The organism is Bradyrhizobium sp. SEMIA, assembly GCF_014844175.1.
Lineage (GTDB): Bacteria > Pseudomonadota > Alphaproteobacteria > Rhizobiales > Xanthobacteraceae > Bradyrhizobium > Bradyrhizobium arachidis.
The window spans coordinates 3524965-3581472 of record NZ_CP046601.1 but is presented as its reverse complement, the minus strand read 5'-3'; the positions used below and the strand labels follow the sequence as shown (position 1 = coordinate 3581472).

Below are 56508 nucleotides of genomic sequence, written 5' to 3'. Positions count from 1 at the left end.
GGCGATCGTCGGCCTGCTCTGCATCTCGTTCATGCGCGTCGATCTCGCCGCGCTCTACGGCCATCTCCGCCGGCCTGCTCTGGTCGCCACCGCCACCGCATGGACCACGCTCGGCGTGCCCCTGCTCGTCGGGCTGATCGCCTGGGCGACCGGCTTCGACAACCACGCGCCCGGCCTGTTCCTCGGCTTGATGCTGCAAGGCATGGCCTCGCCAATGATGGCATCGCCGGCGCTCGCCGCCATGATGGGGCTCGATGCGACCCTGGTGCTGATCACGCTGGTGACCTCGACGGCGCTGGTGCCTTTCACCGCCACGCTATTCGCTGGCCTGTTCCTCGGCGCCAAGCTCAGCGTCACGCCGCTGGCGCTGGGCCTCAAGCTGCTCGGCCTGCTGTCGGGCTCGCTGCTCGGCGCCACCATCATCCGGCGCCTCGCCGGCGCGGAGGCGATCCAGCGCCACAAGCGGCCGATCGACGGCATCAACATCATCATCCTGCTGGCGTTCGCCTCCGCGATCATGGGCGACGTGGCCCACGACGTGCTGACCGATCCGGTCTTCACGATCGGCATCGCGCTCTTGTCCTTTGCGATCTATTTCACGCTGCTCGCCATGACGACGCTGATCTTCCGCCGCATCGGCTATGAGCGCGCGCTGGCGCTCGGGCTGATGGTGGCGCAGCGCAATCTGGGCGTGATGCTGGCTGCGACCTCAGGCGCGCTGCCGGCCACGACCTGGCTCTATTTCGCGATGACGCAGTTTCCGATCCACCTGTCGCCCTACATGCTGACGCCGATCGCGCGGCGCCTGACGGCCCGCGCGGACGACGCCGGCACGGCGGCTGCAGGCAGGACGACCTAAGGCGCAGTCGGCTTCGAGGCCCTGAAGAGATAACGGTTGGTGCTGAAGAAGTACTGCCCCGCCGCGCCGAGACGCTCGAACTCGCTGTGCCATGCGGTGAGATCATCGGCCGGAACGTCGTTCCTGCGGGCGACGAAATCCCGGATGCCTTGGGCCAGTCCCTTGCTGTAGCTGTCGTCATCGTACTGCAAATTCAGGATGGGAAAGATCGATGCGCCGTCGAGGTGAAATCCCGCCTCCACCAGTCTGCGGGCCATCGATCTCGGCAGGCGCGGGTGGGCGCAGTGCGCTTCCCATGAGGTCATGACCGCGGTCATCCGTTCCGGGTCTTCGGAATGCCACACCACTGCGTCCCAATCGGTCGCGACAAAAATCGTGCGGCCACCCGGCCTGAGGACGCGAAACGTCTCGGCGAGGACGCGGTCGACATCGGGCACGTACTCGGCAACCTGCGTGCACACCACGACATCGAACGAGGCATCGGCTTGATCCAATGCCGTCGCGTTGCCGATGGCATATGAGATCCAGGCGGACGCCTTCTGCCGGTTGCAGGCCGCGATCAGGTCGATGGACACATCGATGCCGACGACGGCACCATCGGGCCCGACGATCTTCGCCATGCTTTCGCAGAGATAGCCGGGACCGCATCCGATATCTAGAACGCGCTCGCCGGCAGTCAGAGCGAGCTGCCGCATCGTCTCCGCGCGCTGGGCGATCACATCACGCTTGAGATAGATTCTCTGCAGCCGTTTCGCATTTTCGTTGCTGTACTCCATCCCGCTCATCGTCGCCTCCACGCTCGAGTACCAGACGAAGTTCGCTACCCCGCCCGCGCCGCACGGCGCAGCGCCTGCGGCGGCTGGGAGACAAGCGGGGCGACTGCGGCCTTCTCGGTCCTCGAGCCGCAGCCGCTCGATCGCTTTCGACGGCGTCGTGCCGTCTCGGCGGCAAAGGCGCGGGCGAAATGCCGCGCGCTCATGCCGGCGCGATCGGCGAGGTCTTCCACCGTCAGCGGCGCGTCGAGGTTTTCACGCGCCCAGGACAATAGCGCGCCGAAGCGGCCGTTCGGCGTCTTCAATTCCAGCAGCGATGAGAACTGCGACTGGCCGCCGCTGCGGCGATGGTAGAGCACGAGCTGGCGGGCGGCCTGTTGCGCGATCTCCTCGCCATGGTCCTCGGTGACCATCGCGAGCGCGAGGTCAATGCCGGCGCTGATGCCCGCCGAGGTCCAGACATTGCCGTCGCGGGTGAAGATCTGGTCGGGCTCGAACTTGATCTTCGGATACCGCGCAACGAAATCGCGGGTGCGGCCCCAATGCGTGGTGGCGCGGCGGCCATCGAGCAGGCCGGCCTCCGCAAGCACATAGGCGCCGGAGCAGACGCTGGCGATCCGCACGCCGCGCTTGGCCAGCCGCTGGATGAAGGCGAGCGTAACGGGACAGCGCGCCGGCGCCGACACGCCGGCGCCGCCCGCCACGACCAGCGTCGTGATCGCATTCGTCGATTTGAAATCGCGCGCCATCATCTCGACGCCCGACGAGCTGCGCACCGGCCCGGCATTCAGCGCCAGCACCCGAAGCGCGAGCGGCTTGCCGTTGGCACGTGCCGCGATCTCGAACACCGAGATCGGGCCGGCCGCATCGAGCAGTTGGAAGTCGGGGAAGATCAGGATGCCGATCATGGTCATGTCCGAAAGCGAGGGAAATACGCCATTTTGGACAGAAGGGCATCATGAGAGGCTGCCGCCGTCAAGCTCATCTTTGGAGGACCTGCCCATGTCGTCACCGCTCCAGATCGGTCTGTTGGTGTTTCCGCGCGTCACCCAGCTCGACTTCACCGGTCCGCTGCAGGTGTTTTCGTCCGTTCCCGGCGCGACCGTGCACCTGATCTGGAAGACGCTGGCCCCGGTGCCGAGCGATTCCGTGCTGATGCTGACGCCGACCATCACGTTCGCCGACTGCCCGCAACTGGACGTGATCTGCATTCCCGGCGGCTTCGGCACCGACGCGCTCCTCAATGATGAGGAGACTCTCGACTTCGTGCGCAAGCAGGCATCCGGCGCCAAATTCGTCACGTCGGTCTGCACGGGATCGCTGGTGCTGGGCGCGGCCGGGCTGTTGAAGGGCTACAATGCCGCCACCCATTGGAGCGCGATGGAGATGCTGGCGCTGTTCGGTGCGACGCCCACCAAGGCACGCGTCTGCATCGATCGCAATCGTGTGACCGGCGGCGGCGTCACAGCAGGAATCGATTTCGCCTTGAAGCTGGTGTCGCTGCTGGTCGATCGCACCACCGCGGAAGCCGTGCAGCTCCGCCTCGAATACAATCCCGCGCCGCCCTTCAACGCCGGCTCGCCGGATACTGCGCCGGCCGAGGTGCTCGCGCTGATGAAGGAGCGGGTCGCACCATCGCAGGCGCGGCGGCTCGAAGCCGCCAAGCGCGCAGCCGAAAGGGTGATGTAGCCCTTCCGTCGCGGACATGGTACGGCACGTTCCGGCGATGCGAAGCATCGCCCGGAGCGACGCTGCTGACACGACGCTGTCAGGAGCCTGTCGTGACACTCCGGCTCCGGCCGCCCCGTTGGCAGTTTCCGGTCGGTGCGCACAGGAGGACCTGACCGTGGCGCGATACCGACTGCACTGCGTCGGAGCTTCGGGCAATTCGTTCAAGGTCGCCCTCTTTCTCAACTGCGCCGGGCTCGACTGGGAACCGGTCGGCGTCGACTTTGCCGGCGGTGAAACCCGCAAGCCTGACTGGCGGGCCGCGACCAACGTCATGGGCGAGGTCCCCGTCCTCGAGGCTGATGGTCGGCTTCTGAGCCAGTCGGGCGCGATCCTACTGTGGCTCGTCGAGACTCATGGCGTGTTCGCTCCGACACGCGTGGAAGCATTCGAGGCGATGCGCTGGCTGCTGTTCGACAACCACAAATTCACCTCGAGCTTTGCCCAACACCGGTTTCAGCGTTGCTTCATGCCCGAGCCCGCGCATCCCGCCGTGCTGGCGTACTTGCGGGCGCGGACCGAGAGCGCCTTCTCGATCGTCGAGCGACACCTCGCCGACCGCGACTTCATGCTGGGCGGCCGGCCGACAATCGTCGATTTCTCGCTGCTCGGCTATTTGTACTATCCAACCGAGGAGACAGGTTTCGATCTTGCGGCGGCCTTTCCGGCCATCAACGCCTGGCGCCGGCGCATCGCCGAATTGCCGGGCTGGAAGCCGCCCTATGAGATGATGCCGGTTGGCAACTCACCCCCGCTCCATCTGCATCTTTGAGGTGTGGGACAAACCCAAAGCAGCGGATCAAAGAAAAAGGCCGCCCGGTTTCCCAGGCGGCCTTTCCTGTCTTACGGCGGCGCACATTCACATCGGGCGATTTCGGAACTTCCAGACCGGGGGCCTATCTCCCGATCGAGTCCTTACTCGGCGGCCGCTGCATCTCGGGACAGTCGCGAACTGTTGCCCGAACCGAACGCGATGGTTTCCCATCTCCGTAAGATGGGATCATTGAGCCGCATCGCTCGCGCCGGTGCAACGCCGGCGCTAGCGCCATCCCCGCTGTTCCCGTTGTCCACAGCGGCGTGAGGCGGATGCTCATGCATCCACCCTCGATGATGAGGATTCGCGCTTGGGCCGACGGTTAGCCGGGCGTCCAGGGCTGGTAGTCGCCGGTCGCCTTCGGCCGGCGGCCGCTGGCCAACGTCGAGCCCGAGGGCCGGTAGGCCTTGGCCGTGCCGGTGAGATTCGGCTGGTGCGGCTTTTCCCACTCGCGCGGCTGGTAGTTGGTCGCGGTCGGCGGGGTGTCGACGACGTGATGGATCCAGCCGTGCCAGGACGGCGGGATGCGGCTCGCCTCGGCATAGCCGTTATAGATCACCCAGCGCCGCTCGAAGCCCAGCGTCGGATCGATCGCCCCGCCGCGGGTGCGATAGTAGCGGTTGCCCTGCTCGTCCTCACCGACCAGTTCGCCGTACCGGCTGGTCCAGAGCTGGGTGCCAAAGGTCTGGCCATTCCACCAGGTGAAGAACTTCAGAAGGAATTGTTTCATACGGCAAGGGCCCTGCTTCGTGGGGCCCTGATGCCATCCGGACGCCGAAATGTCCAGTTCGGCCCGCGGGGGCCGTCCCCTTCCCAAATGCGGGTGCTGCGGACCGCCGGCGCCGCCGCAAATCGGTCGTGATCCGTTCATGCCGGGTACAGCGGCGAGGTGAGAGGCTCGCGGCACACACGCAAACCAGCGTGATCCCTGGAACCAGCGCTGTTTCATCGGGTTGGCTTTTCCGGGAAAGGAGTTTGATCATGAACAGTCTGAAGGTTTTGAGTGCCGCTGCGGCAGTGGCGTTGATGCTTCCGTTGGCGAGCCGGGCTTCGCGCAGAGCCGTCCCGCCGCTGGCGGCGGAGGAGCGCATGTCGGCGGTGCGGCAATTGGGGCGGTCACCGCTGGCATCACCGTGGCGGCGGCTTCTGGCCCGGCGTCGCGGCCGGCGCCGCGATCGGCGGCCTCGGCTCCTACGCCTATTACGGCGGCGGCTATTACGATGATCCCTACTACTACGGCGACGACTCCTATTACGATGAGCCGTCAGTTGCGGTCGTACCGGACACCGGCGGCGACTCCTCCGCGTATTGCGCACAGCGCTACAAGTCTTACGACCCGGCCTCCGGCACGTATCTTGGCTATGATGGCCAGCGCCATCCCTGCCCGTAAGGCGACCTGAACAACGCGATGAGTGGGCGGTGCCGGTAGACTACCGGCGCCGCTCACGGCTTTCCGAGCCGGTCGAACTCCGCAAGCTCATCCGACGCCAAAGGCGTCACTGTCCCTGGTCCGCTTCCCCGATCCGCACGCTGCCGATTGCCGCGATCAAGCCGGCAAGCTCAGCCTGGCGGCCGGTCCCAGTCTTGGCGAAGACGCGGCGCAGATGCGTCTTGATGGTGTTGGGCGACAGCTTCAGCGATTGCGCGGTCTCCAGGACCGTATTCCCCGACGAGGCCGCAAGGGCCACCCGCGCCTCGGCATGCGTCAGGCCGTAGGCGTCCATGATCTGTCCGAGCGGGATCGATCGCCGGTTGGCGGGATCGATGACGAACAGTAGCACCGCAGCATCCTTCACACCGGCATCCGACAGCCGCCCGAGATCCTTGCTCCGGATCGCGGCGACCAGAACGGTCAGAAGCCGGCCGTCGCTATTGCGCGGCAGGCTCATGGCACCGCCAGCACCGCCCTGCAACGCGACGCGGATCAGCTCGCTCAGCCGCTGCGAATGTGCGGGCGAATGCGTCCCGACTGATTGATGCAGCCGCAGCACGCCCTCCTCCGCCATGCGGCGGGCTGCGCCGTTGGCGAACAGCACCCGCGCCTTGCGGTCGAGCACGGCGACGCCGTCGGCGAGCCGGTCGAGGACATTGAAGGCAGCCTGCTGCATGGCGAGGTAGCCGTCGATCCGGAATCCGAGCGTCACCGACCGGCAGAGATGCGGAGCCAACCATTCCAACAGCTGCTGCTCGTCGGGATCGAACGGCCCCAGCCGCGCGCTGCGACACATGTTGAAGGCGGCACGAAAATCATCGCGCGCCGCGAGCGCCATCATTCCGTTGTGGCCGATCTCCTGCGGCCGCAGCACCTCGTCGTAGAACGCAGACGTTTGAAGCTCCCCCAGCGAGATCGCTTCGTCGGACAGCACCAGCCGGCCGACCGGCTGGTTCTCCATGTATTGCGACCAGGGATTCTGCATATGCCGCTGCTGATAGACGCGGTTGCACTCCTCGTTGAGACGGCCGTTGAAATCGAAATAGACCCGCTCCGCGGTGAGGGACTGACCGAACAGGATGCCGCCCTCGCTGCGCGTCAGATCGGCGATCGCCGTGAGCACATGTGGCCAAAGAACGTTCTCGGCCGCGGCGTCGTAAATGAGGTCGAGGACCTTCTCGATCTTATCACTGGAGAAATTCACCGTACTCCCCCGCCCGAGGGCCGCCGGACACCAATAACTGTTCGTGCAATCTAAGGAAGCAATATGATGATATGGCGACTCGCGGCAGGATGCCTCACCCAATGAGGTGAGAGGCGCTCGACGTCGGTCAAATCTCCGTTTTCAATCTAACATCGATGTCGCTGCCTACGATTCAGGCGAAGAGCTGCTCCATGGGTACAAGCCCAACCAAAGTTGCTTGCGCCTCCTCTGCAAATTCTCATCGCGAGCGGATCATTCGCCGACATTGAGCGCGGATGTCGCGCAGGCGGCGCCGGAGCGCGTATCGAGGCGGGCCTGGCCGTTTGCGCCCAGCGTGACAGCTCCCTACACCTTGCTTCAAGCTTTCGCGAACCTTGTCACAATTCGCGTGCCGAATTGCGCCCCGATGGAACCCGCATGCCCCTATGCACCACGCCGTGCATATCTACATCGCTCCAATCCAAAATTGACCCGACCCACGATTCGCGGATATCACAAATCCCGATGGGGACTTGGATTTGCTGGGAAGTGTCATGCCGCGTATCCTCGTGGTAGATGACGATCCGATGGTCGGCGCGACCATCGAGGTCCTCCTCCAACGTCAGGGCTTCGACGTCACGCTGGCCGACGGCGGCGAAACGGGACTGGCCGCGCTGGAAGCGCAGGCCTATGACGTGATGCTGGTCGACATCTTCATGCCGCATATGCGCGGCTTTGAATCGATCCGCATCTTTCACGAGCGCGCGCCGTCCGTGCCGCTGATCGCGATGTCCGGCTACGCCTTCGCATCGTCCGCCTCGCCCTCGCCCGATTTCCTCCGCATGGCGCTCGAGCTCGGTGCGATGCGCTGCCTGCGCAAGCCGTTCACGCCCGATGCGCTGCTGACCACGATCCGGGAATGCCTCGGCGCGGCCGCCTTGCCGAAGGATCAGAAAGAAGCACCTTGATCCCAACGCAACGCGTCATTCTCGGTGCTGGACTCGCCATCCTCCTGATCATCACCGCCGCCTCGATCGCCCTCGACGTCAAGTCGCGGTCCGATACCACCTGGGTCAGCCACACCGTCCAGGTGCTGAAGAAGATCTCCGATCTGCGCGTGCTGCTGCGCCGCGCCGAGAGCGCCGCGCGCGGCTACGAAATCTACCGCAACCAGGCCTTCAGCGATGAATTCGAGGCCGCCCACGCCCAGATCGCGCCGGCGCTCGCGAGCCTCAAGCGCGACGTGCGCGACAATCCCGACCAGGTCGCGCTGCTGGAGGGCACCGAGCCGCTGGCGCTGCGCCGGATGGAGGTCGCCGCCGCGGCGATGCGCCTGCGCGCCGCGAACGACGACGCCGGCATTGCCGCGCTCCAGGGCAAGGCCGAGGGCCGCGGCCTCATGGACACGGTGATGGGCAATCTCGACCAGCTGAGCACGGAAGAGGAACGACTGCTGACCGCGCGCTCCCAGGATTCGCGCCGCACCGGCATCGTGCTGCTCGGCATCGACGTTGCCGGCGCGCTGGTGATCCTGCTGCTCGTGCTGATGGTGATGCGCGAGAGCCATCGCGCCCAGAGCGCGCTCAAGAGCACGCTCGAGGAAGCTACCGCCGCCAATGAACAGCTCGAGGCCGCGGTTGCCGAGCGCACCGAGCACCTGGTCACCGCGCATGACGAGCTGCGCCTGTCGGTCAACGTACTCCAGAGCACCTTTCGCAGCATGGCGGAGGCGGTGCTGGTCATCGACATCGAGGGCAATGTCCTGTTGTCCAATCCGGCGGCCGAGCGCATGCTGCTGCACCGGGCCGGCATGAACCTGCGCAATCTGCGGGCGCTGTCGGATGTGTTTCACGGCGACGGCGTCACGCCGCTGAGGGCCGACGAGCTGCCGTCGACGCGCGTGCTGCGCGGCGAGCATTTCGAAGCCATCGAGATGATCGTCCGCCCGCACAGCGGCAATGACCCGCGCCACCTGATGATCAGCGGCCGGCCGATGCTGGACGGGCAAGGCGACATTTCCGGCGCGGTGCTGGTCTATCACGACGCGACCACCTCGCGCGACACCGAGCGGCAGTTGCACCAGTCGCAGAAGCTGGACGCCATCGGCAAGCTGACCGGCGGCGTCGCGCACGACTTCAACAACATGCTGACCGTGATCTCCGGCAACACCGAGACGCTGGTGGCGAGCCTGAAGCAGCAGCCCGAGCTGCAGCGCGTGGCGCGCCTGATCGACGATGCCGCCGAGCGCTACGCCGAGCTGATCCAGCATCTGCTCGCCTTCGCGCGCAAGCAGCCGCTCCAGCCGCGCAACGTCGAGATCAACGCGGCGATCACCGACATCGCAAAACTCTTGCGCCCGACCCTCGGCGAGCAGATCCAGATCGAGACCGTGCTGGAACAGGGTCCGATGACGGCGCATATCGATCCGTCCCGACTCACCAACGCCGTGCTCAACATGGCGATCAACGCCCGCGATGCCATGCCGAACGGCGGCAAGCTGCTGCTGGAGACCCACCGCGTCGCGCTGGACGAGGCCTATGCGCAGGCCAATGCCGAGGTGGTACCAGGTCCCTACGTCATGCTCGCGGTCAGCGACACCGGCACCGGCATGTCGACCGACATCCAGCAGAAGGCGTTCGAGCCGTTCTTCACCACCAAGGAGGTCGGCAAGGGCTCGGGCCTCGGCCTCTCCATGGTCTACGGCTTCGTCAAGCAGTCCGGCGGCCATATCAAGATCTACAGCGAGCCGGGCCACGGCACCACGATCAAGCTCTATCTGCCGCCGGGCGAAGGCGCGAGCGACGCGGACCGACCTTCCCGTTCGGCCATACTTGCTGCAGCGAGGGAATCGCAAGTGACGCCAGCAAGGCCGCGCTGGAATTGATCGAGGCCGGCCAGGCCTTCGACCTCCTCTTCACCGACGTCGTCATCCCCGGCGGCATGAGCGGGCGCGAGCTCGCCGACAAGGTGGCAGCGCTCCGCCCGGGGCTGAAGGTGCTCTACACCTCCGGCTACACCGACAACGCCATCGTCCATCACGGCAAGTTAGATGACGGCGTGCTGCTGCTGACAAAACCCTATCGGCGCAACCAGCTCGCCGAGATGATCCGCAAGGCGCTGGGCGACAACGCGAGTTGAGATTGTAGGATGGGTAGAGCGCAGCGAAACCCATCAACGATTTTCATGGTGACGAGGATGGGCTTCGCTTCGCTCTACCCATCCTACATGGCATCGCGCCTCATCGCGTCGCCAGCACTACGGCGGCCAGCGTGAAGATCAGCGCTGCGATCTGGCCCGCTCCGAGCGGCTCGTGCAGCGCGATCGCGGACGCGACGACGCCGATCACCGGCACCGCCATCGTCCCGATCGCGGCGACCGACGCCGGCAATCGCGCCAGCGCGGCGAACCAGCTGACATAGGCGATGCAGAACTGCACGACGGTCGAATAGAGCAGCAGCCACCATCCGACCGGCGTCACATTGTCCAGATGCGAGGTCTCGACCAGGAGGCCGACGATCGAGATCGGCAGGCAGCCGATCCCGATCTGCCAGGCTGCAGCCGTGATCGGCGGCAGATGGATCGGGTATTTCTTGGAGAAGACCGTACCGACGGCAAAGCCGAGCGCCCCCGTGAGCGCCATGATGATCCCCGGCAGCTTCTCCGCGCTCGCGGCGATGCCGTTGCCGCCCATGATCGAGGCAAGCCCCGCGAAGGCCATCACCAGCCCGAGCGTGCGCAGCAATGTCGGCCGCTCGCCCAGTACCGGCCAGGCGATGATCGAGGCCCACACCGGCATGGTGTAGGCGATCAGCGCCGCTTCGCTCGCCGGCAGCCAGAGCAGCGCGAGCCCCATCAGCACCATCCAGCCGGTGACGTTGAGGACGGCGGCGGTGAGCAGGCGCGGCCAGATCGCAGGGTCCACCTTCAGGCTCTGCCGGCGGATGATCGCCAGCGCCGCCAGCAACAGCGCGCCTAGCACGCCGGTCACCCCGCGCAGGGTCAGCGGCGGCAGCTCGGCGAGGAGGAATTTCGTCACCGGCCAATTGAAACCCCAGCCGATCGAGGTGATCGCGAGGAACATCAGGCCGGCCGGGGCGATACGCGGACGCGTATCCCGGCGAGTCGAATCAAGCATGTGGGCAGTCCGGCAAAATCGAGGTCAGCTTGGCCCGGATTCGCCCCCTTCACCACCACCTCGGCGGGCATGCCTGCCCTCACCTTCCGTAAGGGTACGTGAGTCCTGCTGACGCAATCCCGGTCCCGAAAAATATACCTGCCCTGTGAACAGCGGGATGAAGGCTCCGTATCGTCACGGAAGACAAATTTTTTCGGTTGGGAATCCCTGAGGACTCACTGATACTTGGCTCAACAACAGGTGAGGGCTTGCCCCCTGTTATCCCCCGCAATCCACCATATTTAGTATTTGATTCAGGAACTCGCACTAGTTCTTGACGGGCGCAACGGAGAGTCCTAGCTTTCGGTCCATTCGGCGCGAGTGAGTTTGCGTCCCGCCGGCACTCCCCCAAAGGGTCTCGCAAATCTTAGCTCCGCCAGCCGGCCAAAGGCTGCGGATGAGGGCTTGTCTGCCCTCAAGAAGCGGGCTTTTCGGGCGCCAGAACGGGCCGGCAAAAGGCTCGGATGGCATCGGTTGAAGAAGTGACGTTGTGGGGCGTTGAACGCATGTCGCGCACATCCCGTTGGGGCGGATGGGTGTGGACATGCCGGCGGGATGATCGATGCACGCATCGAGCCATCGCACCGGGAGAAACTGGGCCGGAATCCACCGGCTGAACTGCGAAGCCTTAAGGCTACGGCCCGGGAGGACTCGCGAAGCGAAATGACGACCCGGCCCGCTTCCAACGGGGAGCGGATCCGGTCAAAGATAAGGACGGGGCAAGACAATGCGGATTGAGCGGCGCCACACCACTTCGGGACAGTCACCTTACGCCGGGATCGAGTTCCGGCTGACCACGTCGGAGATTCGCAATCCCGACGGCTCGGTCGTGTTCAAGCTGGATAACGTCGAGGTCCCGACCGAGTGGTCGCAGGTCGCCTCCGACGTGCTGGCCCAGAAATATTTCCGCAAAGCCGGCGTCGCCGCGCGCCTGAAGAAGGTCGAGGAGGAATCCGTTCCCTCCTTCCTGTGGCGCTCCGTGCCCGACACCGAGGCGCTTAGCGGGCTCCCCGAGAAAGAGCGCTATGTCAGCGAGCTCAGTGCAAAACAGGTGTTCGATCGCCTCGCCGGCTGCTGGACCTATTGGGGCTGGAAGGGCGGCTACTTCACCAATGACGAAGACGCCCAGGCCTTCTATGACGAGCTCCGCTACATGCTCGCCATGCAGATGGTCGCGCCGAACTCGCCGCAATGGTTCAACACCGGTCTGCACTGGGCCTATGGCATCGACGGCCCCGGCCAGGGCCATTATTACGTCGACCCCTTCACCGGCAAGCTGACCAAGTCCAAGTCCGCCTACGAGCACCCGCAGCCGCACGCCTGCTTCATCCAGGGCGTCGGTGACGACCTCGTCAACGAGGGCGGCATCATGGACCTCTGGGTCCGCGAAGCCCGCCTGTTCAAGTACGGCTCCGGCACCGGCTCCAACTTCTCGCGCCTGCGCGGCGAAGGCGAGAAGCTGTCGGGTGGCGGCCGCTCGTCCGGCCTGATGAGCTTCCTCAAGATCGGCGACCGCGCCGCCGGCGCGATCAAGTCGGGCGGCACCACGCGCCGCGCGGCCAAGATGGTCGTCGTCGACGTCGATCACCCCGACATCGAGACCTACATCGACTGGAAGGTGAAGGAGGAGCAGAAGGTTGCTGCGCTGGTCACCGGCTCCAAGATCAACCAGAAGCACCTCAAGGCGGTGCTGAAGGCCTGCGTGAACTGCGAAGGCTCGGGCGACGATTGCTTCGACCCCGAGAAGAACCCGGCGCTCCGCCGCGAGATCAAGCTCGCGCGCCGCAGCCTCGTGCCTGACAATTACATCAAGCGCGTGATCCAGTTCGCCAAGCAAGGCTACAAGGACATCCAGTTCGACACCTACGACACCGACTGGGATAGCGAAGCCTACCTCACAGTCTCCGGCCAGAACTCCAACAACTCGGTCTCGCTGAAGGACGACTTCCTCCGCGCGGTCGAGACCGACGGCGACTGGAACCTGAACGCCCGCACCTCCAAGAAGGTGACGAAGACGCTGAAGGCGCGCGACCTCTGGGAGAAGATCGGCTACGCCGCCTGGGCGTCGGCCGACCCGGGCCTGCACTTCAACACCACGATGAACGACTGGCACACCTGCAAGGCGTCCGGCGACATCCGCGCGTCCAATCCGTGCTCGGAATACATGTTCCTGGACGACACCGCCTGTAACCTGGCGTCCGCGAACCTGCTCACCTTCTACAACACCACGACCAAGCAGTTCGACGTCGCCGGCTACGAGCACCTCTGCCAGCTCTGGACCATCGTGCTCGAAATCTCCGTCATGATGGCGCAGTTCCCCTCGCGCGCGATCGCCGAGCTCTCCTACGAGTTCCGCACGCTCGGCCTCGGCTACGCCAATATCGGCGGCCTGCTGATGACCATGGGTCTGTCGTATGACAGCAAGGAAGGCCGCGCGCTCTGCGGCGCGCTGACCGCGGTCATGACCGGCATCACCTACAAGACCTCGGCCGAGATCGCGGCCGAGCTCGGCACCTTCCCGGGCTACAAGAAGAACGCCGCACACATGCTGCGCGTCATCCGCAACCACCGCCGCGCCGCGCATGGCGAGGCCTCCGGCTACGAGGCGCTCAGCGTCAACCCGGTGCCGCTCGACCACGCCTCCTGCCCGCAGGCCGACATTGTCGAGCGTGCCAAGGCGGCCTGGGATGCGGCGCTCGAGCTCGGCGAGAAGCACGGCTATCGCAACGCCCAGACCACGGTGATCGCGCCGACCGGCACGATCGGCCTCGTCATGGATTGCGACACCACCGGCATCGAACCGGACTTCGCGCTGGTAAAATTCAAGAAGCTCGCCGGCGGCGGCTACTTCAAGATCATCAACCGTGCGGTCCCGTCCGCGCTGCGCGCGCTCGGCTATCGCGAGAGCGAGATCGCGGAGATCGAGGCCTACGCCGTCGGCCACGGCTCGCTCTCCAACGCGCCCGGCATCAACGCCTCGACCCTCAAGGCCAAGGGCTTCACCGATGAAGCCATCGCCAAGGTCGAGAAGGCCCTGCCGACCGCCTTCGACATCAAGTTCGCCTTCAACAAGTGGACCTTTGGCGAGGATTTCATCCGCGACCAGCTCGGCATCGGTGCCGAGGCGATCGCGGCTCCCGGCTTCGACCTGCTCCAGGCCGTCGGCTTCACCAAGCGCGAGATCGAGGCGGCCAACGTCCATATCTGCGGCGCGATGACGGTGGAAGGTGCCCCGCACCTGAAGGCCGAGCACTATCCGGTGTTCGACTGCGCCAATCCCTGCGGCAAGATCGGCAAGCGCTATCTGTCGGTCGAGAGCCACATCCGCATGATGGCGGCGGCGCAGCCCTTCATCTCGGGTGCGATCTCCAAGACCATCAACATGCCGAACGACGCCACGGTGGAGGACTGCAAGTCCGCCTACATGCTGTCGTGGAAGCTCGCCTTGAAAGCCAACGCGCTCTATCGCGACGGCTCCAAGCTCAGCCAGCCGCTCAACTCGCAGCTCATCAGCGACGACGAGGACGAGGATGATGCGGTCGAGACGCTCTACGAGAAGCCGATGGCGGCGCGTGCCGCCCAGGTCTCGGAAAAGATCGTCGAGAAGCTGGTCGAGCGCATCATCGTGATGCGCGAGCGCGAGAAGATGCCTGACCGACGCAAGGGCTACACCCAGAAGGCGGTCGTCGGCGGCCACAAGGTCTACCTGCGCACCGGCGAGTATGACGATGGCCGTCTCGGCGAGATCTTCATCGACATGCACAAGGAAGGCGCAGCTCTCCGCTCCTTCATCAACAACTTTGCGATCGCGGTCTCCCTCGGTCTGCAATACGGCGTGCCGCTGGACGAGTATGTCGACGCCTTCACCTTCACCCGCTTCGAGCCGGCGGGCCCCGTGCAGGGCAACGACAGCATCAAGTACGCGACCTCGATCCTCGACTACGTCTTCCGCGAGCTGGCGGTGAGCTACATGTCGCGCTTCGATCTCGCGCATGTCGATCCGACCGAGTCGAACTTCGACGCGCTCGGTAAGGGCGTCGAGGAAGGCAAGGAGCCGGACGAGACCCAGCACGCGACCAAGCTGGTCTCGCGCGGCCTCACCCGCTCGCGGACCGACAACCTCGTCGTGATGCGTGGGGGCTCTGCCGCGGTCGCGCAAGGCAACGCGAGAAGCTCGAGGCGCTCCAGTGGAGCAAGGCCGGCAGCGCCGCAACGGTCGCGGCTCCCAGCAAGGCCGAGCGCCGCGCCGAAGCCAAGGCCAAGGGCTACGAGGGCGAGATGTGCTCGGAGTGCGGCAACTTCACGCTGGTGCGGAATGGCACCTGCATGAAGTGCGATACTTGCGGCAGCACGACGGGGTGTTCGTGAGGCCGTAGAACGTCGTCTCGAGGATCGTTAGATCCGGACATATGCAAAGGGCGGCCGAAAGGCCGCCCTTTTTATTTCAGCAACTTCATCCGCTTAATGCGTCGGGCCACTCGCTCCTCACCGCTCATCATTGGCCACCGCATCGCTGCGTGCCCGTCTCGCAGCTCGCCTCGCCGCTTTCCTCGCAACCCAGCGCGCGCGAAACTGCTTCGCGGCACGAAAGGTGCGTGGTGCCACGACCTGGAATGCCATTGAGGCTATTCCGGCGACAACCCCTTTGACCACGTCGAAAGCGAAATCGGGTCCAAAATACTCCCACACGACCCTGCCTCCTTCTCGCGAAGGCTCCGCCGGGCGGAATGGGTAGCTTGCGAACATGAAAAAGCCCCGTCCGTCACCGGCGGGGCCTCGGGAAAATCTCTGTGCGCCTTGTTCAGCGCACACGAAATCTCTCGGTACACCCGCTCATGGTGGACTCGATGAACCAGCTGCAAAGCATGGCGGTGCGATGAAAAACGCCCATAGCGATCACCCAGAAATTTCGAAATGCGAAGGCGCGAGATGCGCAATGCCAAACGCGCGCACAACAGGCCGGTTGGCGGCAGATAAACAGACTGAACGGCCGCCGTCTGTGGACCAATTCACAATTGCGGTATGACTTTTTTTGGGCGCACGGCGATTGGCCCTGTCGCTGCGCCAACCAAACCCCGCACAGTCAGCCAGAATGTCCGCGTCCAATCGTCTAAAGCGTTGATCGCCAGCATCGTTCTCGCAGCCCCAATCGCCGACCATGCCCGGAACAAACCGAAACCTCCTCCCTCGCCTGCGCAGCGTTAGGCGGTGGGCACGAAAGACGTTCTCGCGCGCACCACGGATGGTTCGGATCGCGGCCGGCCTGGCTATCCTGATCGCGTCTCTCGCCCTCCTGAGCATCGCCTACCACGTCATCCGCAAGCCCACCGAACTCTTCGTCTTCGTCGGCAATTCCCTCGACAAGGATCCATCCGAGACCTGGCGTCACTACGGCCCCCTCTTCCGCACCTACTCCACGGCAACGATCACGCCCGAATTGCTGGCCGCGCTGGCGCAAGTCGAGAGCTCCGGCAATCCGGTGGCGCGCACCTACTGGCGCTGGCGGTGGAGTTTCAATCCGCTGGCGATCTACCGGCCCGCCTCCAGCGCGGTCGGCCTCTTCCAGATGACCGATCCGGCCTACGCCGAGGTCTCGCGTTTCTGCATCCGTAGCAACGCGGTCACGGAGACGGGCTGTGGCTTCACGCGCCTCTACACCCGCGCGATCCCGAGCCACGCCATCGAACTGGCGTCGGTGTATCTGGACCGCAATGTCGCGCTAGTTCTCGCCCTCGCGGGCGATGTGAAGGCAAGCGCCCAGCAGAAGCAGGATCTGGCCGCCTTCATTCATCTCTGCGGCGCAGGACCCGCCACGGCCTATGCGCGCCGCAAGTTTCAGATTCTGCCCGGCGAGCGGTGCGGCGATCACCTCGCCGCAAGCTATGTCGCCAGGGTCAGCGCGATGAAGCGGCAGTTTTTGCGGCTTGCGGCGGATGACGGCGGTTAGTGCCGTAGGATGGGTCGAGCGAAGCGAAACCCATCAGTCCACGGACGGCTATTGATGGGTTTCGCTGCGCTCTACCCATCCTACGTGCTTCGGCTAACTTTCACATGCGACCGTGATTAAGTGCGTGGCACAACCGTAATCCTCCGAATTGCCTTTGCGGTCGACCACTTCACCCCTAAACTCTTCGTCTCACCGATACGGTTCCGACGGGCCCGGTAGACGCGGAGTCAGATTATGCCCAAACCGGAAAGCTTCCCGATCGAGAAGATCTTCGTTCCCACGAAGCAGAAAAAAGCCATCAAGTCCGAAACCGTCGCGGAGATCGCGGAAAGTATTCTGGACATCGGACAACAGGAGCCCATTTCCGTTCGGCTCGATGGAGACCGCCTCGTTCTGGTCCAGGGACTGCATCGGCTCGAAGCCTGCAAGGCGCTCGGCGAGACGACCATACTCGGTGTCCTGGTCCCGGCCGAGCTTGCTCAATCCAAGCCGCAGCTCGCCGAACGACCTGAAGTCGAGGCAGAGCGCATCAAGATGGCGCGATTGAAGCAGTTGCGCCTGGCGAAGGAGGCCGCAGAGGCATCCACGGCTGCCTTGAGGGGCGTCAGCGCAACGGAATCTTCGCGCACCCGGTCGGCGAAAGGCGTCCGCGACAATCCGAAGGCATCACCGGGCAGGACTGCGAAAGCGGCGCCGAAAACATTGTCGGCCTGGATCACGCAGCAAAAGGGCAGCGGTGGCCGCTATTGATTGCCGGCTTAAGAATGACGGTGACCGGTCCGTAGGATGGGTTGAGCCCTTGCGAAACCCATCAGTCCACGGACGGCTATCGATGGGTTTCGCTTCGCTCTACCATCCTACATGCTTCACACCGTTGCTTCCGTATCCGGCATCGAACTCTTTCCGCCGTCCGAACCTCGCGTCTTGCTGCCGGCCGAAAAAATATCCTGCACCAACCCCAGCTTCCCCAGCCCCAAAACAATCAGCCCATTGATGTCGACCTCATACCACGCGTGCGACAGGTATGCGTCGCGCGGGAAGCGGTGGTGGTTGTTGTGCAGGCCTTCGCCGAAGGTGAGGATCGTGGTGACGAGCTCGTTGGTGGTGCCGTCATTGGTGTCGAAGCGGCGGTAGCCCCAGCGGCCGTCGCTGTGGCAGACCGAGTTGACCAGCGAGGTGGCCATGGTCATGACGTAGCTGCGGAACAGGCCGGAGAACAGGATGCAGCCGATCATCGCGTGCACGCCACTGAGCGCGTAGCCGAGGGCGGCGGGGATGATCAGCGCCGACAGCGCGTACCAGTACCAGCGCGTCCTTGTGAAGAACATCGCGATCGGGTCGGCCAGGATATCCTTGGCGTAGTATTCGGCGTCGGTGGTCTCCTTGTCCCACACCCAGCCGCCCTGCGCGTGGCCCATCCCCTTGGCAAAACTCTCGATGGGGTTGCCGGAGCCGTCATAATAGGGGCTGTGGACGTCGCCCGGCCGGTCGGAGTGAAGATGGTGCCGGCGATGGTTGCTCACCCATTTCAGGATCGAGCCCTGCACCGCCATCGTGGCGATCGCGGCGAGGATCGTCCGCATCACCGGACCGCAGCGGTAGCTGCGGTGGACGAAGTAGCGATGCATGAAGCCGATGCCAACAGTGGTCAGCACGAACATGCCGGCGAAGACCGCGATCTCCACCCACCCGATGCCATAGGTGAAGGCCCAGATCAGCGCCCCGATCGTGCCTCCGATCATCAGGGCGAACGAGATGTAGGAATCGCGAAATTTGGCGTCGACCACCGGTCCTTCGAACAGCACGCCCGGCGGCATTTTTGGCTCCGTGCCCTGCTCCGGCGCCACGCTCTCAACTACGGTCATTTCAGGCAGTCCATTTCCAAAACACTTCTGCAACGTAGGGTACAGACGCAGATTATTTCTAGCAACAACCCGATCGGCCGCGCGACTACGGAGCGAGCCTGTAGGGTGGGTTACGCCAAGCGGTCTGCGCTGCGCGCAGTCCGCAGGGCTAACCCACCCCACGCTCTGCCGGCATCCGGCAAAATCTCATCACATGGCCGCCACGCAAGTGACAACCCACAATCGCGATTTCAGCGCAAACGGGATGGAGGCTTGCGGCTTCAGCGATATTCGGGAGCCATTTGCAATGTTGAGTTCGGTAGAAAATAAGCCAACGGGAAAATCCGGCCGGCGCGGCGGCAAGAAGAAGGCCGGGCAACGGACCGGGGCCGGCGAGCACCACGCAACTGCGGCGCATCAAGTGCCGGATGCCTCGGCGGAGAACAGGCAAGAAAACAGCCAAGAGAACAAGCAAGAGAACAGGCAAGAGACCAAGCAAGAGGTAGAGACGAGCCGACTGATCGGCGCGCAGGTTCCCTCGGCTGCAACCTTGCCGTCCGGGATAGAGATCGTTGCAGCCGCGCCCGTCGCACCAAGGGAACCCTCCCAGGCCGGCGCGCAGGCGATTGCCGATGCCTATGGCGACTACATCAGGACGTCGCTTGAGCACGCCTGGACCTTCCTGGGACAGCTCGCGACGGCGCGCTCACCCGTTGAGGCCGTTGAGCTTCAGATGGCGTACGCGAAACAGGCGTGCGAATCCTTCGTCGCCAAATCCCAAGAGATCGCCGAGCTGCATGAACAAATGACCAGACAAAGGGTCATGCATTTTGAGGGGTTCGTGGCCAGGCTCACCCAGACGACGCTCGAAATCCGCGCAACACATCACTAAAGCGCGATGAGATTGGGACGAATCGTCCTCGCGCTTTAGGTTGTTGTTTGCGCATGATCTTTTCGGAAAACCTCTTCGCACTTTTCCGGATCATGCTTTAGCGGCGGCTGCGTATTCCGAGCCGCGTGGCCGGAAGCCCTTAGGGGTAGAACCCTTGCGAAGCCCATCATACGATCATCGACGTTGATGGGCTTCGCTCCGCTCGGCCCATCCTGCGAACTGCGCTTGCGCAGTCGCGGAGCCAACCCAGCCTACGCTCACTCCGCCCAGCTCCCTGGGCCCGCCATAATTTTACCTTTGCACACACGTTGTGTCGGACAGCGGCGAGACCTATCCTTCCAGCGATCGGACTGCCTCCCATTGACGCCCGACCGGATGGAGAGCGCATCGGTGCCTGAGACGAACGACCCCAAACCCGAGACCGACAGGCCTGATAACGCCAAGCCTGATGACACGAAGCCTGATGCCGCCAAGCCGGACGAGGCGCGCGTCGACGGCGGCCTGGCGCGGGCCTATGACCGGATCAAGAGCGCCGAGGAAGACCTTGCTCGGCTGGACCGGCTGGTTTCCGGAATGGAACGCACCAGCGAAAGCCCGCCCGTCTCGCACGCAAGCGCCGCTGCGACGGCGGCCGCTGGTCCCGCAAACAAGGCGCCGACGCCGGATGCCAGGGTTCCGAATGACAAGCCTCGCGATCAAGGCTTGAAGGGAGACCGAACCATGATGCGCGCCTTGGTCGGCCTCGTGCTGGCGATCGGCCTTCTCGGCGCGGCCTTCGCTTCGCAATATCGCGATGAGGCCAAGTTGATCAGCAAGTCGATCATGGCCCGATTGGGTCCGCCGGCCACGAGCACACAATCGCAAGCCTCCGCTGTGGAAAGTCCGGCGCAGCCGCAGGCCGTGCTGCTGGCTGCGGCGGATGAGGCGAGCCCGGTGCCCGCGCCGCCGGTCGCCAAGGACACCCAAGCAAAGGACACGCAAGCCAAGAACACGGAAAGCGCCCCAAAGCCTGGCGCCGCGGCGCCTGAGACGTCATCGTCCGATCTCGCGCAATCGCTCAAGGCCATCACGAGCGAGCTTGCGAGCATCAACGGCAAGCTCGAGCAACTGAAAAGCCGCAGCGAGCAGACCCTGCGCGAGCAGGCCGACACCATTCAACAGCTCAAGGCGGCGCAGGAGAAGGATGCGGCGGAGACCGCCCGCCTCGCCGCGCAGGTCCAGGCGCTGCAAACGCAGCCGACCGCGTCATCGACGCCCGCAGCCGCAAAGCCCGTCGTGCGCAGTGTGAACAACGAGGCCGCTGCGCGTGCCCGGCCGCACGTACCAGACGCTGCGCCCCGGCGGCCGAGGCCGCCGCCGCGAGGCCCCTGGATGCCTCCGCCCTATATGGATCCCTATTACGGCGATCCGGATTGGTGAGCTCGCAAGGCAGGTTCGCCCGTAGGATGGGTAGAGCGAAGCGAAACCCATCATTCCACGACCGCTGTTGATGGATTTCGCTTCGTTCTACCCATCCTATGAACGCCGCTCTGGGGAATATCCGTGGGGTGGGCAAAAGGCGCTCTTGCGCCGTGCCCACGAGCCAGTTCTACGGCCGGGAATGGTGGGCACGCTTCCGCCTTCGCTGTTCGAGCTTCGGCGGACAAGTCGCTTTGCCCACCCTACGAGAGCTACGAGAGCCGGGGCGCTACCACCAATACGGCCAGCGCCATCCCTCATAACGAACATATGACGGCACCAGCGGCGGGCCGTAGGGATCGACGCGGTCGTCTTCAGGCCGATAACGATAGCGCGGAACGACATTGTAATCCCACGGCGTCGGCCGGAGCACGGGCGCCGTCACGATAAGCCTCTCCTGTGGTGCGCGAACGACGACAGCCTTCCGCGTCCGGGCTTCAGCACCTGTCGTTGCCAGGCTGCACAGCGCCACGGCGGCTCCGAGCGCACAGGCGAGGGTCATTTTCTTCATGCGTTGATCTCCTTCGCGGGAAGAGTGCTCAAGGATGCAAGGCAAGGCAAGCCAATTCGCTGTCAACTTGCTTGAATGAACGCTGTCGGTTCTCGCTCGCCGCCCGCCCCGATCAGCTCTCCGGGCCGCAACCTCGTGGGGTCGGCGGTCCGACGTCCAGGCTCAACCGGCGCACCCCCTTGGATTGCAGTGCCCAATTGAACACGCTAGACGTTTGGTCATTATTCAAATCGATTCGTATCTTTTGGGGGATTGATGAACAAATTGATGACGGTTTTTGTCGTGACGGTCTTGTCGGTGGGCATCTCGGCGGCCGAGGCTGCTCCCCTTTACGAGTGCGGCGGCAACCCCGCCTGCCAGGCCAAGCGCGATCGCATGTCCCGCGAGACCTATGAGCGCAACATCAATCGCTGCCTCGCCGCTGCCGGCGCCACGCGCGAGCAGTGGCGCGCCCATGCCGTCCCGCGCCCGCAGGCGGACAAGGTCCGCGCCTGCCTGGAGGCGCACGGCTGATTGACGAAGTGGTGCGGCGGGCGAAGCGCTACGCCGCGTCGGCGTCCTCGGGCGCAGGCCCTGCCACGAGCCCGTCGAGACTGACCATCAGCAAATCGGCGATGTGCATCAGCTGGTAGACCGGAATGTCCGCCTCGCCCCTCTCGGCCAGCGACAGGAAATCGGGCGACACGCCGATGCGCTCGGCGAGCTGGGCTTTGGTGTAGCCGCGGCTCTCGCGCGCGGCTTTGACACGCGCGCCGATGCCGAGCCGGTGGCGGGACTGCTCGTCCGCGGTCATCATGGCGGCCTGCTCCTCCGGGCTCGCATAGCCGTCCGCGAATGCGGTGCCGATCAGCCGCTCCTTGCGCCAGGCGAGCCGGCAGGCCTTGCGCAGTCCGCTCGAGAAGATCACTGAAAACTGCTCCGGCACCCAGGCCGAGCTGTTGAGCTGCAGGCGCGCGCCGGTGCCGGAGACATCGCGGATCGTGCAGGGCACGCTGATGACGCTGCCGGCGCCGTTGTCGAACTCGACAATGCCGGTCCGCAGCGTGTGATGCCTGACGGCGGCGCGATGATCGCTCATGACAGCTCCCGTAAGCGCGCTGCAGCCGGACGAGGTATCCGACGCAGCCGCACATTCCGGATGGGAAGCTAGCGCAGAGTTTTTCGCAAAACTCCTAATGTTCCACCGCCGCGCCCGCGACCGGCCGCCATGGTAAAGGATTTGCTCCCATCCGCGGCGGGGCGGTCGCATGTGGGCATTTCGCACGGCCTGAGCGAGCGCCTCGTCCTTCGAGACGACCGCTCCGCGGTCTCCTCAGGATGAGGCTAAGCAGCACTGCGCCGTTGAAACTGCTGCCGCACAGTCCGTCGTCATCCTGAGGAGCCCGCCCAAGGCGGGCGTCTCGAAGGATGGCCGCAGGGAAGCCGCCTCCATACACGCCCCCCAAGCAACCCGCGCCCGCCTACTCCCGCGCGCGGCGCAGCGCGTCCTCCAGCTTCCGCCGTTGCTTGTGCCAGCGGGTCTGCTCGGCTTCAGCGCGTTCGTCGAGCGCGGCCCGCTCGGCCTCGATCGCCGCGGCGCGCGCCTCGTGCTCCCGTCTCGCCTCGCGCCTTGGCGCGGGCGTCCTCCTCCTTGCGGCGCTCGGCTTCGCGCCGCCGCTCCGCCTTCTCGAAAGCCGCGGCGGCCTTGCGCGCGGCCTGATCATCGGCCTTGCGCGATGTCTTGGGTGCGGCCTTGACGGGACGCTTCTTCGCTTCCGCCCTGGGCTTGCGTTTGGGCCTGGACTTGTGCCTGGCCTCGCCGTCGCCGAGATCGGTCGGCAGCTGGGCGTTCTCGGTGAACGGATCGTCCGAGCCGACCGGACGCCTCAGCACGACGCCGGGGCTTGCCATCGTCGCCGCGACGACATCGGGATCGTCGGTCTCCTTCGCAACGCCCTGATGGAAGAGATTGGAGCTCGCGCCCCACGCCTCCAGCGCCGCCTTCATCGAGGGTGCGGCGACCGCCTGGTCGTAGAAGCCGAGCGAGGTCTGGTACGTCCTCAGTTTTCTCTGCGGTTTTTTCTTCGGCTTGCCTGGCATGTCGCTCCGCGGCCCCAGCGCGGCACAAGCTTCCGTCGCACCGGCGCCACCCTGGCATCATGCCCCTGTTTTGCCCGACGGGTCAAACGATATTTCGGTATCGCCGAAGTCGATCCGCGCTCACCGCCGCGACCCAGTCAATCGCATATGGCATCGGAGCTTTGGGCAGCCTGGCCCCCACGCCGTCATGGCCAAGCTCGTCCCGGCCATCCACGCCCTGCCCGGCGTTGAAATCCCGCTTGTTTTCTACTGTGCATGGGGTTGTTTTCGAACTTTTGCCGGACTCGCATCGCCACGACGCTACGCTTCCGCATCAAGCAGCGCGTCGTACCCCTTCGCGCTGAACGCCAAGAGACAAAACCCGTGCCCGAACGGATCGGCCAGCATCGCGATCCGCCCATAGGGCGCATCGCATGCGGGCACCTCAAGCACCGCGCCGGCGGCGAGCGCGCGCGCAACGGCGGCATCGACATCGTCAACGACGACGTCGATATGCAGCGGCGACCAATGCCGCTCGTAGCGACGGCGGTCACCGCCCGCGCCGATCGTGCCGGCCGCTTTGGTGAGCAGATACACCGGCGCCGGCCAGCCCAGCAGTTCGACGAAGTCGGAACCGAAGCGGCGTCCGACCGTCAGGCCGAACGCGGCGGTGTAGAAGGTCGTGGCAGCGGCGACATCAGGGACGTCGATGTTGAGGAGGATGCTCATGGCGGGCAGCGTAGCCCGGATAGCGCAACGCGCAATCCGGGATGGTGCCGCACCCGCAATTCGGACTTAGGGGATCTCGTACACCGACACCCGTTCCGCGATCCCGCTCAGCGCAACGCTGCGGCGGGTTGGAACGAGGCCGCCGGCCTCGAGCAGGTTGCGCGTCTCGGCATTCTCCACAACCTGCTCCGTCACCACGATCGAGCGCGAGGCGGCGAGGCCCTGGACGCGCGAGGCGATGTTGACGGTCTGGCCGAAATAGTCCTGCTGGCCATTGAGCGTGACCGCAAGGCACGATCCCTCGTGGATGCCCATCTTCAGCAGCAGCCCCTGCTGCTGGCGCTGCGCCCCGAGCTCGCTCATGGCCTCGCGCATACGGATCGCGGCGGCGATCGCCCGGTCCGGGGTCTCGAACGTCGCCATCACGGCATCGCCGATGGTCTTGACCACGGCGCCGCGCTCGGCGGCGATGATCTCCTGCAGCAGCCGGAAATGCTCGTTGACGAGATCGAAGGCGACGAGGTCGCCGACATGCTCGTAGAGGCCGGTGGAATCCTTGAGGTCGGAGAACAGGAAGGTCAGGCTTAAAATCTTCAGGCGCTGGCCGATGGCGAGCGTCTCGGTGCGGTAGAGATCGCGGAAGGTCTGGTTGGTGAGCAGCCGCTTCGCGGTGAGGCTGGGCCTCCGCCGCGTCAGGACGGCATCGAGCCGCCCGTCCGCAACCCACACCGCCGGCAGCACACGCGTATCGGTGCGGTTCTCCAGCGTGAGCCTGAGCGCGCCTGGTCGAAGCGTGACCGCATCGACCGGCACGTCGGCCTTGTTGAAGATCAGGGCGAGGTTCTGGCGCTCGCTGGTCTCCTCGCCCTTGACCTCGATGAACTGCGCCGTGTGCGTCACGGGATCGAACAGGATCAGCATGCCCGCTCGAATCTGAAGCGACAGGATCGCCCGCTCGCCCGGCGGCAGGTCGACGGCCTCGAGCGTGAGCTCGCGCATGAGCGCATCGACATCGGTGGGGAGGTCGATCGCCGAGCTCCAGAACACCTGGCGATAATATTCGGCGAGCGACAGCTCGTCGGCATTGTGGGCGGCGATCTTGCGCACGCGCGGGCTGACCGTGAAGGTCACCTCGACCAGATTGTCCAGCGTCGTCTCATAGCCCGCCGCGCAGAACGCGCAATGATACTGCGCGCTGTTGACGGTCTTCAGACTCTTGTTGGCGGAGAGCACGCCGGCGCAGCTCGGGCACATCACGCTCCAGGTCATCTCGAGGATGCCGAGCCCGACCGCGCGCAAGAGGGCGCCGATCACCTCTTCCTCATCGAGGCTGGCCTCGCCGGCCAGATGCAGCGGGTTGATCTTGGAGAGCGCATGGTCCGGCGCCTCCCGCACCATGCGCTCGATGAGGTCGACGACGTCCTCGTCGACCGACTGGCGCAGCACACCGAACAGCGTTTCGATCTCGCTCATGCAATGATTTTACCTGAAAGGGGGCGGCGCGGAAATCCGCGTCTCCCATAGCTATGCCGGCGACGGCGGGGCACAAGCACTAGCAGGCAATTGCCGCCTCACGATGACGGGAGGTTGATCGCTCGACGGGAATCAGCGCTGCCGCTGCGCCAAGTAAAATCCGCACAGCACCGTGCCAAGTCCCGCCAGTTGCAGCGTGGTCGGGGCCTCGCCGAGCAGCAGCCAGCCGACCAGCAGCGTCAGGGCCGGCACGATCGCCGGGAACACGGCGGCGCGGGCAACGCCGAGGCGCTGGACCGAGACGGCGTAGAGATAAAGCGCACCGGGACCTGCGAGCACGCCCTGCGCCAGCGCCTGGATGGCGTTCTCGCTGATGCCAATTGCTGCCAGTCGAGCGAGGCCGCCGGTGGCGAGGTAGACCGGCAATAGCAGCAGCGACAGCACGTTGATGACCAGCGCGGCCGAGACCGCGGAGACGCGCCAGTGCCGCAGCAGCGCGCCGAAGCCGGCGAACATCAATCCGGTCAGCACGAAGATCAGATCGCCCTGCACCCCGTCGACCCCGATATGGCCGATCGATTCGGCGCCGATCACACCGAGCCCGCCGACGATGACCAGGGCGCCGATAAGACGCGAGGCTGAGATCTTCTCTTTCAGGAACAAGGCCGCCAGCAGCAGTCCGCCGAGCGTCGCGCAGGAGGGCTGGATCACGCTGCCATGGCCGAGCGGCACGAACATGAAACCGGCATAGGAGATCAGCGCCATCACGGGGCCGCCGAGCACCATCAGCGCAAGACCCCTGCCCCAGCCGATGCCGCAGAGATCGGAGATGCCGGCGCGCAACACCAGCGGCAGGAAGGCGATACCGGACCAGACGTAGCGATGCAGGAGCAGATCGACCGGCGTGAAGCCGACCTTCAGTCCATGCCGCGTGCCGGCAAAGCCGAGCGCCCAGAACAGCGCCGCCGACAGGCCGCAGACGACGCCGAGCAGCGCCGGCGTCGCATCAGTCTTGTGAGTGAGAGCGTCAGCGCCGCTCGTCCGCTGATCCATGGGGAAGCCTTATGTCAGTGCGTGGTGAGGCTCAACCCACGCCGGTGCAGGGCTGGCACGCATCGCGAATGCCATCACCCCTCCTCGCCGAACACCATCCGCCATCCCTTGCGCGTATCCATGTATTCCCGGACCTCGCGGATCTTGTCGCCCGCCACCGTGAACACGAAGCAATAGTCGTTCTCGTAATGCCTGCCACTGGAGAGCGTCGCGCGCATCCGCTCCTCCACGATCACGATATCGCCGTCGGCATAGACGCCGCGAAAGGCGATATCGATCTCCGAGAACATCCTGTGCATCTCCTGCGCGATGAAGCGCGCGATCTGCTCCGCGCCGACCATGTGGTCGGTATGGTCGAGCGCAACCGCGGTGGCATTGCCCTTCGGCGCGATCCATTCGGCGTCGTCGGTGAAGAGCGCGGCGATGCGATCCTTGTCGCGCGATGAAAAAGTCTTCCAGGCGTTGAGGACGACGTCTTTCGAACTGGTCACGATGCGATACCCCGGCTTGCGTTGAGGGCCGCGTTCTAAGCCGGTGCCCGCGCCGCGGCTCGCCACAATCGGACTCGGTCATCCCGCGGCTCTTCCCAGAGCGCCGGCATGCGCTATCATCGGGCCATGCTGAGTTTTGAAGACTGCAACACCGCGCGCCTGCGCCGGGATCCACACTATGACGGCCGCTTCTTTACGGCGGTGAAGACGACGGGCATCTATTGCCGCCCGGTGTGTCCGGCCAAGCAGCCGCTGACGCGCAACGTCGTCTATTATCCGACGGCCGCCGCAGCCGAGGCCGCAGGCTTCCGGCCTTGCCTGCGCTGCCGTCCCGAGACCGCACCGTTCTGCCCGGCCTGGAACGGCACGCGCTCGACGGTGGCGCGCGCGGTGAAGCTGATCAATGAAGGTGCGCTGGACGAGAATTCGGTAGTGACGCTCGCAATGCGGCTCGGCATCTCCTCGCGGCATCTGGCGCGATTGTTCGAGCGCCATGTCGGCGCGACGCCGCAGCAGCTTGCGAAGACGCTACGTGTCCAGCGCGCCAAACGCCTGCTCGATGCCGGCGATCACACCATGACTGACATTGCGTTCCAGGCCGGCTTCGGCAGCCTGCGCCGCTTCAACGCCGCCTTCGCCGAGCTCTACGGGAGATCGCCATCGAGCCTGCGTTCATCGAAGAATGCGTAGCCGGCTTTAGAAAAATCCGGGGCTGAGATCGAGCCCGTAGGTCAGGCTCAGCACGAACACGAACAGCGCAGCGGCTGCGAACAAGGCGAGATGCTTGACGATGAATTCACGCGGCGAAGTACTTGCAACAACGGCTTTCTGCGCAACAGGCATGACGGCTCCGGTATGATTCCAGAATTGGCCGCTCAATATGCGGCGTGCGCATCAGGCGCCGCGATCTGCAAAACAAGTATTAAGAAGATCACACTCGTCTTGAACGGCCGTACACAATGACGGCATCGCACTTCCCTTTTCATCTCCGGATTCTCGATCCGCGCACGCAACACGAAAATTCGCTGTCGAGCGCCGCAAAGAAAAACCGCGCTCCAAATGGGAGCGCGGTTCCGGAGTGTCGCGCATCGAAGGCCGCGAATTCAACATCGCGACAGCGGCACGATGCGCGCGTGTCTCGTCAAGCTCAGCGCGCCGAGCCCGTGGTCACGGTCGCCGTCTTCACCTTGCGCGGGGTCAGGACGCTGACCTGGAGCGCCGTCACGCTGGTGGCGGGTGCCGTCACCTGCTGCTCGACATTCTTGGCGCCGAGCACGCGGACCTGCAGGGGCGAAGCCGGAATGCCATTGGCCTCGTAGGCCGGCAATTCGCCGGCGAAGGTGGCAGTCGAGCCCGCGATGGCGAGGGCGGCAACTGCGATCGACAAAGTCTTCTTGTTCATGGTGATGCTCCTGGAAGAAGTGCGGAGCACATGTAAGCCTGATTTGCTGCATTGCGATATGCATTGCTGCAACGCAATATCGCGCAACATGCATGGCGATATGCCTAACGCGCCCAATTCCCTAAGCGCGTTCCCTCCCAGCCCGAGGCTAACCACCCATCACGTTGCCCCAGCCGTCGAAAACATAGGCCTTCCAGACCACTGTTCCATCGCCCCGCAACCGGCTGGCCCGCCGGTAATCGTCGGCCTGATCGGCGGTCCAGGTGATAATCGTGCCCGAGACGCGATCATGCAGGATGGCGGGCTCGGAGGGATCGAAGGCGTCCATGGGACGAAGCGAGGAATGCGTCATGGCCGATCAACGCACACACGTCAGCAAGGTTGCCGCGACGTACCGGGCAAAACGCCGCGCTCCTCCACTCGTCATTGCGAACGCAATGACGAGAGAGCCTCGCGCAACGTTCTATTTCAACGCCGTTGCCAGCGCCTGCAGCTTTGCGACGAGATTGGTCCCGAGTGCGTAAATCACTTCGATGATGGCCAGCGCGATGCCCGCTGCGATCAAGCCGTATTCGATTGCGGTGGCGCCGGACTCATCGGCGGCGAAAGCGGCCAGCGTGGATTTCAATTTCACTATCGTGTCCTTCCCAACTCTACCGGACGTTGCCGGCACGGGAGAGATGCACCTGATCAATCCAAGATTGAGTAAATCCATCCGCTTCAATTTGTCGACAAAGAACCTTGAATTTGCGGGCCTTTTCCGGTGCTTCCCCACCCGAACTGCGATGGAACTCGCGTTGCTCTTGCGCAACACCCAGGCGAAAAGCTCAATGTAAGCCATTTGCGCCATTGCGCCGCCACATCGTCCTCCGAACAATCGACGCTGCTACATGCCTTTCCGTGCAAGACTGTTTGCATCAAGACTGTTCGGACAAGACGGGTTTTGAACAGAACCGTTTGGAGGCAGGGATCATGAACGATCGGCGGTCTCTTCTTGTGGCTGTCGCGTGCCCTTCGGCCGTGATGGCCGGCTGGCTGGCGCTCTCCCTCTCCGCCTACGCTCCAGCGCTCATCGAGAACAGCGGCGCCAATGCGGCCTCGGTGTCCCGTGCGAAAGATCTCATCCGTCTCGAGCTCGCCGATGTTCCGCACGCTGCGACCCTCGAGGACGGTATCGCGCTGACGGCCGACATCGCGGCGGCCGCTGCGGTCGCCCCACCAATCGCGGAACCAGCGGCGTCCGAGGAGCCCGCCCCGGCCGTCAAGCTCGCTTCGGCTGATCCGGCGCTGATCGTGCCGGCGGAACCGCCGCCCGCACCGCAGATTTCGCCGGAACCGGAGCCCGTCGTCAGCGAGGCTCCGCCTGCACCGGCGCCCGAGCCGGTCAAGATTGCCTCCGCCGATCCCACCGAGATCGTGACCACCGACGAACCGTCGCCCGCGGCAATTACGGGCGGACCCACCCCAGCCCCAAGCAAGGCATCGCCGCCGGCCGACACCGTCGCCGTGCTCGACGAATGCTTCGTCATCGACGCCTGCATCGACCGCTATCTCTGGGCGCTCTACCAGCGCACGCCCAAGGAAGACTCCATCAAGGTGCAGGAGCGCCGCGCCGTCTCCATCAAGCGCAGGGGCAAGACGGTCACCGTGATGCGCAGCTTCACCAAGCTGGTCGACGAGGATTTCGGCTGGAAGGACCCGAAGGCGGCCGAGCACGCCGGCATGTCGATGATGGACTATGTCATCGGCGGCATGGACAAGAGCTTTAAGCGAAAACTGTTCCGCACGCTGCTCGCCGCCGAAGCCGCCGGCCTTTCGCCCGGCATCACCAGCGCGTTCCGCGACGACTATCGCCAGTCAATCGCGAGCGGCCTGAAAGCCGCCTCCGATCGCTCCTATCACGGCGGCAGCACGCGCGGCGGCTACGGCCACGGCATGGCGGCCGACATCGTCAGCACCCAGGGCAACAATCGCGCGCAGCGCTGGGTCTCGACCGAAATCCTGTGGAAATGGGTCGACGCCAACGGCAAGGCGCTCGGCGTCGGCCGGCCCTATCTCGACCGCGATCCGCCGCATGTCGGCCCGATCGACGGCAAGGAATACATTTCGAAGCGCGGCGGCGCGAGCGACCGCAAGGAAGCCGCGAACACCAAGTCCAAGAAGGCGCGGGCTGTGGCCAGCACCAGGCCATCGAAGGCGAAGGCGCATGCTGCGCGCGAGCAGAAGAGCTCGGCCAAGCCGCAGAAGTCGGCGCAATCCGCCAGTAAGCGCGCGACCTGACTCGTTACGATTTGGGCTCCGGTATCGGCAGCGGCACGAGCCGCATCTCGGCGGTGCCGGCATCCTGTGTGCGCACCAGCACCGCAAAAATAGTGTCGACGGCGAGCCGTACTGCCGCGTCCATGGCCAAGCCCTTCGCCAGATGCGCCGCAATCAGGCCGGTGAGGAGATCGCCAGTGCCGTAGGGACGGATCGGCAGACGCGGCGTCGCAAAGCGCGACAACTGACCATCCGCGCAGAGGATCGTCTCCACCTGCCCGGCTGGCGTATCGGCGAGCGTGCAGCCGGTAGCGACGACATCGATGCGGCTGGTCCCCGCGAGAGCCGCGCACGCTGCGCGCAGACCCTGCGCGTCCCCAATCTTGATGCCCGACAGCAGCTCGAGCTCGAACTGGTTCGGCGTGGTGGTCTTCGCGGCCGGCAGCAGCCGGTGCCGCACCACGTCCAGAATGCCGTCGGCGACATAGACGCGGCCATCGTCGCCGATCACGGGGTCGCAGAGATAGACCAGCTTGGAATTGCGCGTGAGCGCCCGTTCGACGAAATCGGCGATCACGGCGGCGTTGCCGACCGAGCCGAGATAGCCGGTGACGAGCACGGCGGCCTCCTCGACGAGACCGCGCTCCTCGACACCCCTCAGCAGATCAGCGACGAGCTCGGTCTCCAGCACGCGTCCGCGCAGGGTTGGATAGCGCGGATGGTTTGACAGCAGCGTCGTCGGTACCGCCGCGACGTTCACGCCCTCCGCCTGCATGGCATAGGCGGCCGCGCTGTTGCCGACATGGCCGTGGACCACCTGGCTTTGAATGGAGATGACGAGCATGCGGAGGTCCGTACGGTCAAATGCTGAATGTGGCAAGCTATCGGAGCTCATACCCGAGCTCCGGCCGTAGCGCCTTCATCTTGCGTGCCAGCCGCCGGTGTCCGCTCTCCTGCGAGCGCGCCAGCTGGTTTGCCACGGCGACATGGTCCGCATCGGGCTTGTGCTGGTTGAGCTTGGCTTGCCCCTCGATCTGGTCCACCACGATATCGACGACGCAGATCGCAGCCAGCATGCTCTCGCGCTTGCCGCCCTCCATCTGCGCGAGATCCCAGGGCTGTTTCGGAAGCCGCGCCTCAGAGGCCGCCAGCAACGCATCGCCATGTCCGCGGTTCTGATCCAGCCCGCGCAGATGCGCCACACCCGAAAGATGCACGGCCTCGTAAAGCCAGGTCGAGACGTTTTCGCGTGAGGAATACCAGTCGTTCGAAATGTAGGCATCATCGCCGGCGACGATCAGCAGGAAGCGCCTGTTGCCGTCCGCAAGCGACACAAGCGGATTCTTCGCAGTGAAATGGGCCTGCACGATCGCGCATCCGTCACGCTCGCACAGCACGAACGGCACGTGTGAGGCGCGCGGGCCGCGCTCATCCGCCGCCACGATCACGCCGAAGCCGCGCCTTGCGGCAAATTCCAGCGCGCGCTGCTCCTCGATGCGGAATTGGGGACGGAGGACATGCATGGCGGCGCTCGGGCTGGACGAAGGACGATGCGAGGCTAACCCAATATCCCCCCGAGTCCGAACGATATTGGGCCGCAAATGCGGATGTCAGGAATGATCGCGGCCTCGCGCGAGCTCCGCGAGATAGGCGCAGAACATGTCGGCCAGCCCGTCGGCATGACGCGCGATCTCGGTCTCGCTGCGCGGCGTCTCCGAGAACCGCTTGCCGACCTCGCTCAATGTCGTCGTGATCAGCTCGCCGGCGAGCTCGCGCGTCGCATCCGAGACCTTGGGCAATGCCTCCCGCATGAAGGCCGCGACAATGCCCTCGCCCGCGGCCCGCGCGTCCTGCGCCTCGGGCGCGTCGCGATAGAGCGGCTCGGCGTCGCTGAGCGCCGTGCGGATCGCTGCCTCCTCGCATTCGGAGCGGATGAAGGCATGGACCAGCGCGCGCAGCCGAGCCAGGGGCGGCGTCGCGCGGTCTTCGAGAATGCCGCGCAACATCTCACTCGTACGCCGCCACTCGTCGCTCTGGAGGCGAAACAGGATCGCGGCCTTGTTCGGAAAATATTGGTAGAGCGACCCGACGCTCACCCCGGCCCGCTCCGCCACCCGCGCCGTGGTGAAACGTTGCGCTCCCTCCTTCGCCAGGACCTGAACAGCGGCATCTAGAATGGCCGCCACCAGCTCGGTGGAGCGGGCCTGTCGCGGCTGTTTTCGTGAGGAAACTGAACGGCTTCGACGGTCGGCCATGGCACACCCTGGCAATGCGAATAGGAAATGCGACGAATTAGTCGTATTTCCTGCTCCGCGCAAGCACGCGCTTTCCCACCGATCCGGAGACCTCGAATGACCACCCCGACCATCACATCGCTTGCGCCGCTGCTGGACCGCCTGTTCCTCGAGGCCGAAGCCGCAAGCAATGCAACGCAAGCCGCCGTCGCCGACCTGTCCGATGCCGAGCGGGCACGTATGATGCGGAGCAAGACCGATTATGCCGAGCTCTATGGCCGGCTGAAGGACGCACCGCTCGCGGTGTCGCGCGAGACCGGCATGCTGCTCTACATGCTGACGCGCAGTTCCCGCGCCGAGGCGATCGTCGAGTTCGGCACCTCGTTCGGGCTGTCGACCCTGCACCTTGCAGCGGGCCTGCGCGACAATGGCGGCGGCCGCCTCATCACAAGCGAGTTCGAACCGTCCAAGGCCGTGCGGGCGCGTGAGAATCTTTCGGCCGGCGGCCTGATCGATCTCGTCGAAATCCGCGAGGGCGATGCGCTGAAGACGCTTCGCACGGATCTGCCCGAGACGATCGATCTCGTGCTGCTCGACGGCGCCAAGGCGCTCTACCCGGAGATCCTGAATCTGGTCGAAGGCCATCTCAGGCCGGGCGCGATCGTCGTCGCCGACAATGCCGATTTCAGCCCTGACTACCTCGCACGCGTGCGCAGGCCCGGCAGCGGCTACATGTCCACGGCCTTTGCCGACGACGTCGAGCTCTCCGTGCGGATCAACTGACGCGCGCCGGAGCCGCTGCGACCATTCGAAGCCGCCGCACGATCATCGTGCGGCGGCTTCGTGCCGTGTTCCCCGCCTGTCGCAGGCGCGTCACTCACCCGTGATAGCTGGTCCAGCCAAAAGCCATGTTCCGCGTGCTAAACATACCTACCGCGCGGTATCTTTCGAGCAAAAACACCTGATTGACCATGACCTCCGCCTTCAACGCCTATGCTGCCCTTACCCTCGCCATCGTGTTCGAGGTCACGGCGTCCGCCTTCCTCCAGCAGTCCGCGCAGTTCACGCGGCCGTGGCCGACGTTGGCCATGGTGCTGTTCTACGTCGCCTCGTTCTACGCGCTGTCGGTGGCGATCCGGGTCATTCCCCTGAGCATCGCCTATGCGATCTGGGGCGGCGTCGGCATCATCCTGACCGCCACCGTCTCCTTCGTGCTGTTCCGCCAGATGCTGGACGCCGCGGCCTTTGTCGGCATCGCGCTGATCGTATCGGGGGTCGTGGTCATCAACCTGTTCTCGGAGACCACGGTGCATTGATGGCGGAAAGCGCCTACACCCGCGCCAAGCAGCCCGAGCAGGTGCGGCGCGCCCTGCTCGACTGCGCCGCGGCGATCGCCATGGACCATGGCGTGCCGGGCGTCACGGTACAGGCCGTGGCAGCGGCCGCCGGCGTCACCAAGGGCGGGCTGTTTCATCATTTCGGCAGCAAGCAGGCGCTGATCGAGGGGCTGTTCGCCGACCTCCTTGCCCGCGTCGATGCCGAGATCGACGCCGCCATCGAGGCCGATCCCAAGCCGCGCGGCAGCTTTACACGCGCCTATGTCAATGCGGTGTTCACCGGCAAGGCGTTCGGATTCGCAACGCCCTGGGCGGCGCTGAGCATGGTCGTCGTCACCGATCCGTCATTGCGCCGGCTCTGGAACGACTGGATGAAGGCGCGCCTGAAGCGCCATCGCGCGACTGACGCAACGCCCGAGCTCCATGTCGTCCGCCTCGCCGCCGACGGCGCCTGGCTGTCCTATGTCACGACGGGACAAACACGGATGAACGCCGACCTTCGCGCCGTGCACGATCGCCTGATCGCGCAGACCTATCGACGCACGTAGCGCATTCGATCCGGGCTACGGGCTCTGAACCGGCTTTGGCGGACGCGACGCCGACTTGGAAGGCTTTGCGCGGGGCTTCTTGCCCGCGGCGTTTGGCGGCGGTTCATCGACGGACTGCAAATAGGCAGCGAGCGCCTTGGCGGAGTCCGGGCTGGTCGCGTAATGGTCCTTCAGGAACCAGGCGAGAGTTACACTGAAGCGCCCTTTCGCCAATCCCCGCGGGCTGCGGTGACAGGTGGCGCAGCCGTCAGCGAAGAGTTTTGCGGGCGGTTTGCCGGCGTCGAGATTTTGTGCGGACGCGACCGTCGCCGTCAGTGCCGCAGCGGCTGCGAGAGTCATCAAGGGCGCGATTATCTCGCGCCCCGTTCGAAATACCGTCGTCAAATCCAGTCGTCCCCTAGCCGCGTTGCGCAGTCACGCCGCCAACAACTGATCGAATTCGGGCGGAGTATACGACTTGCCGTCCTGGTCGGTGATGACAACCTGCCATCCCTCGCTCGCCCAGACCCTCGCCTTCGCCACAATCAGCAACCGGCTCTCGCGGGCAAAACTGCACTTCTCGTTGTCGCGTTCTGCGACCATCTTATAGGCCAATGCGCATCCCCTTGCGTTGCCCTGCCACCCGTCCCCGTCGTGGCAGCGGGCTTTGGCGGCAATTCGCCAGGAGCGTGGCAATTTGGTGCCATCCACGGCAGCATTGTGCCAAGGTCCCGCCTAAACGAAGAAGGTTGATCATGTCACGCGTCAAAAACGCGATTCTGCTTGTCGTGAGCTTGCTTGTCGTAAGCCTGCTTGGCGCGGGCTTGCCCGGCTCCGTGCCGGCCGAGGCGCAGACCTACGATCCGCGTTATCCCGTCTGCATCGAGGTCTATACCCTCGACGGCAGCTCCATCGCTTGCAGTTTCGTGTCGATGGCGCAATGCGCGGCGACCGCATCCGGGCAGTCCGCCCAGTGCTACGCCAATCCCTATGCTATGCAAAATCGCCAGCCGGGCCCGGGCCCATCGCCGCCGCGACGGAACCGCTAAGCGCCTGCAATCCGCTCAGTGCACGCGGATCACGTGAGGGCGGCCAAGATCGATCAGCCCCTGCACCGCCGAGAGGCGATCGTCCAGGGCTGCGATGGTGAGCAGCAGGTTGTTGCGGCGTTCGTCGAGCATTCCCATCTCGGCGCCGGTGAGCTTGGAGCTCGCCCGCTCCTTGTGAATCCCGTCGAGGGATTTGCGCAGTCCGGCGATCAGGCCGGCCAGCTGCTTGGCCTCCTTGGTCATCGAACGCTTCGCGACATTTTGGCGGCGCGTTTCCGCCTGGCTCTGTCTCATCGTCATCCTCCCGTGCCCCGCTGCCCCGAGTGGATGCCGACATCTTTGGGTAGACATCTTACGATCGATGAAATCTGCCCGCGAAGAACCTTTTTAAATTGTACGCGCAGGGAACTCGCCCGCACCAAGACCGACCACGCGAGACCCAGGAGAACAGCAGCAGGATGCCGAGCAGCACGAAGAAGCCCGGCACGAGCACCGAGGACAGGATCAGGAGAAGATAGAGCGAGGGAATCGCCGTCCATATCTCGATGAAGCGCTGGAAGATGAGATCGACCCAGCCGCCGAAATAACCCTGCACCGCGCCTGCGGCAATGCCGATGACGGATGAGACAATGGTGAGGCAAAGGCCGAACAGCACGGAGATGCGGAAGCCGTAGATCAATCGCGCCACCACGTCACGGCCCTGATCGTCGGTGCCGAGCCAGTTATATTCGAGATCGCGGCAGCTCTTCAGTCCCTTCTTCTCGACCACCGGCTTGCACTGCGCTTCCGTCAGCATCCAGGTCGGCGGCGACGGCGCCGGGGTCGGCAGATCGAGATTGTGGGTGTCGTAGGAATAGCGGATCAGCGGCCAGACGATGACGCCGCCCTTGTCCTTGATGAGTTTTTGCAAATAGGGATCGCGATAGTCGGCGGCCGTCTCGAAATCACCGCCGAAGGTGGTTTCCGAATAAGTCACGAAGGCCGGCCAGTACAGACGGCCGTCGAACTTGATCAGGAAGGGCCGATCGTTGGCGATCAGCTCGGCGAACAGCGAGATCACGAACAGCGCGATGAATATCCAGAACGACCAGTAGCCGCGCCGGTTGGCCTTGAAGTTCTGCCATCGCCGCCGGTTGAGCGGCGAAGGGGCGAACGGCTTGCGCGTGATCGGAACGATCTCCCCCAGGGGAGACTGGGTCGTGGTCTCGATCGGCGTCGGTGCGGTGATTGTCATCAGACCTCCCGCGCCTCGAAATCGATCCGGGGGTCGATCCACATATAGGTCAGATCGGAGATCAGGTTGATCACGAGTCCGACCAGCGAAAAGATGTAGAGCGTGCCGAACACCACGGGATAGTCGCGGTTGAGCACGCTCTCGAAGCTGAGCAGCCCGAGCCCGTCCAGCGAGAAGATGGTCTCGATCAGGAGCGAGCCTGAAAAGAAGGCGTGGATGAAGGTTCCGGGAAAGCCCGCGATCACGATCAGCATGGCGTTGCGGAAGACGTGGCCGTAAAGCACGCGGTTCTCACTGCAACCCTTGGCGCGCGCGGTCATGACGTATTGCTTGCGGATCTCGTCCAGGAACGAGTTCTTGGTCAGGAACGTCATGGTGGTGAACGCACCCAGCCCCATGGCGATCAGCGGCAGCGTCAGATGCCAGAAATAATCGATGATCTTCCAGTACCAGGGAAACTGCGACCAGCCATCCGACGTCAGCCCGCGCAGCGGGAACCAGTTGAAGAACGAGCCGCCGGCAAACAGGATGATCAGGAGGATCGCGAACAGGAAGCCAGGAATGGCATAGCCGAGCACGAGCACGGTCGACGTCCAGGTGTCGAACCGCGCGCCGTCGCTCACGGCCTTGCGAATGCCGAGCGGGATCGAGATCAGATAGGTCAGAAGCGTCAGCCACAGGCCAAGCGAGATCGAGACCGGCAGCTTCTCCTTGATGAGCTGAAGCACGCTGACGTCGCGGAAATAGCTCTTGCCGAAATCGAAGCGGGCGAAATTCCACACCATCAGGGCGAAGCGTTCCGGCGCCGGCTTGTCGAAACCGAACTGCACTTCCAGCTTCTTGATGAAATCAGGATCGAGGCCCTGCGCGCCGCGATATTTCGAGTTGATGGCATCGCCGCCTGCACCGAGCTGTCCCGGTGCACGCTGCGCAAAATCACCCCCGCCCGAAATGCGCGAGGTGCCGCCGGTGTCGGCACCTGAGAGCTGCGCGATGACGCGCTCGACCGGGCCGCCCGGCGCGAACTGCACGACGACGAAGGAGACGAAGAGGATCCCGAGCAGGGTCGGGATCATCAAGAGGATGCGGCGGGCGATATAAGCGCTCATGACTATTTCGCCTGATCGAGCTTGGCCGCCTTGCCGCCGTCATGCCACCAGATGTCGGGGGCGCCGACGCCATTGGCGTAACGCGGCAGCTTCTGCGGATGACCGAACTGGTCCCAGTAAGCCAGCCGGTGCGTCTTGTTGTACCATTGCGGCACCCAATAGCGGCCGGCCCGGAACAGACGATCGAAGGCGCGGCAGGCGATGGTCAACTCCTCGCGGTTGTCGGCGGCCATGATCTTCTCGACCATGGCGTCGATCGCAGGGCTGGCGACGCCTGCGAGATTGTATGATCCCCTGGTGTTCGCGACCTGCGAGGAGAAGAACGCGCGCATGGCATCGCCGGGCGTCGCCGACATGCTGAAGCGCTGGATCGACATATCGAAATCGAAATCCTCCTGGCGCGCCTTGAATTGCACCGCATCGACGAGACGCACGCTGGCCTCGATGCCGAGCGTCGCGAGATTCTTGAGGTACGGCGCATGGTGCGGCTGGAACGACGGCTCGTCCAGCAGGAACTCGATCTTGAACGGCTCGCCGTTCGGCAGCACCCGCTTGCCATCCTTGATCGGCACGCCAGCCTCGTTCAGCAATTGCTGCGCCTTGCGGAGCAGGCTGCGGTCCTGCCCGGAGCCGTCCGTGACCGGCGGCGTGAATGGCGCAGCAAACACCTCGTCGGGGACCTTGCCGCGGAACGGCTCCAGCAGCTTCAGTTCTTCCGCCGAAGGCGGTCCATCGCCGGCCATGAGATCCGAATTCTGGAACGGCGACACGGTACGGGCATAGGCACCGTACATGATGGTCTTGTTGGTCCACTCGAAGTCGAACGCATTGATCAGAGCCTCGCGCACGCGCGGGTCCTTGAACTTGTCGCGCCGCGTGTTGATGAACCAGCCCTGCGCGCCGGATGGCGTGTCGTCGGGCACGACCTCCATCTTGACGCGGCCGTCCTTCACCGCCGGAAAATCATACCGCGTCGCCCAGATGCGGGCGGTGAACTCCTCGCGATAGAGATAGCTCTTGCCGGTGAAACCCTCGAAGGCGACATCGCGGTCGCGGTAGAATTCGTAGCGCACGACGTCGAAATTGTAGCTGCCGCGGCAAACCGGCAGATCGGCGGCCCACCAGTCCTTGACCCGCTCGAATTCGATGTAGCGATTGACCTCGAACCGGCCGACCTTGTACGGGCCCGAGCCGAGCGGAATATCCAGCGTCGATTCATCGAAGGCTCGCGCCGCGTAATACGCCTTCGAGAAGATCGGCAGACCAGCGACATAGAGCGGCACGTCGCGCGCGCGTCCCTTGGCGAAGGTGACGACGAGCGTCGCATCGTCGAGAGCTTCCGCGCTGACCATGTCGCGCATCTGCACGGTGATCAGCGGATGTCCCTTGGTCTTCAGCGCCGTCAACGAAAACGCCGCATCGTGCGCGGTGAGCCTGCTGCCGTCGTGGAATTTCGCCTCGGGCCGCATCGTGAAGCGATAGGTGAGCTTGTCCTGTGATATCTGCACGGATTTGGCGGCCAGCCCGTACATCGCGTCCGGCTCGTCGTTGGCGCGCACCATCAGCGGCGCGAAGGTCATGTCCATGCCTTGCGCGCCGTCGCCCTTCAGGATGTAGGCGTTGAGCGAGTTGAAGGTCTGGAAGGACTGGTTGTAGGCGCGGACCGACGGGATGAGCGAGAACGTGCCGCCCTTCGGCGCGTCCAGATTCACATAATCGAAATGGGGGAAGTCGGCGGGATATTTGAGATCGCCGAAGGCGGAGATGCCATGGGCCTCGGCCGACCCTTCCGACGCCGCCGCGCCGCGCGCCAGCGGTCCGACCAGGGATGCACCCAAGGTGCCGACACCCAGGGCCAGCACGTGGCGGCGTGACATCTGCCTCATGCGGGAAACGTCCTTCACGATTTCTTTGCGATCCGCGCCGCCTTGTCTGCGTCGTACCACCAGATGAACGGGAAGCCGGATTGGCCGTATCTGGGCAATTCCGAGGGCCGGCCGAAGCGGTCCCATCGCGCGGTGCGTATCTTCGTATAGGTCCACTGCGGCACGACGTAGTGATTCCACAGCAGCACGCGGTCGAGCGCCTTGGTTGCCGCGACGAGATCGTCGCGATCCCTGGCGTAGATCAGCCGCTCGATCAGCTTGTCCACGGCCGGATTCTTGATGCCGGCGATGTTGCGGGACCCGGCGATGTCGGCCGTCTTGGACGACCAGAACTCGCGCTGCTCGTTGCCTGGCGACTGCGACTCGCCCCAAGAATTGGTGACGACATCGAAATCCCAATCGCGCGTCCTGTTCTCGTATTGGGTCGGATCGACCGTTCGCACGCTGACGGCAATGCCGAGCCGTTCCAGCGACGGCTTGTAGAACAGCGTGATCCGCTCGAAGCTCGGATCCGAATTCAGCAATTCCAAGCTGAACTGGGCGCCGGTCTTGACGTCGATCAGCTTGCGGTCGCGCACCTCGTAGCCGGCCTCCTTGAACAGGCGCAGCGCTTCGCGGAGATTATCGCGCACGGCTTCCGGACTGCCGCCGACGGGATTTGTATAGGCCGTCGTGAACACTTCCGGCGGGACTTCGGCGCGAACGGTCTCGAGAATCTCGAGCTCCTTTCCTTGCGGCAAGCCGGTCGCCATCAGCTCGTCGATGCCGTCGAAATAGCTGGTGATACGCTTGTACTGACCGTAGAAGATCTGCTTGTTCATCTCCTCGAAGTCGAAGGCGTAGTTGAGCGCACGACGCACGCGGGGATCGCTGAACTTGGCGCGACGTAGGTTCGGCACGAAGGCCTGCATGACGCCCGAGCTGCGATTGGCGAATTCCTCCAGGATCACGCGTTTTTCGGTGACGGCCGGGAAGTCGTAGGCGGTTGCCCAGTTCTTTGCGCTGTTCTCGGTGCGCCAATCGACCTGATCGGCCTTGAACGCTTCGATCGCGACGGTGGCGTCGCGGAAATACTCGTAGCGCAGCTCATCGAAATTGTTTCGGCCGACATTGGCGGCAAGGTCGCGCCCCCAATAATCCTTGACGCGCTCCAGCGCGATCGAGCGACCGGCAACAAATTCCTTGATCTTGTAGGGGCCGGAGCCGAGCGGCACTTCCAGCGTGGTCGCGGAGACGTCGCGCTTGCGGCCCTGCGCGTCGGTGCCCTCCCACCAATGCTTCGGCAACACCGTGAGCTGCCCGACGATCTGCGGCAGCTCGCGGTTGCCCGGCGCGTCGAACACGAACTTCACTTCGCGCTCGCCGACCTTCTCCGCTTTCACCACATGGCTGTAATAGGCCGAGTACATCGGGTGATGCTTCTTGAAGGAATCGAGCGAGAAGATCACGTCATCCGCGGTGACCGGCTTGCCGTCGTGCCATTTGGCCTCCGGCCGCAGCCGGTAGGTGACGAAGGAGAAATCGTCGGGATGGCTCACGGCCTCAGCCAGCGCGCCGTATTCGGTCGAGACCTCGTCGAGCGCGGGCGTCAGAAGCGATTCATAGATGAACGCGACGGCCCCAGCGACCTGCCCCTTCACCCCAGAGACGACGATGTTGAAATTGTCGAATGTGCCGACGGCAATCTGGCGCGCGACGCCGCCTTTGGGCGCTTCCGGATTGACATAGTCGAAACGTTTGAAGTCGGCGGGGTACTTGACCTTTCCGAACAGCGACAGCGCGTGGCGCCAAGCCCCATTTGAAGGTAGCTCACCTGCCGATTGCGCCTCGGCCGCGCCGACGACGGGAATGCCGGCGACCGAGCCGAGAACGGGGAGCGCGGCAGCAGCGGCGCCGGTGAGCAGGAGATCGCGTCGGGTAATGGCCAAATCAATAGTCCTGTCTTGAAGGAGGCTAGTCCTTTAAGGTCCCAATATAGGCGAGGTTTCGACGGAATATGTTGCTTTTTCCTCATGTTGGAAGACCGGACGGCCTCTCGGATGCGGCCAAACGCCCCGATAACGTCATCGCGAGGCCCGGATACAGAAACGGCCAGGCTTTTCAGCCTGGCCGTTTGTTCCAAGTCTGGTTTTTGACGCCTTATTTCGACGCCGTCGGCAGCGGCTGCGGATGCTCCGACAGCGAGTTCAGATAGGCGATGACGTCGGCGCGCTCGGAATCCTTGGGGATACCAGCGAAGCCCATCGCGGTGCCCGGGATGAAGCCCTTCGGGCTGGCAATGAACTTGTTGAGGTCGTCGAAGGTCCAGGTGCCGCCCTTGGCCTTCATGGCAGCCGAGAAGTTGAAGCCGTTGCGGCCCTCACCCCTGGCTTCGCCGACGACGCCGTAGAGGTTCGGACCGACGCGATTCGGGCCGCCCTTCTCGAAGGTGTGGCAGGCGCCGCACTTCTTGGCGGCCGCAGCGCCCTTCTCGACGGAGGCGGTCTGGAGCAGCTTTTCGATCGGTTCGGACGATGCGGCGGCCGCGCCACCTTCCTTGCCGCCGTGGCCGGCATCTTCCTTGACCGCGATCTCGAAGCCCGGCTTTTCCGGCATCTTGGGCGAGAACAGTGCCTGGGCGGTGAAGCTCGTCACCAGCAGGATGAGACAGGTGCCGAGCACGGCACCGAGAATTTTATTGAGTTCGAAAGAGTCCATTTCCGGCCAGGCCCCACACCGCAGTAAGGAAATAGCGGCCGGGCGGCCGCCAGGACGAGCCTCGGGAGAATCAAAAGCGTTCCTTATTGTTTCCCCGAGTTTTGCCATTGAGATATCGGTTTGCCCGGGGTCTGGCAACCCGTATAAGCGACCCGGCTTTCAGCCCGTCCCCACCCCATTTCTCGACGCGGAAAACCTCCCGTTTCCAGGCCCTTGAACAGATGACCGATCCCCGCATCCTGGTGCTGATCCCGGCCCGCATGGCCGCCACCCGCCTGCCCGGCAAGCCGCTCGCCGACATCGCGGGCCTGCCGATGATCGTGCATGTGCTGCGCCGCGCCGAGGCCGCCGGGATCGGCCGAGTCGCGGTCGCAACCGATACGGACGAGATCGCATCCGTCGTGACGGCCCATGGCGGCGAGGCCGTGATGACCCGCTCCACGCACCCCTCCGGCTCCGACCGCATCCACGAGGCCATGCAGAAGCTCGATCCGGACTGCAAGGCCGAGATCGTGATCAATCTCCAGGGCGATTTCCCGACCATCACGCCGCAGACCATCCGCGAGGTACTGCCGCCTTTTGACGACCCGGCGGTCGACATCGTGACGCTGGCCTCGCAGATCCACACCGAGGAGGAGGACCTCGCGCCGAGCGTCGTGAAGGCGATCGGCTCGCCGATCGGACCGCGGCGGATGCGGGCACTTTATTTCACACGCGCTACCGCCCCCTACGGCAACGGACCGCGATACCACCACATCGGCCTTTATGCCTATCGCCGCGCCGCGCTGGAGCGGTTCGTGTCGTTACCGCCCTCACCGCTCGAAAAACAAGAGAGCCTTGAGCAGCTCCGGGCGGTGGAAGCCGGCATGCGCATCGACATCATGATCGTCGACACCGTGCCTCGCGGGGTGGACACGCCGCCCGATCTCGAAACCGCGCGCAGCATCCTTTCCAAATCCTGAGCCGCTGCTACAAGGCCGAGCATGAGCAAGATGAAGATCGCATTCCAGGGCGAGCCCGGAGCCAATTCCCACATCGCCATCGTCGAGGCCTATCCCGACGCCGAGCCGATGCCCTGCGCCACGTTTGAAGACGCGCTGTCGGCGATTTCGTCGGGCGAGGCCGATCTCGGCATGATCCCGATCGAGAACTCGGTCGCAGGCCGCGTCGCCGACATCCATCATCTCCTGCCGGCCTCCGGCCTGTTCATCATCGGCGAATGGTTTCTCCCGGTCCGCCATCAATTGATGGCGGTGAAGGGAACCAAGCTGTCGGACATCAAGAGCGTCGAGAGCCATGTCCATGCGCTCGGCCAGTGCCGGCGCATCATCCGCAAGCTCGGCATCAAACCGATCGTGCACGCCGACACCGCCGGTAGCGCCCGCGACATCTCCGAGCGCAACGACAAGACGGTGGCCGCAATCGCCTCGCGCCTCGCCGCCCAGATCTACGGCCTCGACATCCTCGCCGATGACATCGAGGACGAGGCGCACAACACGACGCGCTTCGTCGTGCTGGCGCGCGAGCCGAAATGGGCCACGCAGGGCTCGGGCCCACTGGTCACGACTTTTGTGTTTCGCGTGCGCAACCTGCCGGCCGCGCTCTACAAGGCGCTCGGCGGCTTTGCCACCAACGGCGTCAACATGACCAAGCTCGAGAGCTACATGGTCGACGGCAATTTCTTCGCCACGCAGTTTTATGCCGACGTCGATGGCCACCCCGAAGACAAGGGCCTTGCGTTTGCGATCGAGGAGCTGAAGTTCTTCTCGCGCGAATTCCGCATCGTCGGCGTCTATCCCGGCCACCCGTTCCGCGCGACGTTCAGCGAGGCCCAGGATTGATGTCGTCGTTCCGGGGCACGCGAAGCGTGAACTATGGTGCGCACTTGCGCACCTGAGAACCTCGAGATTCCGGGTTCGATGCTTCGCATCGCCCCGGAATGACGGTGAGTATCTACGCAGCCTGCTTCGCCAGCCCAAACGCCTCGGCCAGCAGCGAATACGACCTCTTCCGCGCCTCGTGATCGTACACGGCCGTGATCACCATCAGCTCGTCCGGCTTGCTGGCATCGATCAGCGGCTGAAGCTTCTTCTGCACGGTCGCCGGATTGCCGACGAACAGGCGTGAACGGTTGCGGAGGATCGAGGTGCGCTCGACATCCGTATAGGGATAAGCCAGCGCCTCCTCGACGCTCGGCAACGGCAAATATTGGCCGCGGTCGCGGCGCAGACGGTTGAGATCGAACGAGGTGGCGAGCTTTTCCGCTTCTTCATCCGTGTCCGCCGCGATGACAGCGACGGCGAGGATCGCACGCGGGCTCGCACTCCAGGCCGAAGGCTGGAAATGGTTGCGATAGTGCACCATCGCGTCGATCGCATCATGGGATGCGAAATGATGAGCGAAGGCGAAGCCCATGCCGACTTGGGCCGCGAGCTCCGAGGAATAATCGCTGGAGCCGAGCAGCCAGATCGGCGGCAGCGGCGTATCGTCAGGCATCGCAACGACGTTGTTGTAAGGGTGCCCCGAAGGGAATTCGCGGGTCTCCCACAGGATCAGCTCGTGCAGCCGCTCCAGGAAATCGTCGCCCTCGCGGCGGTCGAGCCGGCTGCGCAGCGCATAGGCCGTGGCGCCGTCGGTGCCGGGCGCGCGGCCAAGACCAAGATCGATGCGGCCAGGAAACAACGCCTCCAGCATCTTGAAGCGCTCAGCCACCACCAGCGGCGCGTGGTTGGGCAGCATCACGCCGCCGGAGCCGACGCGGATGTGCTTCGTCACCGCCGAGATCTGGCCGATCATCACGTCGGGCGCGGGGCTCGCGACGGAAGCGAGGTTGTGATGCTCGGCGAGCCAATAGCGGACATAGCCGAGCCTGTCGACATGGCGCGCCAGGTCGATGCTGTTGCGGAGCGCGGCGGCGGGTTTTGTGCCTGTGGTGACGACCGAGAGGTCGAGGACTGAGAGCGGGATCATGGCGCGGTAACGTAATGGAGGCCGGCGCAGCAGCAATGGGCAGACTGCGCAGGTCTGGCGTGTGCCGGCCGCGAGCGCCGGCGGCGGGCCGAGCTAGAGCGGTGGGACAGATTTTGCCTTAGCAACACATGAGTCATATTGCCCACCCACGGAAATCCGCTATCGCAGCTACTTCTGCTAGACTAATATACTGATATATATACTACTTATCAAATATCCTATTTCCCACTCCATTTCTCATAGTCGGCGATAATCCACATATTCGACCGCAAAGTGGGCCATTTCCCATCATCGATGGGCTGTCGAGTGCAACCGCTTTGGCTTATCTTACCCTCTCCCAATCTAGACCCGACCGCCGGCCGCCAAAATCTGGAGTGAGTGGTGCTATGACCGACCTGACGATTCCTGCCCGCAACGAAGGGCAAGACGGGCACCTGAAGCGGCCTGCGATCTCGTTCGAGTTCTTTCCGCCCAAAACGGAAGATATGGAGCGGAATCTCTGGGAGACAATCAACCGGCTCGCCCCGCTCGACCCGAAATTCGTCTCGGTGACCTATGGCGCGGGCGGCTCGACCCGCGAGCGCACCCATTCGACCATCTCCCGCATCCTGAAAGAGACCGCGCTGCTGCCGGCGGCGCATCTGACCTGCGTCGGCGCCTCGCGCGGCGAGATCGACGAGATCGTCGACCGCTATCACGAGGTCGGCGTCCGCCACATCGTTGGCCTCCGCGGCGACCCCGCCGGCGGCATCGGTACGCCCTACTCCAGCCATCCCGACGGCTATCAGAGCTCGGCCGAGCTCGTCGCGGGGATCAAGAAGCGGCATGCGGATATCGAAGTGTCCGTCTCGGCCTACCCGGAGAAGCATCCCGAGGCGCGCGACTTCGACGCCGACATCGACACGCTTCAAGCAAAAGTCGATGCCGGCGCGACGCGCGCGATTACCCAGGTGTTCTTCGATAACGACCTCTACTTCCGCTATCTCGATCGCGTGCGTGCGCGCGGCATCAGCATTCCGATCGTGCCGGGCATCATGCCCATGCACAATTTCAAGCAGGCCCGTAATTTCGTGACGCGTGCCGGCACCACCGTGCCGGACTGGTTCGCTGCGAAGTTCGAAGGCCTCGATGACGACGCCGAGACCCGCAAGCTGGTCGCCGCAACCGTTGCCGCCGGCCAGGTGCAGAAGCTCGCCAAGCACGGCGTCGACACCTTCCATTTCTACACCATGAACCGCGCCGATCTCGTGTTCGCGATCAGCCATTTGCTCGGCATCCGCGCCAAGAGCGCCCAGAAGGCTGCGTAAGAGAAAATGACCGTACCCGTTTCCGCCAAGCGAACTGCCCTGATCAATGCCGCGCGCGAGCGCATCCTCGTGCTCGACGGCGCCATGGGCACGATGATCCAGAACCTGCAGCTCGACGAGGCCGCCTTCCGCGGCGAGCGCTTCAAGAATTTCCATCGCGACCTGCGCGGCAACAACGATCTGTTGATCCTGACCCAGCCGCAGGCGATCGAGGACATCCACGCCGCCTATTTGCGTGCCGGGGCCGACATCGTCGCGACCAACACCTTCTCCACCACCTCGATCGCGCAGGCCGATTACGACCTCACCGACATTGTCTACGAGATGGCGCGCGAAGGTGCTCGCCTCGCCGGCAATGCCGCCCGCCGCGTCGCAGCCGAGGACGGCAAGCCGCGCTTCGTTGCAGGTGCCATCGGACCGACCAACCGCACCGCGTCGATCTCGCCTGACGTCGCCAATCCCGGCTACCGCGCCGTCACCTTCGACGATTTGCGCAAATCCTATGGCGAGCAGATCCGCGGCCTGCTCGACGGCGGCGTCGACCTCCTGCTGGTCGAGACCATCTTCGACACGCTCAACGCCAAGGCGGCGCTCTATGCGATCGCCGAGATCACCGAAGAGCTCGGCATCGACATGCCCGTGATGGTGTCGGGCACCATCACCGACAAGTCCGGCCGCCTGCTCTCGGGCCAGATGCCGGAAGCGTTCTGGAATTCCGTGCGGCACGCCAAACCCATCACCATCGGCTTCAACTGCGCCCTTGGCGCAGAAGACCTTCGCGCGCATATCGCCGACATCGGCCGCGTCGCAGATACTCTCGTATGTGCTTATCCGAATGCCGGCCTGCCCAACGAGTTCGGCCAGTATGATGAGACACCTGAGTATATGGCCCGCCTGGTCGGTGAGTTCGCCCGCGACGGCCTCGTCAACATCGTCGGCGGCTGCTGCGGCACCACGCCGGACCACATCGCGGCAATCGCCGCTGCGGTGGCCCCGCACAAGCCGCGCGTCGTACCGGAGATCGCACCGAAGCTGCGCCTCTCCGGCCTCGAGCCGTTCGTGCTGACGGATGCGATCCCGTTCGTGAACGTCGGCGAGCGCACCAACGTCACGGGCTCTGCCCGCTTCCGCAAGCTGATCACCAATGGCGACTACACCGCCGCGCTGCAGGTCGCGCGCGACCAGGTCGAGAACGGCGCTCAGATCATCGACGTCAACATGGACGAGGGCCTGCTCGACTCCGAAGCCGCGATGGTGACCTTCCTCAACCTCGTCGCCGCCGAGCCCGACATCGCCCGCGTCCCCGTTATGGTCGACTCCTCGAAATTCTCCGTGATCGAAGCCGGCCTGAAATGCGTGCAGGGCAAGCCGGTCGTCAACTCGATCTCGATGAAGGAAGGCGAGGAGAAATTCATCCACGAGGCGAAGATCGCGCGGCGCCATGGCGCCGCCGTCGTGGTGATGGCGTTCGACGAGGTCGGCCAGGCCGACACCTTCGCGCGCAAGACCGAAATCTGCAAGCGCGCCTACGACATCCTCGTGAACAAGGTCGGCTTCCCGCCCGAGGACATCATCTTCGATCCGAACATCTTCGCGATCGCGACCGGCATCGAGGAGCACAACAATTACGGCGTCGACTTCATCGAGGCGACGCGCTGGATCCGGCAGAACCTGCCCGGCGCGCACATCTCGGGCGGCGTGTCCAACCTCTCCTTCTCGTTCCGCGGCAACGAGCCGGTGCGCGAGGCCATGCACTCGGTGTTCCTGTATCACGCCATCAAGGCCGGCATGGACATGGGCATCGTCAATGCCGGGCAGATGATCGTCTATGACGACATCGATCCCGAATTGCGCCAGACCTGCGAGGACGTCGTCCTCAATCGCGACGCGGGCGCCTCCGAGCGCCTGCTGGCGCTCGCGGAGAAATTCCGCGGCAAGAAGACCGAGAGCAAGGAAGCTGATCTCGCCTGGCGTGAATGGCCGGTGGAGAAGCGGCTGTCGCATTCGCTGGTCCACGGGATCACCGAGTTCATCGAGCAGGACACCGAAGAAGCCCGCAAGAATTCCTCGCGCCCGCTCGACGTGATCGAGGGACCGCTGATGGCCGGCATGAACGTCGTCGGCGACCTCTTCGGCGACGGCAAGATGTTCTTGCCGCAGGTGGTGAAGTCCGCACGCGTCATGAAGCAGGCCGTTGCCTATCTCATGCCGTTCATGGAGGAGGAGAAGGCCCGCAACCTGGCCAACGGAATCGGCACTGAGGGCTCCTCGTCCGCCGGCAAGATCGTGCTCGCGACCGTCAAGGGCGACGTCCACGACATCGGCAAGAACATCGTCGGCATCGTGCTCCAGTGCAACAACTTCGAAGTCATCGACCTCGGCGTGATGGTGCCGGCCGCCAAGATCGTCGAGACCGTGAAGGCGGAGAAGGCCGACATCGTCGGTCTCTCAGGCCTGATCACGCCCTCGCTCGACGAGATGGCGTTCTTCGCCGGCGAATTGCAGCGCGAGGGCCTCAAGCTGCCGCTGCTGATCGGCGGCGCCACGACGAGCCGCGTGCACACGGCGGTGAAGATCGACCCGAGCTATCGCGCCGGCCCGGTCGTCCATGTCAACGACGCCAGCCGCGCCGTCGGCGTCGCCTCCTCGCTGCTCTCGCCCGAGAAGCGCGAGGCCTATGCTGCCGAGGTGCGGGCCGAATACGCAAAGATCTCGGACGCGCATCTGCGCGCGCAGGCGGACAAGAAGCGGCTGAAGCTCAGCGCCGCTCGCGCCAACCGCGTGCCGGTCGATTTCGCCAAGAGCAAGCCGGTGAAGCCGACCTTCCTGGGCACCAGGAGCTTTGACGAATACGACCTCGCCGAGCTCGTGCCCTATATCGACTGGACCCCGTTCTTCCAGACCTGGGAGCTCGCGGGACGCTTCCCCGCGATCCTCAAGGACGACAAGGTCGGCGAGGTCGCGCGCTCGCTCTATGACGATGCGCGCAAGATGCTCGATACCATCGTGAAGGAGAAATGGTTCCGGGCCCGTGCCACGATCGGCTTCTGGCCGGCGAACGCGCAAGGCGATGACATCGTGCTCTATGCCGATGAGAGCCGGACCAGGCAGGTCGCGACTTTGCACACGCTGCGCCAGCAGCTCGAGAAGCGCGAGGGTCGTTTCAATGCGGCGCTCTCGGACTTCATCGCGCCCGCCGGCGTGCCCGACTATGTCGGCGGCTTCGTTGTCACCGCCGGCATCGGCGAGGATGCGGTCGCCGACCGTTTCAAGATGGCCAACGACGACTACTCCTCGATCCTGTGCAAGGCGCTAGCCGACCGCTTGGCGGAGGCTTTCGCCGAACGCATGCATGCCCGCGTGCGCCGCGAGTTCTGGGCCTATGCCCCGGACGAAGCGCTCTCCAACGACGAGCTGATCCTGGAGAAGTACCAGGGCATCCGCCCCGCGCCCGGCTATCCCGCGCAGCCCGATCATACCGAGAAGGCGACGCTGTTCGAACTGCTCGATGCGGAAGCGACCGCCGGCGTGAAGCTGACCGAGAGCTATGCGATGTGGCCGGGCTCGAGCGTGTCCGGGCTCTATTTCGCGAACCCCGAGAGCTATTATTTCGGCGTCGGCAAGATCGAGCGCGACCAGGTCGAGGACTACGCCGCACGCAAGGGCATGACGGTCGCCGAGACCGAGCGCTGGCTCGCGCCGGTGCTGAACTACATCCCGCAGCAGCAGGACGCGGACAAGGCGTTTGCTGCGACGCCTGCGAACGACGAGACGTCGAAAGACCTCGCCTCGCATCCGCCGGGCTGCACCTGCGCGGTGCATCTGGTCTGGCAGAAGAAGCGGGCGGGCGCGGGGTAGGCGCGCCCCGCTCCAAAATACAAAAATGAAAAACAACCCCATGCACAGTAGCGATGGGTTGAAAGGCTTGATGTAATTTCGGCCTTACCGAAAATAACTTGCCTCGTCGGGCAAAACAGCTGTATCAATACAGGATCGGCTGCAGCGCCCGGCTGGTCCTCTCCACCTCACCCATCGCCGTCATTCCGGGGCGCGCGTAGCGCGAGCCCGGAATCATTTGTCCGCATCACCGCGCTGGCACGTATGGATTCCGGGCTCCGCGACCAAGTGGCGCGCCCCGTGGCCTCGCCATGGCCGATCAGGCGGACCAGCGGCTTCTTCAGGCTCTTGGCGATCTCGGGCGTGGTCACGATCAGCGCGCCGCCGCCGTCGGTGACGACGCAGCAGTCGAGCCTGTGCAGCGGATCGGAGATCATCGGCGAGTTCACGACATCCTCGACGGTGACGACCTCCTTCAGCATTGCGTGCGGATTGTATTGGGCGTGATGGGAGGCCGCGACCTTGATCCAGGCGAGCTGCTCGCTCGTAGTGCCATAGTCGTGCATGTGGCGCATGGCGCACATGCCATAGGCATTGTGGGTCGTTGCGCCATAGGCGGTCTCGAAATCGGCTTCGGCGCCCGGAGCGCGCACCTGCGCCGGACCGGTGCGCGGCTTGCCCGCGAGCGTGATCAGCGCGATCGAGCACTTGCCTGCGGCAATGGCTTCCGCGGCGTGACCGAGATGGATGATGTAGGAGCAGCCGCCAGTGTCGGTGCTGTCGACATGGCGCACCTTCAGCCCGAGATAATCGACCATCGGCCAGGCGCCGCCCGGCGCGTCGCCGGAGAGAAAGTAGCCGTCGATGTCGTCCTTGGTCAGCCCCGCATCCTCGATCGCGCCCTTGGCAACCTCGGCGTGAAGCTGCGCGGTGGATTTGTCCGGCGCATGCCGGGTCGGGTGCTCATAGATCCCGGCAATGTAGGCCTTGCCCTTGATGGTCAAAGAAAGTCTCCGTTGGGGTTGTCTGCCTTGCCGCGTGTTACGCGGCAGGGCAGTGCCATCGCTAGTCCTCGAGCAGCCTCCAGGACGTCTTGTCGAAGATGGCCATGCGCAAGGAGCGGTAGGGGGCGTAGTTCTCCTTGGAGTTGGTGAGCTCGATCCCCGGGAGCAGCATGCCGACCCGCTCCTTGTCGAAGCTCGTGGCCTGAGCGAGCAGATTTTCGCGGGTCAGATTGTCGCCGCATCGCTGCAGGCCCTTCGCAATCGCTTGCGCATTGATGTAGCCGGACAGCGCAATGAAGTCGTTCGGGCCGTCGTTCGGCGCCCATTTTTTCATGAAGGCGACATAGTCCTTTACCTCGGCATCCTCGGCCCAAGCGGGATCGTTGGCCTGCTTGGCGAATTGGGTCGTATAGGCGCCCTGGACGTTGTCGAGCCCGGCAGGCGTCAGCACGCCCTGGATCGAGTTGACCGGACTGGCGAGGAACTGGACCGGCTTCCAGTTCAGCTCATTGGCCTTCTTGATGCCCTGGGCGGCAAATTTCGGCGTCGTGAAATAGACCAGCGTATCGGCGCCGGCTGCCTTGAGCTTGAGGATCTCGGAGTCGATCGTGGGATAGCTGAGCTCGTAGGAAGCCTCCGCGACGATCTTCGCCTGGCCGTCGGAGCCCAAGCCGGCCTTGAGGCCCGTGAGGTAGTCCTTCCCATAGTCGTCGTTCTGGTAGAGCACGGCGATCTTGGCGTTCGGCAGCTTCTTGAGGATGAACTTGCCGAACGTGGCTCCCTCCATCTCGAAGGGCGGATAGAAGGGGACGGTCCACGGAAAACTCTTGGGATCGTTGAAGCGGCGGCCGCCTGCCGAGATGAAGACCTGGGGTACCTTGTTCTGGTTGAGATACTTTTGAACGGCGACGTTGGGAACAGTGCCCACGGTGCCGACCTCAGCCAGAACGCCGTCGTCGTCGATCAGCTTGCGGGTCTGTTCGATGGCCTTTGGCGGGCTGAATGCGTTGTCAAGCGAGATCAGGTTGACCTTCCTGCCGTTGATCCCGCCTTGCTCGTTCAGCATCTGGAAGTAGCCGGTCATCACGCGACCGTAGCTCGAGAATGTCGACGCCGGCCCGCTATATGGAACGGTCTGGCCGATCTTGATCTCGGTGTCGGTAACGCCCGGACCATATTGCTTGTCGGCGGCTCCCGCCTCCACGGCTGCGCTGGATAGGAACAGGACCGAGGCGCTCACCAAAATCGAAGTTCTCATGCTGGCTCCCATATCGCTTCTTGTTTTATGAATTAAAGAAGTACACTATAGTACGATATCTTGGAAGTCGAAAAATGCGGAATGTGCCGGCGCCGGAGGCCTCGAAATGTGTCGCGCTGCAACCAGGAGGCTGCTGGCCGTTGATCCGCATCTCGGCGCTGGCGCCGCCTTGACGTCAACGCGATTGTGGTTCAGATAGTACGTAAGCGTACGAAATATCGGGCGCGCGTCGCAAGCGCTGCGGCCGCTCACCGGAAGGGAGGGACCATGGCTGCATCGGGTGCAACGGCACTGGCTGCGCTCAGGATTGGCGGACGCGTCGCCTTCGAACGCCTGGTGCGGCCGAAAGCCCGCCGCGCGGAGGATGTTCCGTGCTCGCCGGGGGCCGTCACGCCGGAGTGGCTGACCGCCGTGCTCTGCCAGGAAAGTCCCGGTGCTGTCGTCACCGACGTCGTGGTGAAGCCTGCGAGCGCCGGGACGCACGAACGTCACCAATTGATCGTCAGCTACAATGACGCGGGTCAGCGCGCAGGCTTGCCGCAGTCGATGTTCACGAAGTCGCTGCCGAGCGTCGTCACACGCATGATCGGCGGCTTCAACGGCACCGCGCGGGTCGAGGGACGCTTCTACATGCAGCTGCGACCGCAGCTCGAGATCGAGGCGCCGGTCGGCTATCATGCGGCGTTCGATCGCCAGACCTACGCCTCGATCCTTCTCCTGGAGGACATGGTCGCAACCAAGTCGGCGACCTTTTGCAACTACAAGACCTATGTTGACCGCGAGATGGCGGAAGACATGGTCGACGTTCTGGCCGCGCTGCATGCGCGCTTCTACGGCGATGGCGAGCTTTCGGCACGTTATCCGTGGGTGGCCAGCTATCCGCGCTGGTTCACCATCGGTGCGGAGAAGATGAGCCTCGAGCACTACACCCGGAAGGCGTTCGACGCTGCCGCCCACGTCATTCCGAACAGCGTGCTCGCGCAGCGAGACGCGGTCTGGCCGGCCGCCGTGCGGGCGCTTGCCGTCCACGACAACGAGCCGCAGGGACTGATCCATTCCGACGTGCATATCGGCAACTGGTATCGCACCGGCGCGGGGAAGATGGGCTTGTGCGATTGGCAATGTCTTGCCCGCGGTCACTGGTCGCGGGACTTTTCCTATGCCGTGACGGCGGCGCTGACGCCGGAGGATCGCCGCAACTGGGAGAAGGATCTGCTCCGTCGCTATCTCGATCGGTTCGCCGGATTGACGGAGACCAGGCCGAACTTCGACCGGAGTTTCCTCAACTATCGGCAGCAGATGGTGCATGCGCTGCTGATGTGGACGATCACCTTGTGCCATTCGCCCTTGTTGCCGGCCATGCAGTCGGAGGCGACGACGCTCGCGATGATCGAGCGAATCTCGACGGCGATGGCGGATCTGGATTCCTTGCGCAGTTGAGGGGAGCGGCAGCCTGTCAGGCCGCCGTCAGCCGGCATTCGCCGCGATCGATCACCATGGTGTGGCGCTCCGCCGCCCAGGCCCTGAACCTGATGACGTTGTCTTCCTCGAACATGTCGATCCGGATGGTGTCGCCGGGAAAGGCTGGCGCGACAAATCGCGCTGCCATCGCCTCGACCAACTCGGGACGTCCCGGCGCGTAACGTTTCAGGATGGCGCGGCAGGCGAGGCCCAGCGTGTTCAGGCCGTGCGAGATCGGGCGGTCGAAGCCGGCATCGCGGGCAATCGCCGGGTCGGCGTGGATCGGCATATAGTCGCGGCTGACAAGCCGATAGAGCAAGGCCGCCTGCTGCGGCGTTCGATAGACGATGCTGGCGCTGGGTCTGTCGCTACCAATCCGTGCGATTGCGGCGGGCGGCAAACCGTAGTTGCCGCAGCCGCCATCGCCGCGCAGGAACTCCGTCGCCCGAAGAGTGGCCAGCCGCTCACCGCTGGCGGCGTCGAACAGCTCGGTATCGAAATAGAGGAGGGCGCCGCGGGTCGGCCCTTTGTCTTCGACCGCGCTGACACGGTGTTCGGCGCGGATGGATGCGCTGACCGGAATTGGGCGATGCAGCGTGAGGCGCTGCTCGCCATGCAGGGCCTTGGTCCAGGCAATCCCCGTCTCGGGCTCGGCGATCCAGAGCGGCGGCCAGCCCAGCGTCACGCTCATGCTGGGCACGGCGCGTTGATCGCGGCCTTCGTACACGTAGGGCAGTTCGTCCTCATCGAGCGGATCGTCGCCCATGCCAAGGCCGAGCGCATAAAGGGCGCAATCGCGCCAGTCGTAAGATTGGCAGATCGGCGCGAAGCGCCGAGCGACGACATGATCAAGGTCCATGGAAGGATTCCGGTAATGCTCGCGCTTCTGACCAGACGCCGCTGTGCACGAGATGCCGCAGCGCAGGTCTCGATTTGGGTTTGCGGTGAACACTAGTATATGATAAACCAGTGTACTAATCGAGCATTGAACTCGAGATCGTCCGACAGGACGGGGAAATGCTGAAGGCCGGCACGGAGCGCGATTGAAACCCGCTGCGGCGCCGCGCAATGGCAGGAGGGCCCTTTGCGAGGTCAAGCGCGCAGACTGGCGCATCGGACGGCCGCATGCCGTCGCGGAATGCACCCGGGCAGGAGACCGCGGCCATGATCGCGCTGCTGATCGCGAATTCGCTGGCGCTTGCGTCACTGCTGATCATGCTGTCGAGCGGGCTCGCCTTGATCTACGGCCTGCGCGACGTCATCAATTTCGGCCACGGCGCGATCTACATGCTCGGCGCCTATCTCGGCTACACGATTGCCCTCGTCGGCGGATTCTGGCTGGCGCTGCTGCTCGTTCCAATCCTGCTGGCGATTGTCGGAATAGCCTTCGAGTATCTGGCGCTGCGGCCGCTGCAGCGACGCTCGCATATCGAAGTCGCGCTGGTCACCTTGGGCCTGGGCATCATCCTCGGCCAGATCATCATCTACTTCTACGGCGGAGAGGCGCGCAGCGTCGAT

Annotated in this window: 51 protein-coding genes and 6 pseudogenes (2 of these 57 cut by a window edge); 25 read left to right on the top strand and 32 right to left on the bottom strand. The window is 64.3% G+C overall.

The window, feature by feature from the left end; all coding sequences use genetic code 11:
• On the top strand, positions 1-859 hold the 3' portion of the coding sequence (locus FOM02_RS17555; RefSeq protein WP_027557790.1) for a hypothetical protein. It extends 149 nt beyond the left edge of the window; only the last 859 of its 1008 coding nucleotides appear in the window; its start codon lies beyond the left edge, outside the window; it ends in the stop codon at positions 857-859.
• On the opposite strand, the gene FOM02_RS17550 is transcribed toward FOM02_RS17555, so the two are convergent.
• A complete protein-coding gene (locus tag FOM02_RS17550) occupies positions 856-1656 on the bottom strand; it encodes a methyltransferase domain-containing protein (protein ID WP_027557789.1) in 801 nt (266 codons plus the stop codon). The two genes, FOM02_RS17555 and FOM02_RS17550, sit on opposite strands and share 4 nt — an antisense overlap.
• A 23-nt stretch (positions 1657-1679) precedes the next feature.
• Positions 1680-2540, bottom strand: a pseudogene (locus FOM02_RS17545) (GlxA family transcriptional regulator).
• 94 nt (positions 2541-2634) lie between these two features.
• On the opposite strand from FOM02_RS17545, the gene FOM02_RS17540 reads away from it, so the two are divergent.
• Both FOM02_RS17540 and FOM02_RS17535 read left to right on the top strand, forming a co-directional pair.
• The gene (locus tag FOM02_RS17540; protein ID WP_027557787.1) at positions 2635-3321 is read left to right on the top strand and encodes a DJ-1/PfpI family protein; all 687 of its coding nucleotides are present in this window, start codon (positions 2635-2637) and stop codon (positions 3319-3321) included.
• Positions 3322-3478: 157 nt separating this feature from the next.
• Positions 3479-4132 (top strand): glutathione S-transferase family protein, encoded by a 654-nt coding sequence (locus FOM02_RS17535; RefSeq protein WP_027557786.1) that lies wholly within the window; start codon positions 3479-3481, stop codon positions 4130-4132.
• Positions 4133-4496: 364 nt separating this feature from the next.
• Here the strand turns inward: FOM02_RS17535 and FOM02_RS17530 are convergent, their stop codons facing one another.
• Positions 4497-4904: an NADH:ubiquinone oxidoreductase subunit NDUFA12 gene (locus FOM02_RS17530; RefSeq protein ID WP_027557785.1), complete on the bottom strand. Its 408-nt coding sequence runs from the start codon at positions 4902-4904 to the stop codon at positions 4497-4499.
• A gap of 444 nt (positions 4905-5348) precedes the next feature.
• On the opposite strand from FOM02_RS17530, the gene FOM02_RS47150 reads away from it, so the two are divergent.
• On the top strand, positions 5349-5564 hold the full coding sequence (locus FOM02_RS47150; protein ID WP_416207784.1) for a BA14K family protein: 216 nt from the start codon (positions 5349-5351) through the stop codon (positions 5562-5564).
• A 106-nt stretch (positions 5565-5670) separates the two neighbouring features.
• Here the strand turns inward: FOM02_RS47150 and FOM02_RS17520 are convergent, their stop codons facing one another.
• Positions 5671-6810 (bottom strand): helix-turn-helix transcriptional regulator, encoded by a 1140-nt coding sequence (locus tag FOM02_RS17520; protein ID WP_265441923.1) that lies wholly within the window; start codon positions 6808-6810, stop codon positions 5671-5673.
• Between the two features lie 533 nt (positions 6811-7343).
• Here FOM02_RS17520 and FOM02_RS17515 point away from each other — a divergent pair.
• From FOM02_RS17515 to FOM02_RS47145, 3 genes and pseudogenes are all read left to right on the top strand, one after another.
• A complete protein-coding gene (locus FOM02_RS17515; RefSeq protein WP_027557782.1) occupies positions 7344-7757 on the top strand; it encodes a response regulator in 414 nt (137 codons plus the stop codon).
• Positions 7754-9673 (top strand): CHASE3 domain-containing protein, encoded by a 1920-nt coding sequence (locus tag FOM02_RS17510; RefSeq protein ID WP_416207772.1) that lies wholly within the window; start codon positions 7754-7756, stop codon positions 9671-9673. The genes FOM02_RS17515 and FOM02_RS17510 overlap by 4 nt, the downstream gene beginning before the upstream one ends.
• A pseudogene (locus FOM02_RS47145) lies at positions 9649-9927 on the top strand (response regulator); the annotation flags it as partial. The gene FOM02_RS17510 and the pseudogene FOM02_RS47145, both read left to right, overlap by 25 nt.
• A 100-nt stretch (positions 9928-10027) precedes the next feature.
• Here the strand turns inward: FOM02_RS47145 and FOM02_RS17505 are convergent.
• On the bottom strand, positions 10028-10924 hold the full coding sequence (locus FOM02_RS17505) for a DMT family transporter (RefSeq protein WP_027557780.1): 897 nt from the start codon (positions 10922-10924) through the stop codon (positions 10028-10030).
• 766 nt (positions 10925-11690) lie between these two features.
• Here FOM02_RS17505 and FOM02_RS17500 point away from each other — a divergent pair.
• The 3 genes and pseudogenes from FOM02_RS17500 (at position 11691) to FOM02_RS17490 (ending at position 17660) form a co-directional block, all read left to right on the top strand.
• Positions 11691-15331: pseudogene (locus FOM02_RS17500) on the top strand (vitamin B12-dependent ribonucleotide reductase).
• Between the two features lie 790 nt (positions 15332-16121).
• Entirely contained in the window at positions 16122-16910 is a 789-nt protein-coding gene (locus FOM02_RS17495; RefSeq protein WP_028146305.1) for a transglycosylase SLT domain-containing protein, read from the top strand.
• 234 nt (positions 16911-17144) lie between these two features.
• Positions 17145-17660 (top strand): ParB N-terminal domain-containing protein, encoded by a 516-nt coding sequence (locus FOM02_RS17490; protein ID WP_027557777.1) that lies wholly within the window; start codon positions 17145-17147, stop codon positions 17658-17660.
• A gap of 116 nt (positions 17661-17776) precedes the next feature.
• Here FOM02_RS17490 and FOM02_RS17485 read toward each other — a convergent pair whose 3' ends face one another.
• Complete coding sequence (locus tag FOM02_RS17485; RefSeq protein WP_027557776.1) at positions 17777-18775, bottom strand: acyl-CoA desaturase; 999 nt, start codon at positions 18773-18775, stop codon at positions 17777-17779.
• 193 nt (positions 18776-18968) lie between these two features.
• On the opposite strand from FOM02_RS17485, the gene FOM02_RS17480 reads away from it, so the two are divergent.
• Positions 18969-19646 carry a phasin family protein gene (locus FOM02_RS17480; protein ID WP_027557775.1) on the top strand — a complete coding sequence of 226 codons (678 nt, stop codon included), beginning with the start codon at positions 18969-18971 and terminating at the stop codon, positions 19644-19646.
• A gap of 375 nt (positions 19647-20021) precedes the next feature.
• Entirely contained in the window at positions 20022-21065 is a 1044-nt protein-coding gene (locus FOM02_RS17475) for a hypothetical protein (protein ID WP_027557774.1), read from the top strand.
• Between the two features lie 268 nt (positions 21066-21333).
• Here FOM02_RS17475 and FOM02_RS17470 read toward each other — a convergent pair whose 3' ends face one another.
• A complete protein-coding gene (locus FOM02_RS17470) occupies positions 21334-21615 on the bottom strand; it encodes a hypothetical protein (protein WP_028146306.1) in 282 nt (93 codons plus the stop codon).
• Positions 21616-21882: 267 nt separating this feature from the next.
• On the opposite strand from FOM02_RS17470, the gene FOM02_RS17465 reads away from it, so the two are divergent.
• Complete coding sequence (locus tag FOM02_RS17465) at positions 21883-22128, top strand: hypothetical protein (protein ID WP_027557773.1); 246 nt, start codon at positions 21883-21885, stop codon at positions 22126-22128.
• 28 nt (positions 22129-22156) lie between these two features.
• Here the strand turns inward: FOM02_RS17465 and FOM02_RS17460 are convergent, their stop codons facing one another.
• The 6 genes and pseudogenes from FOM02_RS17460 to FOM02_RS17435 all read right to left on the bottom strand — a co-directional run bounded on the left by FOM02_RS17460 (position 22157) and on the right by FOM02_RS17435 (position 27419).
• Positions 22157-22693, bottom strand: a complete 537-nt coding sequence (locus FOM02_RS17460; protein ID WP_265441922.1) for a helix-turn-helix domain-containing protein — start codon at positions 22691-22693, stop codon at positions 22157-22159.
• 382 nt (positions 22694-23075) lie between these two features.
• Positions 23076-23694: pseudogene (locus tag FOM02_RS17455) on the bottom strand (cell envelope biogenesis protein TolA).
• A 300-nt stretch (positions 23695-23994) separates the two neighbouring features.
• Positions 23995-24402 carry a VOC family protein gene (locus FOM02_RS17450; protein WP_051377908.1) on the bottom strand — a complete coding sequence of 136 codons (408 nt, stop codon included), beginning with the start codon at positions 24400-24402 and terminating at the stop codon, positions 23995-23997.
• A 66-nt stretch (positions 24403-24468) separates the two neighbouring features.
• A complete protein-coding gene (locus tag FOM02_RS17445) occupies positions 24469-25875 on the bottom strand; it encodes an adenylate/guanylate cyclase domain-containing protein (protein ID WP_027557769.1) in 1407 nt (468 codons plus the stop codon).
• Between the two features lie 132 nt (positions 25876-26007).
• Entirely contained in the window at positions 26008-26928 is a 921-nt protein-coding gene (locus FOM02_RS17440) for a DMT family transporter (protein ID WP_027557768.1), read from the bottom strand.
• A 74-nt stretch (positions 26929-27002) separates the two neighbouring features.
• Positions 27003-27419: a nuclear transport factor 2 family protein gene (locus FOM02_RS17435; RefSeq protein ID WP_051377910.1), complete on the bottom strand. Its 417-nt coding sequence runs from the start codon at positions 27417-27419 to the stop codon at positions 27003-27005.
• Positions 27420-27527: 108 nt separating this feature from the next.
• On the opposite strand from FOM02_RS17435, the gene FOM02_RS17430 reads away from it, so the two are divergent.
• Positions 27528-28109, top strand: a complete 582-nt coding sequence (locus FOM02_RS17430; protein WP_027557766.1) for a bifunctional transcriptional activator/DNA repair enzyme AdaA — start codon at positions 27528-27530, stop codon at positions 28107-28109.
• 6 nt (positions 28110-28115) lie between these two features.
• Here the strand turns inward: FOM02_RS17430 and FOM02_RS17425 are convergent, their stop codons facing one another.
• The 4 genes from FOM02_RS17425 to FOM02_RS17410 form a co-directional block, all read right to left on the bottom strand.
• Positions 28116-28262 (bottom strand): hypothetical protein, encoded by a 147-nt coding sequence (locus FOM02_RS17425; RefSeq protein WP_167336511.1) that lies wholly within the window; start codon positions 28260-28262, stop codon positions 28116-28118.
• Between the two features lie 304 nt (positions 28263-28566).
• The gene (locus FOM02_RS17420) at positions 28567-28821 is read right to left on the bottom strand and encodes a hypothetical protein (protein ID WP_027557765.1); all 255 of its coding nucleotides are present in this window, start codon (positions 28819-28821) and stop codon (positions 28567-28569) included.
• Positions 28822-28969: 148 nt separating this feature from the next.
• Positions 28970-29173: a hypothetical protein gene (locus FOM02_RS17415; protein WP_027557764.1), complete on the bottom strand. Its 204-nt coding sequence runs from the start codon at positions 29171-29173 to the stop codon at positions 28970-28972.
• A 111-nt stretch (positions 29174-29284) separates the two neighbouring features.
• Positions 29285-29455, bottom strand: a complete 171-nt coding sequence (locus FOM02_RS17410) for a Flp family type IVb pilin (protein WP_084334171.1) — start codon at positions 29453-29455, stop codon at positions 29285-29287.
• 338 nt (positions 29456-29793) lie between these two features.
• Between FOM02_RS17410 and FOM02_RS17405 the strand changes: the two genes are divergently transcribed.
• The gene (locus tag FOM02_RS17405) at positions 29794-31101 is read left to right on the top strand and encodes a hypothetical protein (RefSeq protein WP_027557762.1); all 1308 of its coding nucleotides are present in this window, start codon (positions 29794-29796) and stop codon (positions 31099-31101) included.
• Positions 31102-31105: 4 nt separating this feature from the next.
• Here FOM02_RS17405 and pdxY read toward each other — a convergent pair whose 3' ends face one another.
• The 3 genes from pdxY to FOM02_RS17390 all read right to left on the bottom strand — a co-directional run bounded on the left by pdxY (position 31106) and on the right by FOM02_RS17390 (position 33335).
• Complete coding sequence (gene pdxY / locus FOM02_RS17400) at positions 31106-31924, bottom strand: pyridoxal kinase (protein WP_027557761.1); 819 nt, start codon at positions 31922-31924, stop codon at positions 31106-31108.
• A gap of 37 nt (positions 31925-31961) precedes the next feature.
• Positions 31962-32603 (bottom strand): FMN-binding negative transcriptional regulator, encoded by a 642-nt coding sequence (locus FOM02_RS17395; protein ID WP_027557760.1) that lies wholly within the window; start codon positions 32601-32603, stop codon positions 31962-31964.
• A gap of 87 nt (positions 32604-32690) precedes the next feature.
• Positions 32691-33335: a TetR family transcriptional regulator gene (locus tag FOM02_RS17390; protein WP_027557759.1), complete on the bottom strand. Its 645-nt coding sequence runs from the start codon at positions 33333-33335 to the stop codon at positions 32691-32693.
• 96 nt (positions 33336-33431) lie between these two features.
• On the opposite strand from FOM02_RS17390, the gene FOM02_RS17385 reads away from it, so the two are divergent.
• From FOM02_RS17385 to FOM02_RS17375, 3 genes are all read left to right on the top strand, one after another.
• Positions 33432-34097 (top strand): O-methyltransferase, encoded by a 666-nt coding sequence (locus FOM02_RS17385; protein WP_027557758.1) that lies wholly within the window; start codon positions 33432-33434, stop codon positions 34095-34097.
• 188 nt (positions 34098-34285) lie between these two features.
• Positions 34286-34630 (top strand): DMT family transporter, encoded by a 345-nt coding sequence (locus tag FOM02_RS17380; protein WP_027557757.1) that lies wholly within the window; start codon positions 34286-34288, stop codon positions 34628-34630.
• Entirely contained in the window at positions 34630-35199 is a 570-nt protein-coding gene (locus tag FOM02_RS17375; protein ID WP_027557756.1) for a TetR family transcriptional regulator, read from the top strand. Before FOM02_RS17380 ends, FOM02_RS17375 begins: the two co-directional genes overlap by 1 nt.
• 15 nt (positions 35200-35214) lie before the next feature.
• On the opposite strand, the gene FOM02_RS17370 is transcribed toward FOM02_RS17375, so the two are convergent.
• Positions 35215-35538 (bottom strand): hypothetical protein, encoded by a 324-nt coding sequence (locus FOM02_RS17370; RefSeq protein ID WP_027557755.1) that lies wholly within the window; start codon positions 35536-35538, stop codon positions 35215-35217.
• Between the two features lie 75 nt (positions 35539-35613).
• Positions 35614-35889 carry a hypothetical protein gene (locus tag FOM02_RS17365; RefSeq protein WP_143130598.1) on the bottom strand — a complete coding sequence of 92 codons (276 nt, stop codon included), beginning with the start codon at positions 35887-35889 and terminating at the stop codon, positions 35614-35616.
• Between the two features lie 44 nt (positions 35890-35933).
• Between FOM02_RS17365 and FOM02_RS17360 the strand changes: the two genes are divergently transcribed.
• The gene (locus FOM02_RS17360) at positions 35934-36227 is read left to right on the top strand and encodes a DUF3551 domain-containing protein (RefSeq protein ID WP_027557753.1); all 294 of its coding nucleotides are present in this window, start codon (positions 35934-35936) and stop codon (positions 36225-36227) included.
• A 15-nt stretch (positions 36228-36242) separates the two neighbouring features.
• Here the strand turns inward: FOM02_RS17360 and FOM02_RS17355 are convergent, their stop codons facing one another.
• From FOM02_RS17355 to FOM02_RS17330, 6 genes and pseudogenes are all read right to left on the bottom strand, one after another.
• Positions 36243-36521: a hypothetical protein gene (locus tag FOM02_RS17355; RefSeq protein ID WP_027557752.1), complete on the bottom strand. Its 279-nt coding sequence runs from the start codon at positions 36519-36521 to the stop codon at positions 36243-36245.
• Between the two features lie 139 nt (positions 36522-36660).
• Positions 36661-37461: pseudogene (locus FOM02_RS17350) on the bottom strand (ABC transporter permease); the annotation flags it as partial.
• Positions 37461-38570 carry a microcin C ABC transporter permease YejB gene (locus tag FOM02_RS17345; protein ID WP_027561219.1) on the bottom strand — a complete coding sequence of 370 codons (1110 nt, stop codon included), beginning with the start codon at positions 38568-38570 and terminating at the stop codon, positions 37461-37463. The pseudogene FOM02_RS17350 and the gene FOM02_RS17345, both read right to left, overlap by 1 nt.
• A gap of 2 nt (positions 38571-38572) precedes the next feature.
• Positions 38573-40456 (bottom strand): extracellular solute-binding protein, encoded by a 1884-nt coding sequence (locus tag FOM02_RS17340; RefSeq protein ID WP_027561220.1) that lies wholly within the window; start codon positions 40454-40456, stop codon positions 38573-38575.
• Positions 40457-40470: 14 nt separating this feature from the next.
• Positions 40471-42384 (bottom strand): extracellular solute-binding protein, encoded by a 1914-nt coding sequence (locus tag FOM02_RS17335; protein WP_027561221.1) that lies wholly within the window; start codon positions 42382-42384, stop codon positions 40471-40473.
• Between the two features lie 211 nt (positions 42385-42595).
• Positions 42596-43153, bottom strand: a complete 558-nt coding sequence (locus FOM02_RS17330) for a c-type cytochrome (RefSeq protein WP_027561222.1) — start codon at positions 43151-43153, stop codon at positions 42596-42598.
• 221 nt (positions 43154-43374) lie between these two features.
• Between FOM02_RS17330 and FOM02_RS17325 the strand changes: the two genes are divergently transcribed.
• Both FOM02_RS17325 and FOM02_RS17320 read left to right on the top strand, forming a co-directional pair.
• On the top strand, positions 43375-44115 hold the full coding sequence (locus FOM02_RS17325; RefSeq protein WP_027561223.1) for a 3-deoxy-manno-octulosonate cytidylyltransferase: 741 nt from the start codon (positions 43375-43377) through the stop codon (positions 44113-44115).
• A gap of 21 nt (positions 44116-44136) precedes the next feature.
• Complete coding sequence (locus FOM02_RS17320) at positions 44137-44994, top strand: prephenate dehydratase (RefSeq protein ID WP_027561224.1); 858 nt, start codon at positions 44137-44139, stop codon at positions 44992-44994.
• A 112-nt stretch (positions 44995-45106) separates the two neighbouring features.
• On the opposite strand, the gene FOM02_RS17315 is transcribed toward FOM02_RS17320, so the two are convergent.
• Positions 45107-46123 carry an LLM class flavin-dependent oxidoreductase gene (locus FOM02_RS17315; protein WP_027561225.1) on the bottom strand — a complete coding sequence of 339 codons (1017 nt, stop codon included), beginning with the start codon at positions 46121-46123 and terminating at the stop codon, positions 45107-45109.
• A 386-nt stretch (positions 46124-46509) separates the two neighbouring features.
• On the opposite strand from FOM02_RS17315, the gene metF reads away from it, so the two are divergent.
• Positions 46510-47430: a methylenetetrahydrofolate reductase [NAD(P)H] gene (gene metF, locus FOM02_RS17310; RefSeq protein ID WP_027561226.1), complete on the top strand. Its 921-nt coding sequence runs from the start codon at positions 46510-46512 to the stop codon at positions 47428-47430.
• Between the two features lie 6 nt (positions 47431-47436).
• A complete protein-coding gene (gene metH / locus FOM02_RS17305) occupies positions 47437-51288 on the top strand; it encodes a methionine synthase (protein ID WP_027561227.1) in 3852 nt (1283 codons plus the stop codon).
• Between the two features lie 281 nt (positions 51289-51569).
• Here metH and FOM02_RS17300 read toward each other — a convergent pair.
• Positions 51570-52271 (bottom strand): annotated as a pseudogene (locus tag FOM02_RS17300) (thiolase domain-containing protein); the annotation flags it as partial.
• A gap of 61 nt (positions 52272-52332) precedes the next feature.
• Positions 52333-53529 (bottom strand): ABC transporter substrate-binding protein, encoded by a 1197-nt coding sequence (locus FOM02_RS17295; protein WP_027564634.1) that lies wholly within the window; start codon positions 53527-53529, stop codon positions 52333-52335.
• A gap of 267 nt (positions 53530-53796) precedes the next feature.
• Between FOM02_RS17295 and FOM02_RS17290 the strand changes: the two genes are divergently transcribed.
• On the top strand, positions 53797-54969 hold the full coding sequence (locus tag FOM02_RS17290) for an aminoglycoside phosphotransferase family protein (protein WP_051377683.1): 1173 nt from the start codon (positions 53797-53799) through the stop codon (positions 54967-54969).
• A gap of 16 nt (positions 54970-54985) precedes the next feature.
• Here FOM02_RS17290 and FOM02_RS17285 read toward each other — a convergent pair whose 3' ends face one another.
• Positions 54986-55942 (bottom strand): MaoC/PaaZ C-terminal domain-containing protein, encoded by a 957-nt coding sequence (locus tag FOM02_RS17285; RefSeq protein ID WP_159073979.1) that lies wholly within the window; start codon positions 55940-55942, stop codon positions 54986-54988.
• A gap of 173 nt (positions 55943-56115) precedes the next feature.
• Here FOM02_RS17285 and FOM02_RS17280 point away from each other — a divergent pair, with 173 nt between their 5' ends.
• Positions 56116-56508: the 5' portion of a branched-chain amino acid ABC transporter permease gene (locus tag FOM02_RS17280; protein WP_051395273.1), read on the top strand. The gene runs 504 nt beyond the window's last position; the window shows 393 of its 897 coding nt (coding positions 1-393); its start codon is at positions 56116-56118; the stop codon falls past the right edge of the window.

Coding starts and splice junctions, on each gene's coding strand:
- FOM02_RS17540 (WP_027557787.1), top strand. CDS start 2,635: ATGTCGTCACCGCTCCAGATCGGTCTGTTGGTGTTTCCGCGCGTCACC.
- FOM02_RS17530 (WP_027557785.1), bottom strand. CDS start 4,904: ATGAAACAATTCCTTCTGAAGTTCTTCACCTGGTGGAATGGCCAGACC.
- FOM02_RS17515 (WP_027557782.1), top strand. CDS start 7,344: ATGCCGCGTATCCTCGTGGTAGATGACGATCCGATGGTCGGCGCGACC.
- FOM02_RS17505 (WP_027557780.1), bottom strand. CDS start 10,924: ATGCTTGATTCGACTCGCCGGGATACGCGTCCGCGTATCGCCCCGGCC.
- FOM02_RS17495 (WP_028146305.1), top strand. CDS start 16,122: ATGCCCGGAACAAACCGAAACCTCCTCCCTCGCCTGCGCAGCGTTAGG.
- FOM02_RS17490 (WP_027557777.1), top strand. CDS start 17,145: ATGCCCAAACCGGAAAGCTTCCCGATCGAGAAGATCTTCGTTCCCACG.
- FOM02_RS17485 (WP_027557776.1), bottom strand. CDS start 18,775: ATGACCGTAGTTGAGAGCGTGGCGCCGGAGCAGGGCACGGAGCCAAAA.
- FOM02_RS17480 (WP_027557775.1), top strand. CDS start 18,969: ATGGCCGCCACGCAAGTGACAACCCACAATCGCGATTTCAGCGCAAAC.
- FOM02_RS17475 (WP_027557774.1), top strand. CDS start 20,022: ATGGAGAGCGCATCGGTGCCTGAGACGAACGACCCCAAACCCGAGACC.
- FOM02_RS17470 (WP_028146306.1), bottom strand. CDS start 21,615: ATGAAGAAAATGACCCTCGCCTGTGCGCTCGGAGCCGCCGTGGCGCTG.
- FOM02_RS17465 (WP_027557773.1), top strand. CDS start 21,883: ATGACGGTTTTTGTCGTGACGGTCTTGTCGGTGGGCATCTCGGCGGCC.
- FOM02_RS17460 (WP_265441922.1), bottom strand. CDS start 22,693: ATGAGCGATCATCGCGCCGCCGTCAGGCATCACACGCTGCGGACCGGC.
- FOM02_RS17450 (WP_051377908.1), bottom strand. CDS start 24,402: ATGAGCATCCTCCTCAACATCGACGTCCCTGATGTCGCCGCTGCCACG.
- FOM02_RS17445 (WP_027557769.1), bottom strand. CDS start 25,875: ATGAGCGAGATCGAAACGCTGTTCGGTGTGCTGCGCCAGTCGGTCGAC.
- FOM02_RS17440 (WP_027557768.1), bottom strand. CDS start 26,928: ATGGATCAGCGGACGAGCGGCGCTGACGCTCTCACTCACAAGACTGAT.
- FOM02_RS17430 (WP_027557766.1), top strand. CDS start 27,528: ATGCGCTATCATCGGGCCATGCTGAGTTTTGAAGACTGCAACACCGCG.
- FOM02_RS17425 (WP_167336511.1), bottom strand. CDS start 28,262: ATGCCTGTTGCGCAGAAAGCCGTTGTTGCAAGTACTTCGCCGCGTGAA.
- FOM02_RS17420 (WP_027557765.1), bottom strand. CDS start 28,821: ATGAACAAGAAGACTTTGTCGATCGCAGTTGCCGCCCTCGCCATCGCG.
- FOM02_RS17415 (WP_027557764.1), bottom strand. CDS start 29,173: ATGACGCATTCCTCGCTTCGTCCCATGGACGCCTTCGATCCCTCCGAG.
- FOM02_RS17405 (WP_027557762.1), top strand. CDS start 29,794: ATGAACGATCGGCGGTCTCTTCTTGTGGCTGTCGCGTGCCCTTCGGCC.
- pdxY (WP_027557761.1), bottom strand. CDS start 31,924: ATGCTCGTCATCTCCATTCAAAGCCAGGTGGTCCACGGCCATGTCGGC.
- FOM02_RS17395 (WP_027557760.1), bottom strand. CDS start 32,603: ATGCATGTCCTCCGTCCCCAATTCCGCATCGAGGAGCAGCGCGCGCTG.
- FOM02_RS17390 (WP_027557759.1), bottom strand. CDS start 33,335: ATGGCCGACCGTCGAAGCCGTTCAGTTTCCTCACGAAAACAGCCGCGA.
- FOM02_RS17385 (WP_027557758.1), top strand. CDS start 33,432: ATGACCACCCCGACCATCACATCGCTTGCGCCGCTGCTGGACCGCCTG.
- FOM02_RS17380 (WP_027557757.1), top strand. CDS start 34,286: ATGACCTCCGCCTTCAACGCCTATGCTGCCCTTACCCTCGCCATCGTG.
- FOM02_RS17375 (WP_027557756.1), top strand. CDS start 34,630: ATGGCGGAAAGCGCCTACACCCGCGCCAAGCAGCCCGAGCAGGTGCGG.
- FOM02_RS17370 (WP_027557755.1), bottom strand. CDS start 35,538: ATGACTCTCGCAGCCGCTGCGGCACTGACGGCGACGGTCGCGTCCGCA.
- FOM02_RS17360 (WP_027557753.1), top strand. CDS start 35,934: ATGTCACGCGTCAAAAACGCGATTCTGCTTGTCGTGAGCTTGCTTGTC.
- FOM02_RS17355 (WP_027557752.1), bottom strand. CDS start 36,521: ATGAGACAGAGCCAGGCGGAAACGCGCCGCCAAAATGTCGCGAAGCGT.
- FOM02_RS17345 (WP_027561219.1), bottom strand. CDS start 38,570: ATGAGCGCTTATATCGCCCGCCGCATCCTCTTGATGATCCCGACCCTG.
- FOM02_RS17340 (WP_027561220.1), bottom strand. CDS start 40,456: ATGAGGCAGATGTCACGCCGCCACGTGCTGGCCCTGGGTGTCGGCACC.
- FOM02_RS17330 (WP_027561222.1), bottom strand. CDS start 43,153: ATGGACTCTTTCGAACTCAATAAAATTCTCGGTGCCGTGCTCGGCACC.
- FOM02_RS17325 (WP_027561223.1), top strand. CDS start 43,375: ATGACCGATCCCCGCATCCTGGTGCTGATCCCGGCCCGCATGGCCGCC.
- FOM02_RS17320 (WP_027561224.1), top strand. CDS start 44,137: ATGAGCAAGATGAAGATCGCATTCCAGGGCGAGCCCGGAGCCAATTCC.
- FOM02_RS17315 (WP_027561225.1), bottom strand. CDS start 46,123: ATGATCCCGCTCTCAGTCCTCGACCTCTCGGTCGTCACCACAGGCACA.
- metF (WP_027561226.1), top strand. CDS start 46,510: ATGACCGACCTGACGATTCCTGCCCGCAACGAAGGGCAAGACGGGCAC.
- metH (WP_027561227.1), top strand. CDS start 47,437: ATGACCGTACCCGTTTCCGCCAAGCGAACTGCCCTGATCAATGCCGCG.
- FOM02_RS17295 (WP_027564634.1), bottom strand. CDS start 53,529: ATGAGAACTTCGATTTTGGTGAGCGCCTCGGTCCTGTTCCTATCCAGC.
- FOM02_RS17290 (WP_051377683.1), top strand. CDS start 53,797: ATGGCTGCATCGGGTGCAACGGCACTGGCTGCGCTCAGGATTGGCGGA.